Here is a 55,045-nt window from a genome sequence, read left to right as displayed (position 1 = left end):
CGTGGCTTTGTCGCCAATCCGGACAAGAACAATGCGGTGGTGTGGAACAACGGCAACGTGTATGCCGGCCACGACGGCTCGGTGTACCAGCACACCGACGACGGCTGGCAGAAGCACACCCCCAGCGGCTGGCAGCCGGTGCAGTCCGGCAACGACGCCACGGCACGGCTGGAGCAGCAGCGCCAGGCGCGCGAGGTTGGCCAGCAGCGCTTCCAGGGCACGGCCCAGCAGTGGCAGGGGCGCGGCGGCGGTGGCGGCTTTGGCGGCCGTGCCGGTGGTTTCCGCGGCGGCGGCTTCCATGGCGGGTTCCGCCGCTGAGCCAGGGCTTGGCAGCCAGCGCGGGCAACTGCGCGGGTGCGGGCGAAAGCAAGTCGAAAGCAGTAAAGACGCCTACAAAAGAATTGAATTGGCGCCTGCAGGGCCGAGCCTTACCCTGCCGGTAAAGAGGCGAGTGCGGCCACCGGTCCGGCGCGACGGAAGGTCGCCGGCGTGCGCGCGCGGCAATCGCGTGCATAACCATGGCGGGAGAGGGATCCGTGAACACTGCTTTCCATTGGCGCGGCGCGCTCTGGCTGGCCTGCGCGATGACGCTGGCCGCCTGCGGCAAGGACAAACCGGCGCCCAGCGCACCGCCCGCGGCGGAGGTCGGCACGATGACGGTGGCGCTGCGCGATGTGCCGATCGTCTACGACTTCGTCGGCCAGACCCAGAGCTCGCAGCAGGTAGAGATCCGCGCGCGCGTCAATGGCTTCCTGGACCGGCGCGTTTATACCGAGGGCGCGGTGGTCAAGGCCGGCGAGACCATGTTCCTGATGGATCCCAAGCCGTTCGCCGCGGCACTGGATGCGGCCAATGCCGAAATGGCGCAGCAGGTGGCGCGGCTCAAGACCGCCAATGCCGACCTGGCGCGGGTGCGCCCGCTGGCCGAGCGCAACGCGCTGAGCCAGCGCGACCTGGACGACGCCGTTGGCAAGCAGCAGGCCGCCGCGGCCTCGGTCGAGGCGGCCCGGGCCAATGTCACCAATGCCAGGCTGAACCTGGGCTATACCACGATCAAGTCACCGGTCACCGGCGTGTCGAGCTTTGCCAAGAAGCAGGCGGGCAGCTATATCGATCCGTCGAACAGCCTGCTCACCTACGTGGCCAAGCTCGACCCGATGTGGGTCAATTTCAGCCTGTCCGAGAACGAGGTGCTGTCGTCACGCTCGGAGCAGGAGTCCGGCGCGCTCAAGTTCCCGCCCAAGGGCGCCTTTGACGTGGTGATCGTGATGGCCGATGGCAGCCAGTTCCCGCATCACGGCAAGATCACCTTTGCCGATGCCTCGTTCAGCGCCGAGACCGGCACCTACATGATCCGCGCCGAGGTCGCCAACCCTGACGGCACGCTGCGCCCCGGCCAGTTCGTGCGCGTGAAGCTGCATGGCGCCGAGCGCACCAAGGCCGTGGCGGTGCCGCAGGAAGCCGTCATCCAGGGCCCGCGCGGGCAGATGGTGTGGGTGGTCGGCGCGGACAACAAGGCCCAGCAGCGCGTGGTCGACGTGGGCCAGTGGACCGGCGACAACTGGGTGATCCGCTCCGGCCTGAAGCCGGGCGAGCGCGTGGTCGTCAGCGGCGGGCTGCGGCTGGCGCCCGACGCGCCGGTCAAGGCCACCGAGGTCGCGTCCGGCCAGAAGCCCCCGGCGGGTGCGGCGCCCGCCAGCGCACCGGGCGCACCGGGTGCGCCAGGCGCGTCATCCCCCGTCCAGGCCGAGAGCACGCAGAGCGCAGGGAGCAAGCCATGAAGCTTGCCCACTTCTTTATCGACCGACCCATCTTTGCGTCGGTCCTGTCCATCATCATCGTGGTGGGCGGCCTGGTCGCGCTGACCAAACTGCCGATTGCCCAGTTCCCGGACGTCACGCCGCCGTCGATCACGGTGACGACTCGATACCCGGGAGCCAGCGCGGAAGTGGTCGCGCAGAACGTCGCGGCGCCGATCGAGCAGCAGGTCAACGGCGCGGACCGGATGATGTACATGAACTCGACGAGTTCCTCGACGGGTGACCTGACCCTGACGGCGTATTTCGAAATCGGGACCGATCCGCAACTGGCGCAGGTGGATGTGCAGAACCGGGTCAACCTGGCGCTGCCGACCCTGCCTGAAGCGGTCACGGCGCAGGGCGTTTCCGTGCAGAAGCGCTCGTCCGCGTTCATGATGGTGATTGCCATCTTTTCGCCGGACAACAGCTACGACCAGACCTTTGTCGGCAACTACGCCAACATCTATGTGCTGGATGCGCTCAAGCGCATTCCCGGCGCCAACCAGTCGGCGATCTTCGGCAATCCGGACTACGCCATGCGGCTCTGGCTGCGGCCGGACCGGATGGCGTCGCTGGGCATCACCACGGAAGACGTCAAGAACGCCGTCAGCGCGCAGAACCAGCAGTTCTCCGCCGGCCGTATCGGACAGTCGCCGACCACGGATCCCGTGCTGCAGACGTTCCCGATTGCGACCAAGGGCCAGATGACCGAGCCCGCCGAGTTCGAGAACATGATCCTGCGCGCGCAGTCGGGCGACGCCGCGCTGGTGCGGCTCAAGGACATCGGCAGGGCCGAACTCGGCGTCAAGGACTATTCGCTGCGCAGCCGCTACAAGGGCAAGACCGCCACGCTGCTGGCGGTCTACCAGCAGCCGGGCGCCAATGCGCTGGACGTGGCCAAGCAGGTGCGCGGCACGCTGGCGGAACTGAAGAAGTCGTTCCCGCCGGGGCTGGAATATGAGGTTGCGCTCGACACCACCGAGTTCGTGAACGAATCGATCGACGAGGTGGTGCACACACTGCGCGATGCGGTGATCCTCGTGATCCTGGTGGTCTACCTGTTCCTGCAGAGCCTGCGCGCAACCATCGTGCCGATCCTGGCCGTGCCGGTGTCGATCATCGGCGCCTTCGTCGGCATGAGCATGTTCGGCTTCTCGGTCAACATGCTGACCTTGTTCGGGATGGTGCTGGCCATCGGCATTGTGGTTGACGACGCGATCGTGGTGATAGAGAACGTCGAGCGCAATATGGTGGAGTTCAAGCTGCCACCAAAGGAGGCGGCCAAGCGTGCCATGGACGAGGTGAGCGGCCCCGTGGTTGCGATCGTGCTGGTGCTGCTGGCGGTGTTCATCCCGGTGGCGTTCCTGTCAGGCATTACCGGCCAGCTCTACAAGCAGTTTGCCGTCACTATCGCGGTGTCGGTGGTGCTGTCCGGGGTGGTGGCGCTGACATTGTCGCCGGCGCTTGCGGCAATCCTGCTCAAGCCCGGCGAGCACAAGAAGAACCGGTTCTTCCAGTGGTTCAACAATTCGTTCGATCGCCTGATCCAGGGGTACGACAAGTCGCTGCAGGTCGTGATCAGGCGGACCGTGATCTCCATCGTCATCATCCTTGTCATGATCGGGGTGAGCGTGCTGATGTTCGTGCGGATACCGTCGTCGTTCCTGCCGGTGGAGGACCAGGGCTATCTGTTCGGTGCCGTGGTCATGCCGGATGCCGCCAGCCTGGACCGCACCGGCAACCTCTCCTCCCGTGCCGAGGCCTGGTACGCCAAGCAGCCCGGCGTCAGCTCGGTGGCGTCCGTGGACGGGTACAGCCTGATCGATTCGCAGAACAAGGCCAATGCTTCCACCCTGTTCATCACGCTGAAGGGTTTCCATGACCGCAAGGAGGGCGAGAGCGCGGCGGACCTGATCGCCAAGGCGAAGAAGGAGTTTGCGGGCTACCAGGACGGTGTAAGCATTCCGATCAACCCGCCCTCGATCCCGGGCCTGGGAACCACCGGTGGTTTTGAGTTCTGGCTCCAGAGCACGGCGGACGGCACCTACCAGCAGCTGGAGGAGCGGGTGCATGCCTTTATCGCCAAGGCCCGGCAGCGGCCAGAGCTGACCGGGATCAATTCCACTATCAACACGCGCTCGCGCCAGTTGCTGGTGGAGGTGGATCGCGAACGTTCCGAAACCCAGGGCGTGCCCGTCGAGCAGGTCTATTCCGCGCTGCAGACCATGTTCGGTTCGCTCTTCGTCAGCCAGTTCCCGAAGAACAGCCGGCTGTTCCAGGTGATCCTGCAGGCCGAGGCCGACTACCGCTCGCGTCCGGAGGATCTCGACAAGGTCTACGTGCGCAACCGCACTGGCGAAATGGTGCCGATCAAGGCGGTGACGACATCCCGGTATGTCCCGGGCGCCGATATCATGACCCGTTTCAACAATTTCCCGGCCGCCAAGATCATGGGCGATGCCGCGCCGGGCTACAGCTCCGGCCAGGCGCTTGCGGCCATGGAGGACGTGGCGCGGGAAGTGCTTGGCCAGGGCTACAGTTTTGCCTGGAGCGGACAGGCGTACGAGGAGAAGACCGCCGGATCGACGGCAGCGATGGTCTTTGCCTTTGCCTTGCTGATGGTGTTCCTGATCCTTGCGGCGCAGTACGAAAAATGGACGCTGCCGTTCGGTGTGCTGCTGGCGGTACCGTTTGCGCTGTTCGGCGCACTGGTTGCCATCCTGTTGCGTGGCATGCAGAACGACGTCTACTTCCAGATCGGGCTGACGGTGCTGATTGCATTGGCGGCGAAGAATGCCATCCTGATCTTCGAGTTCGCGGTGGAAATCCGGCACAAGGAAGGCCTCAGTGCCTACGACGCGGCCTTGCATGCGGCCAAGCTGCGCCTGCGTCCGATCATCATGACCTCGCTTGCCTTTATCCTCGGCTGCGTGCCGCTGGCGATCGCGAGCGGCGCGTCGGCGGCCAGCCGACAGTCGCTGGGCACCGGCGTGATTGGCGGGATGCTCGGCGCCACGGTGATTGCGCTGTTCTTCATCCCGATGTTCTTCTGGGGGCTGGAGGTAATGTCCGAGCGCAAGCCGAAGCCCAAGGTCGGGGCCGCAACCACCACGCCACCGGCCGGAGAACCGTCATGAGCGCACGCCACCGGCTGGCCGGTGCCTGTCTGGCCGCAGCGCTGGGCGGCTGTGCCATCGGCCCGAACTATGAGCGCCCGGCCACGCCCGAGCCGGCCCAGTACCGTATCGATACCGGGGTGCTGTCCGTGGCTGCGGACAGCGCCTGGTGGGACAGCTTCGGCGACCCGGTGCTGAACACGCTGGTCGAGACGGCGCTGCGCAACAGCTACGACGTGCGCATCGCCGCGGTCCGCATCGATGAGTTCCGCGGCCAGCTGATGGTGGTGCGCTCGGGATTCTTCCCGCAGGTGAACCTGTCTGCGGCGGCCACGCGCCAGCGCGCCGGCACCTTCAACGGCACGCCGTTCGCGTCGCTCGATGGCCCGCGCAACTCGTACCAGCTGCTCGCCAATGCCAGCTGGGAGATCGACCTGTGGGGCCGCATCCGGCGCCAGGCGGAGTCCGCCGAGGCCAGCCTGTGGAACGCCGAGTACGCGCGCCGTGGCGTGGTGCTGTCACTGGCGGCATCGGTGGTGCAGGGCTATGCCACGCTGCGCGGGCTGGACGCGCAGCTGGAGATCGCGCAGCAGACACTGAAGGCGCGCGGGGCTGGACTGGATATCTTCCGGCAGCGCTATGAGGGCGGGGTGATCTCGCAGGTTGAGCTGTCGCAGGCCGAGAACGATTTCTACGTGACCGAGGCGACGATCCCGGTGCTGCGCAGCGGCATCGCGCAGACCGAGAACGCGCTGTCGGTGCTGCTGGGCCGCGAGCCCGGGCCGATCGAGCGCGGCAAGCCGGTCAATGAACTGCAGCCTCCGCCGGTGGGTGCGGACCTGCCAGCGGCGCTGCTGTCGCGCCGGCCGGACGTGCTGCAGGCCGAGCAGTCCGCCATCGCCGCCAATGCGCAGCTGGGCGCCGCGCAGGCGTTGTACCTGCCGGCCGTCAACCTGAGCGGGCTGTTCGGCGCCATTGCCAGTTCGCCGGCCGGGTTGTGGCACAGTGCCTCGCAGGTGTGGGGCATCGGTGCCGGCCTGACCCAGCCGATCTTCCAGGGCGGCGCCATCCGTGGCCAGGTGCAGACTGCCTCGGCGCAGCGCGACCAGGCCATGCTGGCCTACCAGGGCACCGTGCTGTCGGCCCTGGCCGACGTCAACAGTGCACTGTCCAACGGCATCGAGACCCGCAACCGCCTGGTCAGCCTGCGCCAGCAGGAGAAGAGCCTGGTGGTCTATGCCGACCAGTCGAGCGCGCGCTACGAGGGCGGCTATTCCAGCTACCTGGAGGTGACCACGGCGCAGGAGAAGCTGTTCGCCGCGCAGCTGTCGGCGGTGCAGGGGCAGGTGGACGTGCTGACCGGCACCGCGGCGTTGTACAAGTCGCTCGGCGGCGGCTGGCCGTCGGTGCCGCAGGATGTGCGCGACGCGGGGATGCAGGGGGATGCGAAGGTGTTGAGGCGGTAGCAGGGGCGGCTGGCGCCTGCCAGCCGCATCGCACTTACCGCGCCGACCATTCCCCTTGCCGCACCCCCAGCGCCGTGACCACGCCATAGGCCGTAATCCCCAGCGCCACCCCCAGGAAGTGTCCGTCCAGCCCCATCCCGAACACGTTCGCCAGCAGCCAGCCCCCGCCCACCGCCAGCGCGATACGGCACAGCCCCGCGGCCACCGGCCAGCGCATGCGGCCCGCGCCCATCGAGGCAAAGTACAGCGCCATGCCCAGGCCGAAGCCGCCGAAGGCCGGCCCTACCCATGACAGCGCGCGCGCGGCGATGGTGATCACTTCGGCGTCATGGGTGAACAGGCCGGCAAAGCGCACCGGCGCCAGGCCCACGGCGGTGCCGGCGGTGCCGGCGATAGCCAGCGCCAGGAACGCGCCGACCCATGCCGTGCGGCGGGCGGTATGCCAGTCGCCGGCGCCCACGGCGCGGCCGACCAGCGCGGTCAGCGCCGAACCCACGCCAAAGGCCAGCGGGATCATCAGGAATTCCAGCCGCGCCGAGATGCCATAGGCCGCCACTGCCGCAGTGCCGTGGTGGCGCAATTGCGCGGTGACCAGGATGGTGGTCAGGTTGGCCACCGAGGCCAGCGCGCACGCCACCAGCCCGACCGACAGGATGCGCGCGAACAGCTCCCACGACGGCCGCACCCGCAGCACCGGCACGAAGCCCGCGCCGCCGCGCGCCACCACGATCGCCATGGCCAGCGCCGCGGCCCACGACACCGCCGCCAGCGCGGCGCCGATGCCGGCCAGCCCCATGCCGGCAGGCTCGGCCAGCAGCCACGACAGTGCGGGGAAAGCGACCCACATCAGCGCCAGCACGCGTGCGGCCAGCGCATGGCGGCCGCCGCCGCGCAGCACCGAGGCCAGCGTATTGGCCAGCCACGCCGGAATCGCGCCGGCACCGAACAACCAGATCGCATAGTTGGCAGCGGCCTCCGCCGCCGTGGCGCCGGCCACCGCGCCCAGCACGCTGCGCGGGAAGCCCGCCAGCACCACCGCAAAGGCCAGCCCGGCGGTCACTGCGATCAGCAGCGCGTGCATGACCAGCGAAGATGCTTCCTCGCGCTTGTTGGCGCCGAGCGCGCGGGCGATGGCCGCGACCACGCCGCCGCCCATCGCTCCGGTCGACATCTGCTGCAGCAGCAGCGCAAACGGCAGCACCACCGCCCAGCCGGCCAGCGCCGCCGTGCCCTGGCGCGCGGCCAGCCAGGTTTCGATCAACTGGGCCGCGGCCTGCAGCACGGCGATCAGCGCGGTCGGTCCGGCCAGCTTGCCGATGCGGCGCGCAATTTCAGTGGCCGGTACCGCCTCGGCGGGCAGGGCGCCCGCGGGCAATGCGCGCGTGTCAGTCATGGCGGGCCTCCCCTGGCTCGCCAACGGTCCCGGCCTCGCCAAAGCGCTGCCGCAGGAAGCGGCCGGCACCCGGGCCGGGCAGGACACGCACATCGTCCAGCGTGATCGCGCTGCCGTCGGCGCGCGCCAGCGCCGGCTCGGCAATCTCGGCGCCGGTGCGGCGGTCCTGCAGCAGCGTCAGCGGACCCTTTTCATCGGTCATCCAGCGGTCGGCCCAGGCCTTGAGCGCGACATAGGCCGGAAAGAAGTCGCGGCCCTTGTCGGTCAGCTGATAGATGTGGCGAGCACCGCCCTCGGGCGTGACGCGGGCCAGCAGCCCGTGCGCCACCAGCGTCTTCAGGCGCGCGCTGAGGATATTGGGGGCGATGCCAAGGTTGCGTTCGAACTCGTCGAAGCGCGTGCTGCCGTAGAAGGCCTCGCGCAGCACAAGGATGGCCCAGCGTTCGCCCAGCACGGCCATGGAGCGGGCCACGGGGCAGGGCATCGAGGTGAAATCGGTAGGGGGCATGGTCTCCGCCGTTCTGGTCCTGTCGGTTTGCTTGCAAAGTGCAAGTTTTCTGGAGCATAGCTTGCAAAACGAAAGTTTGCAGGGCGGGCTGCCACCCTAGGTCCGGAAAGCGTTCGTTCACCGGCCGGCGGTGCCGGCTACGCCACTGCGTCGCGGAACACCTCAAGCTTGTCCAGTTCCTCGCGCAGGAACCCGATCAGCGCGCGGGTGGCCATCGACGGGTGCAGGTTGGGCGTGGTGATGATGAAGAGCTTGTTGCCCAGCCCCTCCGGGCGCCAGTCGGGCAGCACCGGCACCAGCCGGCCGGCGCGCACTTCCTCCCAGCCGATGTAGACCGGCAGCATGCCGATGCCGTGGCCCTCGCGCACGGCGCGCGCCAGGAACAGGAAGTGTTCGGACTGCAGCTTTGGCGTCAGGGCCACGTCCACGCGCTGGCCGTCGCGGTACAGCGACAGCGGGAACTGGCGCGGCGGGTACGGCGGGCACAGGAAGTTGCAGCCGGTCAGGTCGGGCGGCGCTTGTACCGGCGGGATGCCTGCGAGGTACTCCGGCGATGCATACAGTTGCCAGCGGATGTCGCAGATTTCACGTGCCACATGATCCAGCGGCGGCGCCGAGGTGACCTTCAGCGCGACATCGATCTCGGCCGCGATCAGGTCGTTGACGCGGTTGGCGAAGAACACGCGCAACGTAATGCCGGGGTGCTTCCGCGCAAACTGCAGCAGCAGCGGCGCGATATAGGCATCGCCCAGCCCGGTGGGCACGCTCACGCGCACATGGCCGCGCAGGGTCCGGCCCAGGCTGTCGATCTCGGCCTGCGCCGAGGCCACTTCCTGCAGGATGCGCACGCCATGCTGGTACAGCGCATGGCCGGGCCCGGTCAACTCCAGCCGGCGCGTGGTCCGGCGCAGCAGCTGGGCGCCGGCCTGGTGCTCCAGCTCACGCAGCTGGCGGCTGACCTGCGAGCGCGTCACGCCGCGGCGCCGGCCGGCTTCGGCCAGGTTGCCCGCGTCGACGATGTCGACGAAGGCCTGGATCAGGTTGAGGTCCATCGGGGATTGCCTGCAGGATTGTCGCGTCTGGTGCAACATTGTGATTCCGATGCGCGTGATTGTCGATGCACGGCTACGCCGATACAGTGGTCGGCTGACAGAACGGATCGCATACAGGAGACAACAGATGGCCACGGACCTCTGGTTTGAAGACATGCACCGCAGCGGCGAAGAACTGCTGGCGCGCGGCGCCCGCCTGGCCGGCGGCCTGCGCGCGCTGGGCGTGCAGGAGGGCGACGTGGTCGCCGTGCTGCTGCGCAACGATCCGGCCTATGCCGACGTGGTCCATGCCTGCCGCACCGCGGGCTGCTACTACTGCCCGATCAACTGGCACTTCACCGCCGAGGAGGTGCGCTTCCTGCTGACCGACAGCGGCGCCAGGGTGCTGCTGGTGCAGGCCGACCTGCTGCCCGTCGTGCGCGACGCCGTTCCGGCCGGCATGACGGTGTTGTCGGTGGGCGGCCCCGCCGAAGGCGCCATCGACTATGAAAGCTGGCTGGCGCAGCAGCCGGCCTACGACGGCCCGCGCGTGGCGCCGCGCGGCCATATGGCCTACACCTCCGGCACCACCGGCCGGCCCAAGGGCGTGGTGCGCCAGCCGCTGCCGCTGGACCGGCTGGAGGAACAGCTCGCGCGCATGCGCTCGGTGGTGAGGCAGACCTATGGCATCGAGCCGGGCTGCCGCACGCTGATGTCGGCGCCGCTGTACCACAGCGCGCCGGGCTCGTTTATCCAGAACGCGCTGCAGATGGCCGAACGCCTGGTGCTCACGCCGCGCTTTGACGCCGAGCAGGTGCTGGCGCTGGTGGAAAAGCACCGCATCGACGTGCTCTACCTGGTGCCGATCATGTACGTGCGCCTGCTCAAGCTGCCGCCCGAGGTGCGCGCGAAGTACGACCTGTCTTCGATCCGCTTCGTCGCCTCCACCGGCTCGCCGTGCTCGCCCGAAGTAAAGCGCGCGATGCTGGAATGGCTGGGCCCGGTCATCCATGAAACCTACGCCTCCAGCGAAGCCGGCATGATCACCGTGGCCACGCCGGCCGATGCCGCCGCGCGCCCGGGGACCGCCGGCAAGCCGGTCGATGACGCCCAGCTGCGCATCCTCGACGAGAACGGCCGCCCGTGCGCGCCGGGCGAGGTCGGCCTGGTCTACGTGCGCCAGCCGGCTTACCCCGACTTCAGCTACCGCAACAATGACGCCGCGCGTGCCGCCATCGACCGCGACGGGCTGGTGACGCTGGGCGACATGGGCTATGTCGATGCCGACGGCTACCTGTTTATCTGCGACCGCGCCTCGGACATGGTGATCTCCGGCGGCGTGAACATCTACCCGGCCGAGATCGAGCATGAGCTGGTGCGCTACCCCGGCGTGGCCGACTGCGTGGTGTTCGGCATCCCCGACGACGAGTACGGCGAGCGCCTGCTGGGCATGGTGCAGCCGATGCCGGGCGTGGAGATCCGCGAGGCCGAGGTGATCGACTGGCTGCGCCAGCGGCTGTCGGGCTTCAAGGTGCCGCGCAGCATCGTGGTCGAGGCGCAGCTGCCGCGCGATGAAACCGGCAAGCTCGCCAAGCGCCGGCTGCGTGACCGATACTGGGAAGGCCGCCAGCGCCGCGTCTGAGCGCGTGCCCGGCCTGGATCGATCACGACCGATAACAACAGGAGGAGACGCGATGCAGAACAAACCAAGCGGACGGCGCGCCTGGCTCGCCGCGATGGCAGCCGGCGCGGGGTGTGCGCTGGCCATGTGGGGCGGGGCCGCGCAGGCCGCCTATCCCGATCGTCCGATCAAGCTGGTCGTGCCCTACACCCCCGGCGGCTCGACCGACCAGTTCGGCCGCGCGCTGGCCGACGGCATGTCGCGCCAGCTGGGCCAGACCGTGGTGGTGGAAAACCGCCCCGGCGCGGCCACCATGATCGGGACCACCAGCGTGGCGCGTGCGCCCGCAGACGGTTACACCATGGTGCTGGCCACCAACGGCAGCATGGTGCTCAACCCGATGCTGTACAAGAAGATCAACTACGATCCGCCCAAGGACTTCAAGATCTTCAGCATCGGCGCCGAGGTGCCGCTGGTGGTGGTGACCAACAGCAAGGTGCCGGCCAGCAATATCCGCGAGTTCGCGGCCTACGCCAAGGCCGCGGGCGGCAAGCTCAACTATGGCTCGGTCGGCCTGGGCAACGCGCTCCAGCTGGCCACCGAAATGCTCAAGACCGAGCTGGGCATCAGCGTCACCCACGTGCCCTACAACGGCAGCGCCCCGGCGCTGTCGGCGCTGCTGGCCAACGACGTGCAGCTGATGGTGGATGTGGTCAGCACCTCGCTGCCACATATCAAGGCAGGCAAGCTCAAGGCGCTGGCGGTCACCGGCCGCACCCGGCTGGACGTGCTGCCCGACGTGCCGACCGTGGCGGAAGGCGGCTATCCCAACTTCCAGGCCGCCACCTGGTTCGGCCTGGCCGTGCCCGCGCAGACGCCGCCCGATGCGGTGGCCAGGCTGCAGGCCGCCGCTGCCCACGTGCTCAAGGACGCGCAGTTCCGTTCCACCTTCAGCGCGCTGGGCTTGGTCGTGCAGGCCCCGCGCACGCAGGCCGAGATCGACCGATATATCGAAGCCGACCGCGAGCATTGGGGCAAGGTCATCAAGGCCAATAACATTTCGTTGGACTGACTGGAAGTGCGGGAGCCGCCAGGGCCATGGGGTAAGCTACTGCTCGCCCCTGGCCCGGCAGGCCGCCGGTGACTTTCCCGTCACCGCCCGCGCCCAGCAGGAACAACCCGGCCGGGGCGGGCTCCAACCCGGAGCCGTTCATCAGGAGTCCGATTTGAAATTCCCCGTTGCCGGGCTGGCGTTTGCCGGCCTGCTGGGCGCCGCTGCCGGCGCCATTGCCGCGCCCGCTTCCGCCCCTGCCGCCAAACCAGCCCCCGCACCGGCCAAGGCCCAGGCCAAGGTCGAGAACAGCGCGCTGTCGCCGCTGCTGGCCATGCTGGAAATCGGCAACCCGCTGCCGGCCTTGCCGGATTGCGCCGACAAGCGCACGCCCGATGGCCGCGACGTCACCGGATTCTGTGTCGAACTGAAGGGCGATGGCCTGATGCGCCAGGTCGGCGTGCCGCGCGCGCAGCGCCCGTCATTCATGGACGGCCCCTTTGTGCTGGCCTTTGTCGACCGCAATGCGCTGGTCGGCCTGGTAGTGCCGACCGCCGGCGCCAACTCGCAGCAGGCCGCGGCCGACAGCGTCAGCGCGCTGTACGGCAAGCCGTTCCGGCAGGAGCAGGTCGACATGCCCGACAAGGCTGGCAAGAGCGTCAAGACGCTGCACGCCGGCTGGATGCACAAGCCGCTGACGGTTGAGCTCTACGCCATGCCGGAGGACCCCAACACCGGCACCATCGAAATGCTGCTGCCGCAGGCGCGCGTGCTGATGGCGGACAAGGATGCCGAGGTGGACAAGCAGCTCAATCCGGCCTCGGCACCCGCGGCCAAGGGCGGCAAGGCTGCCGCCGCCAAGCCCGCGCCGAAGCCAGCCGCCAAGCCGGAGAAGCCTGGCAGCTGGTAACACCCGCAGCAGGCGGCCTGGCCGCCTGCGCACCTGGCCTCAGAGCCCTTCCATCACCTTGTCCAGCCCCCGCACCACGCCGCGCACGGTGTTGACCTTGCGGATCGCCAGCAGCGCGCCGGCGACATAGGGCGTGGAGCCGTCGCCGGCCTCGTGCTTCAGGTGCAGGCGCTGGCCGTCGGCGCCGAAGATCACTTCCACGCCAAGCTGGTAGCCCGGCAGCCGCACCGCGTGCACCTGCGTGCCCGACATGGTGGCGCCGCGGGTTTCCTTCGGGCCCTTGACCTGGTCGACCGGCACCGCCTGCGCGGCGGCCTTGACCTGGCCGAGCCGGTAGGCCAGCTCGCGCACGGTGCCGGAGGGCACGTCGATCTTGCCGGCCTTGGCGTAGTCGATGATCTCCCAGTGCTCCAGGTGGCGCGCGGCCATCTCGGCAAACTTCTGCAGCAGCACCACCGTGATGGCGAAATTGCCGCAGGCGAGCACGCCGCGGTCGGCCTGGCGCGCGGCCGCGTCGATCTCGGCATAGTCCTCGTCGGTCAGCCCCGAGGTGCCCACCACCACGTGCGCGCCGTGCGCCAGCGCCTGCAGGATGTTGTGCTTGGCGATGCCCGGCTTGGTGTATTCGACATAGACGTCGTAGGGCGTCTCCCCCAGGGCCTCGATGCTGGCGGCCGCCACGCCCGGCGTATCGGCATGGCCGGTCAGCTGCGCCAGAGGTTGCCCGGCGGCGCCGCGCGACAGGCCGGCCACCAGGGTCATGTCGGCCGCATGGGCCACGCCGCGCGCCAGTTCGCCGCCGGCCCAGCCGGTCACGCCGCCCACGGCGACACGGATCGGGTTGTTCATGTTCTGTTTCTCCGCAAAGGCTGATGGGTTTGGCAGCATACCGCGTCAGCCGGCGGCGCGCCGGCGGTCGAGCTTGCGCGCCAGCACGATCGAGGTGGTGGTGTGGTTGACGCCGTCGAGCATGCCGATTTCGTCGAGCAGCCGGTCCAGCCGGTCATGCGTGTCGCAGCGGATCGCCACCAGGTAGTCGACCGGGCCGCTGACGGAATTGACCTCTTCGATCTCGGGCAGGCGCTGCAGCGCGCGCAGGATGGCGGGCGCGGCCTTGGGCTGCACCGACAGGCCGCAGTAGGCCAGGATGGCGTTGTCTTCCATGCGCTGCCCCAGCCGCACGCCGTAGCCGGCGATCACCCCGCTGCGCTCCAGCCGCGCAATGCGCGCGACCACGGTGGTGCGGGCGATACCCAGGTGCCGGGCGAGGTTGGCGGCGCTTTCACGGGCATTGGCCTGCAGCAGCGACAGCAGGTGCCGGTCGGTGGTGTCGAGTTCGGTCATTGCGTCGGGATGATTCGTCGTTTCGTTCGATTATGGCGGTTTTTCGTCGTTATTGCGGCTTCATTGTGTCGCGCGCGCTATCCATACTCCAGTCAACGGGACAACCTTTTCTTGTGGACGGAGACACCATGCAAGCCTCGAACCTGGGCCGGCAGGCCCCGCGTGACCTGCCCAAGGCGACCCGCCCGCTGCACGTGGCGGTACTGGGCGCGGGCAAGATCGGGCGCACCATTGCCACCATGCTGCATGACAGCGGCGACTACCGCGTCAGCGTGGTCGACCATGACGCACGCCGCCTCGACGGCCTGCCGCGCGGCGTGCTGGCGCGCGCCGGCGACCCCACCGAGCCCGGCACCTGCGCCGCGCTGCTGGCCGGCGCCGATGCCGTGCTCAACGCGCTGCCGTTCCATGCCGCGATCAGCGTGGCTTCGGTGGCGGCGCGCCTGGGCGTGCATTACTTCGACCTGACCGAGGACGTGGCCGCGACCCAGGCCATCCGCCAGCTGGCGCAAAGCGCGCGCTCGGTGCTGATGCCGCAGTGCGGGCTGGCGCCGGGCTTTATCGGCGTGGTCGGGCATGACCTGGCGCAGCGCTTCCTGCGCGGCGGGGGGGAACTGCTGGACCTGCAGATGCGGGTCGGCGCGCTGCCGCGCTACCCCAGCAATGCGCTCAAGTACAACCTGACCTGGAGCACCGAGGGACTGATCAACGAGTACTGCAACCCGTGCGAGGCCATCGTCGATGGCCGTCGCGTGGAACTGACGGCGCTGGAGGGGCTGGAAAGCTTTGCGCTGGACGGCATCGAATACGAAGCCTTTAATACATCTGGCGGCCTGGGCACGCTGCCCGAGACGCTGGCCGGCCGCGCGCGCCATGTCGACTACAAGTCCATCCGCTATCCCGGCCATTGCGCGCTGATGAAACTGCTGCTCAACGACCTGCGCCTGCGCGAACGCCGCGAATGGCTGCGCGATATCTTTGATCGCGCCATTCCGGTGACCGACCAGGACGTGGTGATCGTGTTCGCCACCGCCACCGGCTACCCGGCCGGGGGCGAACGCGGGCGCGGGCCGCTGACGCAGGCTTCGTTCTCGGCGCGCATCGGCGGGGTGGATGGCAAGGGTGGCCATGTCAACGCGATCCAGCTGACCACTGCCGCGGGCATCTGCACCGCGCTGGACCTGGTGGCCACCGGCGCGCTGCCGCAATCCGGCTTCGTGCGGCAGGAGTCGATGCCGCTGGACGCCTTCCTTGCCAATCGCTTCGGCCGCCATTACACGCAGCATCCGCTCCAGGAGACCGTCATATGAAAGCGCAAGAGTTCGCTGCCTGCTGGGATTCGCTGGGTCTGCCGCGGCCGTGGCGGGAGGGCACGCCGGCCGGCGCCGTGACGGTCCGCTCGCCGGTCGATGGCGAGGCCATCGGCCATGTCCCGGCCTGCACGCCGGCGCATGCCGATGCGCTGATCGCCCGCGCCCACGCGGCCCAGACCACCTGGGCGCTGCTGCCCGCGCCCGCGCGCGGCGAGATCGTGCGGCGCTTCGGCGAGGTGCTGCGCGAACACAAGCCGGCGCTGGGCCGGCTGGTCTCGCTGGAGTCCGGCAAGATCCTGCAGGAAGGCCTGGGCGAGGTGCAGGAGATGATCGACATCTGCGACTTCGCGGTCGGGCTGTCGCGCCAGCTGCACGGACTGACCATTGCCTCCGAGCGCCCGCAGCATGCGATGCGCGAGACCTGGCATCCGTATGGGCTGTGCGGCGTGATCTCGGCCTTCAACTTCCCGGTGGCGGTGTGGGCGTGGAATGCGGCGCTGGCCCTGGTGTGCGGCAACGGCGTGATCTGGAAACCCTCGGAAAAGGTCTCCCTGTGCGCGCTGGCCGCGCATAGTCTGCTGGAGCGCGTGCTGGCCGCGGCGGCGCCGCAGCACGCCGGCATCTCGGCGGTGCTGCCGGGCGGGCGCATGCTTGGCACCCACCTGGTGTCGCACCCGGCGGTGCGGCTGGTCAGCGCCACCGGCTCGACCCGCATGGGGCGCGAGGTCGGCATTGCCTGCGCCGGGCACTTCAAGCGCAGCATCCTGGAGCTGGGCGGCAACAATGCCGCCATCGTCGCACCCTCGGCCGACATCGAGCTGGCGGTGCGCGCCATCACCTTTGCCGCGGCCGGCACGGCGGGCCAGCGCTGCACCACGCTGCGTCGCTGCTTTATCCACGCCGACCTGATGGACACCATGGCGAGCCGGCTGATCACGGTGTTCGACCGCCTGCCCGTCGGCGACCCGCTCGCCGACGGCACCCTGGTCGGCCCGCTGATCGACACCGCCGCGGGCGATGCCATGGCCAATGCGCTGGCCGCCTGCCGCGCGCAGGGCAATATCGTCACCGGCGGCGAACGGCTGCTGGCCGACCGCTACCCGCATGCCTGTTACGTGCGGCCCGCGCTGGTGATGACCGACGCCCAGCACGACACCATGCTGACCGAGACCTTCGCGCCGATCCTGTACCTGATGCCGTACACCACGCTGGATGAGGCCATCGCGCTGAACAATGCCGCGGCGCACGGGCTATCGTCGTGCATCTTCACGGAATCGATGCGCGAGGCCGAGCGCTTCCTGTCCTCGGCAGGCAGCGACTGCGGCATTGCCAACGTCAACATCGGCACCAGCGGCGCGGAGATCGGCGGCGCCTTCGGCGGGGAAAAGGCAACCGGCGGGGGCCGCGAGTCGGGATCGGATGCGTGGAAGGGCTATATGCGCCGCGCTACCAACACCATCAACTATGGCGATTCGCTGCCGCTGGCGCAGGGGATACGGTTCGAGATCTGATGGCATCCCTGGATGTGTTACAGGGCGCGTAGGGAACGGTAACAAGCCTTACACGCCTTTGACGCCGTATTACGGCTTCTGCCCGTATAACGTCAGCAGGGCAGGCACATGCCCGTTCCGACCCAAGGACGAAAGATGAGAATGCTGACGATTGGACTGGCTGCCGCTGCGGCATCCGTCACCCTGCTGGGCGGCTGCGCCGTCTATCCCACGCCTGCCGGCCCCGCGGTCGGCCCTGCGCCGGTGTACGTGGCGCCCGCGCCGGTGGTGGTGGCGCCGCGGCCGTACTACTACGGTGGCTATGGCTATTACGGGCGGGGCTACCGCCGCTGGTAATGAGCGCGGTTGGCACGACAATGCGGGAGGATGCCGGCGCGTAGAGAGAGGCCGCGCGCCGGCCGCAGTTCAGTTGCCGGCCGCGTCGCCGGCCCTGGGGTTCAGCCCGCCCCAGCTGGGCGCGAGCGTCTGCCCGATCTCCGGCAAATCCACCAGGTCGAGCACGCGCCCGACCGTATGGTCGACCAGTTCGGCAATGCTTTGTGGCTTCTGGTAGAAGCCCGGCACCGGCGGGAACACGATCCCGCCCATTTCCGTCACCGCCGTCATATTGCGCAGGTGCGCAAGGTTCAGCGGCGTTTCCCGCACCATCAGCACCAGCTTGCGCCGCTCCTTGAGCGTGACGTCGGCAGCGCGCGTGATCAGGTTGTCGGACAGGCCGTGCGCAATCGCCGCCAGCGTGCGCATGGAGCAGGGGGCCACCACCATCGCCTGTGCGCGGAACGAGCCGCTGGCGATGGTCGCGCCGATGTCGCGCACGTTGTGCACGACGCCGGCGAGCGCCTCCACCTCGGCACGGCTGATGTCCAGCTCATGCTGCAGGTTCATCACGCCGGCCGGCGAAATCAGCAGATGGGTTTCCACCGAAGGCGCCGCGCGCAGCACCTGCAGCAGGCGCACGCCGTAGATGGCGCCGGTGGCGCCCGTGATGGCGACGATCAGCCGTTTGGGTGTGCCGCCAGTCACGGACATAAAGGAACTCAGCCCTTCAGCAGGGTTTGCAGTTCGCCGTTCTGGTACATCTCCATCATGATGTCCGAGCCGCCGATGAACTCGCCGTTCACGTAGAGCTGCGGGATGGTCGGCCAGTTGGCGTATTCCTTGATGCCCTGGCGGATGCCTTCGTCATCCAGCACGTTGACCGTGGTCGGCGCGTCCACGCCGCAGGCCTTCAGGATCTGGATGGCGCGGCCCGAGAAGCCGCACATCGGGAATTGCGCGGAGCCCTTCATGAACAGGACTACTGGGTTGCCCTTGACGATCTGATCGATCTTTTGCTGCACGTCGCTCATGGTTTGCTTTTCAGTGGGGCGATGCCGTGTCGCGGGCGCCGCCTGGGGAGAATGGGACACCACGCGGCCTGGCCGCGTGGCGGGGATCTGACGGCGATTTTACCGGAATCGCCGCCGGGCTTCAGTGAGCGGCAGTGGTGCCGCCGGGCCGGGCGCCTGGCCAGCGTCCGCCGGTGCAGCGTTCCAGGCCGGCCAGGTCGCGGGCGGTGAAGACCTCGGTGAAACCGGCGGCTTCCAGCAACTGGCGGGTGGCCTGCGCCTGGTCGTAGCCATGCTCCATCAGCAGCCAGCCGCCAGGCAGCAGCCGGGCGCCGGCACCGCCGACGATGACCCGCAGGTCGGACAGGCCGTCGTCGTGGTCGGTCAGCGCATCGATTGGTTCGAAGCGCAGGTCGCCTTCGGTCAGGTGCGGATCGCCCGCGGCGATGTAGGGCGGATTGCTGACGATCAGGTGAAAGCGCAGGCCCGGCGGCAGCGCCGCGTACCAGTCAGACACCAGGAAGTGGATGCGGTCGGCGCCGAGCGCGCTGGCGTTGTCCTGCGCCACCATCAGCGCGCCGGGCGAGATGTCGGTGGCCCAGACTTGCGCATCCCGGCGCTCGCGCGCCAGCGTCACGGCCAGGACGCCCGAGCCTGTGCCCAGGTCCAGCACGTTCGGCTGCGGCACCTCGGCCAGCCGCGCCAGCGAGGCTTCGGCGGCGACCTCGGTATCGGGCCGCGGGATCAGCACATCAGGCGTGACCCGGAACTTGCGGCCGAAGAACTCGCGCTCGCCGATCAGGTAGGCCATCGGCTCGCCCGCCAGCCGCCGCGCCAGCAGCGTGGCAAAGGCGTCGCGCTGGGCGATGGTGAGGGTGTCGGTGTCGCGCGTGATCAGCTGGGTGCGGCTCAGGCCGGTGACATGCGTCAGCAGCATGCGCACTTCCAGGGCAGGCAGCCCGGCCATGGCGGCGAGGGTCTGGGCTTCGCGCAGCGTGGGGGTCGCCGGCAGCGCGGCAGAGTTTGGGGAAGACATCGAAAGGGCGGGGACGGTTCTTTTGCCGGCTACAAAAAACCCCACCGGCGCAAAGGCCTGGCGGGGCTTTGGGGCGGGACTTCCAGCTTGCCGCCAGTGTACCGCTCATCGACAGCGGGCGGCGCAATGCCCCCGCCGGGACGATTACTTATTGACGGCGTCCTTGGCCTTGTCGGCACCCGTGTTGACGGCATCCTTGGCGGCCTGCTTGGCATTTGCCATGGCACTGGCGGCGTCTTCCTTGGCCTTGTCGGCGGCAGCCGAGACGTCGGCCGCAGCACCGCTGGCGGCGGACTTGGCGGCGTCTGCGGCGCTGCTGGCGGCAGCGGCGGCATCGCTCGCGGCGGCCTTGGCGGATTCAGCGGCGCTTTGCATGGCGCTCTCGGCGTTCGAGGCGGCAGGCGGGGCTTCTTCCTTCTTGCTGCACGCGGCCATGGCCGCGGTGATCATCAACAGCGCGAGCAGTTTTTTCATGATTTCGTCCTAGGTATGTTCTCGGGAGTGACTACCCGGCACCATTCTCCGTTTGCCGGTCGAAATCGATTATAGACAGCGGGCTTACCCCTACCAGTGCTGTTTCAAGCATTTACAAGAAATACAAAGATATCGGCGACTTTACGCGGTGTTCGGGGCGGAAGGCCGGCTGCATGACATTTTGTGGTGCTTACGACTCTTCGCCAAGTGCGGCAAGCTGATCAGCCTGGTGTTCTGAGGCCAGCGCCGACAGCAGCTCATCCATGTCGCCGTCCATGATCATGTCGATCTTGTACAGCGTCAGGTTGATGCGGTGGTCGGTGACCCGCCCTTGCGGGAAGTTGTAGGTGCGGATGCGGTCGCTGCGGTCCCCCGAGCCGATCAGGTTGCGCCGCGTGCTGGCCTCCTTGGCCTGGGCGGCGCGCGTCTGCATGTCCTTGATGCGGGCCGCCAGCACCTTCATCGCTTTGTCCTTGTTGCGGTGCTGGCTGCGGTCGTCCTGGCACTCGACCACGATGCCGGTCGGCAGGTGGGTCAGGCGCACCGCGGAATCGGTCTTGTTGACGTGCTGCCCGCCTGCGCCCGAGGCGCGGAAGGTGTCGATGCGCAGGTCGGCCGGGTTGATCTCGACCTCGCCCACTTCATCGGCTTCTGGCATCACCGCGACCGTGCAGGCCGAAGTGTGGATGCGCCCCTGTGCCTCGGTCGCCGGCACGCGCTGCACGCGGTGGCCGCCGGATTCGAACTTCAGCCTGGAAAATGCAGCATCGCCGGCGATGCGCACGATCACTTCCTTGTAGCCCCCCAGGTCTGATTCCGATTCGCTCATCACTTCGACCTGCCAGCGCTGGCGTTCGGCGTAGCGCGTGTACATGCGCAGCAGGTCGCCGGCGAACAGCGCGCTCTCCTCGCCGCCGGTGCCGGCACGGATTTCCAGCAGCAGGTTGCGGTCGTCGTTGGGGTCCTTGGGCAGCAGCAGGCGCTGCAGGCTGGCTTCCAGGGCTTCCAGCCGCGCGCGCGCGCTGGCGATCTCGTCGGCGGCAAAGTCCTTCATCTCCGGATCGTCCAGCAGCGCCTGCGCGGTGGCCAGGTCGTCCTGCGCCTGGCGGTACTGGCCGTACTGCTCGGCCACCGGCGACAACTCGGCATGTTCGCGGCTGAGCTTGCGGTACTGGTCGATCTTCGCGGTCGCGTCTTCGCGCGCGAGCAGGGCGTTGACTTCATCGAGTCGCTCGGCCAGTTGGTCGAGCTTGGCAAGCATGCTGGCTTTCATCGGGTGCGGGGGAAAGAGGTGGGCCAGGGGCCGGGGCTACCCGCGGGCGGGCGGCGGCGTGCCGGCGCGGCAGGGCGCGCGCGGCGCAAGGGCAGAGCGGCTAGCGCTCGGAGTGGCTGCTGTGGCGGAACAGGCCCGGCACCAGGCGCAGCAGCGCCTCGCGGTCCTCGCCCTGGGTGTGGTTCAGTGCGTGGGTGGGGCCATGCAGGAACTTGCGGGTCAGCGCACCGGAGAGGGCCTCCAATACGGCTTCGGGGTCGTCGCCGCGTGCCAGCATGCGGCGCGCGCGTTCCAGTTCAGCCTGGCGGATGGCTTCGCCGCTGGTCTGCAGTTCGCGGATGACCGGCACCACGCTGCGGGTTTCCAGCCAGTGCATGAAGTTCTGCACCCGGCTTTCGATGATGGCCTCGGCCTGCGCCACCGCGGCCTGGCGCATCGCATTGCCTTCACGCACGATCGCGCCGAGATCGTCGACGGTGTACAGGAAGACGTCGTCCAGGCGCGCGACTTCCGGCTCGACGTCGCGCGGCACGGCCAGGTCGACCATCATGATGGGGCGGTGCTTGCGGCGCTTGACCGCGCGCTCCACCGCGCCCAGGCCGATGATCGGCAGCGAGCTGGCGGTGCAGGACACCACGATATCGAACTCATGCAGGCGCTCGCCCAGGTCGGTCAGGCGGATCGCGTTGGCGGTCAGGCCCTGGCCGGAGAGCTGCTCGGCGAGCTTTTCGCCGCGCTCGACGGTGCGGTTGGCCACCACGATCTGGCGCGGCTGCTGCGCGGCGAAGTGCGTGGCGCACAGTTCGATCATCTCGCCCGCGCCGATAAACAGCACGCGCTGGGTCGAGACGCTTTCAAAGATCCGCTGCGCCAGCCGCACCGCGGCCGCGGCCATCGATACCGAATGTGCGCCGATCTCGGTCTGGCCGCGCACTTCCTTGGCCACCGCGAAGGTGCGCTGGAACAGCTGGTTCAGGTACGTGCCCAGCGAGCCGGCCTCGCCGGCGGTGCGCACGGCGTCCTTGAGCTGGCCCAGGATCTGGGTCTCGCCCAGCACCATCGAATCCAGGCCGCTGGCCACGCGGAAGGCATGGCGCACGGCTTCGGACTGCGGCAGCGCGTACAGGTGCGGCGCCAGTTCGCCGGCGGGAACGTTGTGGTGCTGCGACAGCCAGCGCAGGGTGTGCTCGAAACCATCCGTGCCCGGCGTCAGGACGTCGGTCGCGCAGTAGATCTCGGTGCGGTTGCAGGTGGACAGGATGGCGGCTTCGGTGCCGCTGCGCCCCGACAGGTGGGAGCGCAGCGCACCCAGCGCGGGCTTGATCTGCTCGAGCGGAAACGCCACCCGCTCGCGCAGCGAGACGGGTGCCGTTGTGTGATTGATGCCGATCGCGAGCAGTTGCATTTGTAGGGGACGGGTACGGTCCGGAGCGTGGCCGGACCGGATGCCATTATACCGCCGGGATCGCTAATTGCAGGGTGCTGGGCCATCCGGGCCGGGCGGGGGCATGGCAGCGGCCCCGGATTGCAGTATCGTTACGCCGCAGCCCTTGCGGCTGTGATGCTGACAACACAGGAGAAGCGGATGCTGGGCACCTTGATCGTGGGTTTGCTGGTGGGGCTGGCGGCGCGCCGGCTGCATCCGGCAGGGCGCGTGGTGACCCTGCCGGCCGCGCTGGTGCTGGGTGCGGCGGGTGCGGCGGGCGCTTTCTACGGCGGCCGGGCCTTGCACCTGTTTATCGACGGGCAGCTCAGCAGCTGGCTGGCGGTGATCGCCGGCTCGGCGCTGCTGGTGGGGGCCTGGGGCGCGCTGCGGCCGCGCGGGCGGTAAGAACAGAACTGACCGCGGCGGCGGGAATCCGCTCGCCGCTTGACTTCGATCAGAAGCGGACCGGCGTTTGAACAGTGTCGGCTTTGGCTCTTCCCGCCAGCAGCCGGCGCAGCACGCCGCTGGAATAGTGACTGGCCACATCCTTCAGGAATGCCGCGAAGTCCACATGGGCGCTATCGTCGGCCCGGTCCGAAATGGTCCGCATCACGGCATACGGCACGCCGTATTCGTGGCAGACCTGCGCCACCGCGGCGCCTTCCATTTCCACCGCCAGCAATCCGGGCAGCCGCTCACGCAACTCCGTCACCGCCGCCGGTGAGCCGATGAACTGGTCGCCGCTGGCGATCATGCCGTGGTGCAGCGCCGGCGCGGCTACGCCGAATCGTTCCAGCACCTCGCGCGGCACCTCGGCAGGCAGGTCCAGCTGCAGAAATTCGCGCGCGGCGGCTTCCAGCTCGGCGGTCAGCGCCGGGTCGGCCGGGAACTCGGCACGGTCCAGCAGCGGCACTTCATGGCGGCCGAAGAACGGACGTGCGTCGAGGTCATGCTGGATGGTGCGGTCGGCGATGACGATGTCGCCGACATTGGTGCCGGCGCCAATGCCCCCGGCCAGCCCGGTGAAGACGATCTGCGTCGCGCCGAACTCGCGGATCAGGGTGACCGTGGTCGCCGACGCCGCCACCTTGCCCATGCGCGCCAGCACCAGCACGCACGGCTGCCCGAGCAGCTGGCCGGCATAGTAGTCGCGCATGCCGATGGTACGCACCGTGGCGCGGCTGTCGTCATGGCGCATGGCGGCCACCAGGCCATCGACTTCATCATGGATGGCGGCAAGGATTCCGAGAGTCATGGAGCGGGCGCAGGACGAAAAAACCACAGCATACCGGCCCGCGCAGGCCGGGCATAGATCAGAGCGCGACCGCAACGCACCCTCCCACGGAACAGGTGCGGCCCCCGCGCCGCTTTGCTAAAGTCCCCGTCATCTCAGCACGTAAGGACACTTACATGCAAGGCACACCCACCGTAGCCACCGGCGAACGGCGCGCCATCCGCCGGGCACTGGCCGACTGGCGCGCACTGGGGCGCCTGGACGCGGCCGGCGTCCCTGCGCCGTGGGCGCGCACCGAGCCCGTCGCCACCGACTGGCGCCGCTGGCTGGACACGGCGCTGATGGCGCTGGGCACCGCGCTGCTGTGCGCGGGCGTGATCGTGTTCTTCGCCTTCAACTGGCAGGATCTCCACAAGTTTTCCAAGTTCGGCCTGCTGGCCGGCGCGCTCACGCTGCTCGCCGCATTTGCCTGGCTGCGCCCGGCTGGCGACACCGCGGGCCGGGCCGCGCTGGGCGGCGCGCAGGTCGTCGCCGGCGTGCTGCTCGCGGTGATCGGGCAGACCTACCAGACCGGCGCCGACGCCTGGCAGCTGTTTGCGCTATGGGCGTTGTTGGCGGTGCCCTGGGCGCTGGCGGCGCGCGCCGCACCGCACTGGTGGCTGGTGATCGTGGTCGGCAACGTGGCGTTGCTGCGCTACTTCAGCATCCGCTTCGGTGTCGAAGGCGTGTTCGCGCTGTTGTTCGATACCCGCCATATGCGCACCGCCACGCTGGCGCTGCTGGGCGCGGTGGTACTGCAACTGGTGCTGTGGCAGCTGCTGTGCGCCCGCGCGCCGGCGCTGGGCTTCCGTGGGCAGACCGGCAGCCGCATGCTGGCCGCGCTGGCCTGCGTGCACGCAGGCTCGCTGGGGCTGGCCAGCCTGCTGGACAGCCATTTCGACGGTGCAGCATTCGCGCTGGCCTTGGTGGTACTAGCCGCCCTGGTCTGGTGGTTCCGCCAGCGTGCCTTCGACATCATGGTGCTGAGCCTGGCCTGCCTGACCGGCATCGTGCTGGCGGTGGCCGGCATTGCCAAGGTGCTGTTCGAGGGCAAGGACGATTTCGGCGCCTTCCTGCTGCTCGGGCTGGTAACCATCGGCCTTGCCGCCGGCGCGGCCACCTGGCTGATGCGTGCCTGGCGCGGCCAACTGGAGCAGGCATGACGACCGAACGGCAGACCGGGCAACGGCTCTGGCAGGACCTCGCCGCACGCGGCGAGGTACAGGGCGAGCGGCCCGACCATACCCACACCCCCTGGGCCGTGCGCTGCCTGATGGGCGCGGCGGGCTGGCTTGGTGCCTTGTTCTTCCAGCTCTTCCTGGTCGGCACGGTCTTCGTCGCCGCGCGCGAGAACGGCATCGCCATGGCGGTGACCGGCCTGGCCATGATCGCGCTGGCCGCGCTGCTGTACTGGCGTGGTGGCGGCATTGCCGCGGGGCAGTTCGCGCTGGCCGTGAGCCTGAGCGGGCAGGGCATGGCCGTGTTCGGGCTGGTCGAGGCCCTGGGCTTCACGCGCGTCACCGAGAGCGCAGGCTTCTGGGCCGGGCTGGCGCTGTTCGAGGCCGCGCTCGCCTTGCTGGTCCCGAACCGGCTGCACCGGCTGCTGTGCGCGGTGGGCGCATGGATCGGGCTGGCAGGCGCCGTGCATCTCGTCCTGGCCGGCAGCGAGCCGGACGACTGGCTGTTGCTGACGTGGTCCCTCGGCTGGCTGGTGCCGCTCGGCTGCGCGCTGGTGACGGGTTTCGCGCTGGCCGAAGCACGCCTGTGCGCGGCCGGCCGCCACACGCTGCTGGAACCGCTGGCCGACGCGACGCTGCTGTTCACGCTGGCCGTCGCACTGGTCGTCACCGGCATGAGCCATCCGCTGGCCTGGCTGGGCGGCCCGGAAGCCGGACGCATCCCGCTCGCGCACTGGGTCGCGGGCGGGCTGGCCACAGTGGTGCTGGCCGGCTTCGCGCTCGTCGAATGCCGCCGGCTGGCGCTCAGCCCCGCCCTGCAGGGCGCCGTCCTTGCCGGCGTGGCGGCCTTCGGCGCGCTGATGGCGGCCGCGCCCGCGGTCGTGGCAGGAGTTCTCGCGCTCGGCCTGGCGCTGCGCCGCGCGTCGATGCCGTGGCTGGGCCTGGGCATCGCCAGCATCGCTGTCGGCTTTATCTGGTACTACAGCGCGCTGCACTGGGCCCTTGTGGCCAAGTCCGCCACGCTCGCCGTGGCCGGCGCACTGTTGCTGGCCGGCCGCTACTGGCTGCTGCGCACCCGCACCGGCAAGGAGGCCGCATGAAACGCTGGATCCTGATTGCCTGGGCCCTGACGCTGGCACTCGCCGCCGCCGGCATCGCCGGCAAGGAGCGCCTGCTGGCACGCGGCGATACCGTCTACCTCAAGCTCGCCCCGGTCGACCCGCGCTCGCTGATGCAGGGCGACTACATGGCGCTGAACTTTGACATCGGCAACCAGATCCGCACCGCTCAGACGCAGGACGACCGGCCATCCCGCGACGGCGTGGCCGTGATCCGCCGCGATGAACAGGGCGTGGCCAGCTTTGTGCGCGTACACGGCGGCGAGCCGCTGGCGGCAGGGGAGCAGTTGCTGCGCTACCAGGTCGCCCGCTCGCGCTGGGGCGGCACGCAGGTGCAGGTGTCGACCGATGCGTATTTCTTCCAGGAGGGGCAGGGCGAGCGGTTTGCACAGGCGCAGTATGGGGAATTTCGCGTAGGGGCGGACGGGCAGGCGCTGCTGCTGGGGTTGCGGGGGAAGGGGATGGAGAGGTTGTGAGGCGAAAGTGATAATCGCCCGGCCCAAAGAAAAAAGCCACCGCATGCGGTACCGCATGCGGTGGCTTTTTCATGACGTCTGGCGGTCTTAGACGTTGAACAGGAAGTTCATCACATCCCCATCCTTCACCACATACTCCTTGCCTTCCGCCCGCATCTTGCCGGCTTCCTTCGCGCCGGTCTCACCCTTGAAGCTGATGAAGTCTTCATAGGCGATGGTCTGCGCGCGGATAAAGCCGCGTTCGAAGTCGGTGTGGATCACGCCGGCTGCCTTGGGGGCGGTGTCGCCGACGTGGATGGTCCAGGCGCGCACTTCCTTGACGCCGGCGGTGAAGTAGGTCTGCAGGCCGAGCAGCTTGAAGCCGGCACGGATCACACGGTCCAGGCCGGGTTCTTCCATGCCCAGGTCGGCCAGGAATTCGGCCTTGTCGGCGTCGTCCAGGTCGGCGATCTCGGCTTCGATGGCGGCGCAGACGGACACCACGGGGGAATTGGTCAGCTTGGCGTGCTCGCGCACGGCGTCCAGGTGCGGGTTGTTCTCGAAGCCGTCTTCACGCACGTTGGCGACGTACATGGTCGGCTTGGCGGTGATCAGGCAGAACGGCCGGATGGCTTCCCACTCTTCGGGCGCCAGGTCCAGGGTGCGCACGGCCTTGGCCTGGTCCAGCACGGCTTGCGCCTTTTCCAGCACGGCGACCAGGCGCAGGGCTTCCTTGTCGCCGGCGCGGGCCGGCTTGATGTAGCGGGCCAGGGCCTTCTCGACGGTGGCCAGGTCGGCCAGCGCGAGTTCGGTGTTGATCACTTCGATGTCCGACAGCGGGTCCACCTTGCCGGCCACGTGGATCACGTTATCGTCCTCGAAGCAGCGCACCACGTGGGTGATGGCGTCGCATTCGCGGATATTGGCCAGGAACTGGTTGCCCAGGCCTTCACCCTTGGAGGCGCCCGCCACCAGGCCGGCGATATCGACGAACTCGACCGTGGCCGGCAGCACGCGCTCCGGCTTGACGATCTCCGCCAGCTTGGCGAGCCTCGGATCCGGCACTTCGACCACGCCCACATTGGGTTCGATGGTGCAGAACGGGTAGTTTTCGGCGGCGATGCCGGCCTTGGTCAGGGCATTGAACAGCGTGGACTTGCCGACGTTGGGCAGGCCGACGATGCCGCATTGGAGGCTCATGGTAGAAGGCGGGAAATTGCAAAACCCGTATTCTAGCGGATGGGGGCCTCGCCATCGGCCGGCTTGAGCCGGCGTGGGGCGGGGCCAGGAGTGACGTGGCTATAATCCAGCCATGACCCGATCCCACGCGTCCGCGCGCCCGTCTGCGCGCAACTCCTCCGCTTTCCAGGTTGCTGTCGTCGGCGGCGGCATCGTCGGCAAGTCCTGCGCGCTGCTGCTGGCCCAGCAGGGCATGGACGTGGCGCTGGTCGCGCCCAGGCCGCCCCGCGCCAGCGGCCGCACGGCGGCGGGGCCGGATGACTGGGACAGCCGCATCTACGCCTTCTCGGCCAGCTCGCAGGCGCTGCTGGAGCGCATGCGGGTGTGGGAGGCGCTGGACCCGGCGCGGATCCAGCCGGTGCGCGACATGCGCGTGTTCGGCGATGTCAGCGCGGCCGAGACCTCGCCCAGCCTGGACGGGGACCTGCATTTCTCGGCCTACGCGGCCGCGGTACCGCAGCTGGCGTGGATCATCGAATCCAGCCACGTCGAGCGCGCGCTCGACACGGCGCTGGGCTTCCAGCACCAGGTGACCTGGCACGACGCCACGGCGAGCGCGTTCGAGCGCGATCCTGACGGCGTCACGCTGACCCTGGGCAATGGCGAGAAGCTGCGCACGGCCTGCGTGGTCGGTGCCGACGGCGCGCGCTCCTGGCTGCGCCAGCAATGCCACATCGGCGTCAGCACGCGCAAGTACCGCCAGCTGGGCGTGGTCGCCAATTTCGCCTGCGAGCGCCCGCACCAGGAAACCGCGTGGCAGTGGTTCCTGGGCGCGCCCGAAAAGCTGATGGCCGACGAGGAACCCGCCAACGGAGAAGTGCTGGCGATACTGCCGCTGCCGGACAACCATGTGTCGATGGTCTGGGCCGCCGAAGACGCCCACGCGCGCGAGCTGCTGGCGCTGTCGCCCGAGGCGCTCGCCGCCACGGTGATGCAGGGCGCCAGCGGCGCGGTCGGCGCGCAGTTCGGCGCGCTGCGCTGCGTGACCCCGGCGCAGGGCTTCCCGCTGGTGCTGCAGCGTGCCGACCAGTTCGTGCAGCCGCACGTGGCGCTGGTGGGCGACGCCGCCCACGTGTTGCATCCGCTGGCCGGCCAGGGCATGAACCTGGGCCTGCGCGATGTCGCGGAACTTGGCCGCGTGATGGCCGACAAAGAACCTTTCCGCAGCGAGGGCGACCTGCGCTTGCTGCGCCGCTACGAGCGCGCCCGCGCCACCGATTTGCTTGCGCTGACCGCGGCCACCGACGGGCTGCACCGGTTGTTCTCGTTGCCGGGCGGCGTCGCGCGCGTGGTGCGCAACACCGGCATGCGCGCGGTCGGCGGCCAGTCCTTGCTCAAGCGCTTCCTGATCGCGCGCGCGCTTGGCTGACCGCGGCCGCACCAACGTTCCGATCCCTTTACCGAATACTCTGGAGTCCACATGTTCCCATTCCTGCGCCGCCGCCCCGCCATGAGCGCCGCGATCACCGCCATCGCCGGCGGGCTGGCCGCGGCGGGCTTCGCGCTGCATGCCATGGCCGCGGGCGAGCCCGGCACCGACCGCATCAAGGAGTCGCTGCAGAAGATGGTGGGCGGCCGTGCGGAGGTGAAGAGCGTGAGCAAGACCCCGGTGCCGGGCCTGTTCGAGGCCAATATCGGCGGGCAGGTGGTCTACACCGACGCATCGGGCCGCTACATCCTGAACGGCGAGATGATCGACACCCGCACCGGCACCAACCTGACCGAGGAGCGGCTGGCCGAGATCAACCGCATCAAGTGGTCGGACCTGCCGCTGGCGCGCGCGATCAAGTGGACCAAGGGCGATGGCAGCCGCCAGGTGGCGGTGTTCTCCGACCCCAACTGCGGCTATTGCAAGCGCATCGAGCAAACCTTCCAGCAAATGGACAACATCACCGTGTACACCTTCCTGTACCCGGTGCTGTCGCCGGATTCCGAAACCAAGGCCAAGCAGGTCTGGTGCGCGTCCGACCGCACCAAGGCCTGGCGCGACTGGATGCTCAAGCAGGTGGCGCTGACCGGCAACGGCAGCTGCAAGACCCCGCTGGAAGAGAACCTGGCATTGGGCCACAGCATGAACGTGACCGGCACTCCGGCGGTGTTCTTCACCGACGGCACCCGCATCCCCGGCGCGGCAGACGTCGCCACGCTGGAACGCAAGCTCGCCAGCATCAAGAAATAAGCGCGCGCCGGACCTGTACCGGCCCGATCGACGGCCGGACTTGTCCGGCCGTTCTGCTTTCTGCCTATCCCCTTATCCCATGCGATCGCCGACAGGCGACAAAGGAGACACCATGACCTTCCAGGCATTGCTGCTGACCCAGGCCGACGGCGCCACCCAGGCCAGTATCGCCACGCTCGACGACGCGCAACTGCCCGCCGACGGCGACGTGCTGGTTGCCGTCGACTACTCCACCATCAACTTCAAGGACGGACTGGCGATCACCGGCCGCTCGCCGGTGGTGCGCAAGTGGCCGATGGTGGCGGGCATCGACGGCGCCGGCACGGTGCTGGAATCCGCGCACCCGCGCTGGAAGGCTGGCGACAAGGTAGTGCTCAACGGCTACGGCGTGGGCGAGACGCATTGGGGCTGCCTGGCGCAGCGCGCGCGCCTGAAGGGCGACTGGCTGGTGCGCCTGCCCGACGCCTTCACCACGCGCCAGGCCATGGCGATCGGCACCGCGGGCTATACCGCGATGCTGTCGGTGCTGGCGCTGGAGCGCGGCGGCGTCAACGGCCCGGTGCGCCCCGGCGATGGCGAGGTGCTGGTGACCGGCGCCTCGGGCGGAGTGGGGACGGTGGCGATCTCGCTGCTGAGCAAGCTCGGCTACAAGGTGGTGGCCTCGACCGGCAAGACCCGGGAGGCGGATTTCCTGAAGGCGCTGGGCGCCGATGATGTGATCGACCGTGCTGAGCTGGGCGTACCCGGCAAGCCGCTGCAAAAGGAGCGCTGGGCCGCGGTGGTCGACTCGGTCGGCTCGCACACGCTGGTCAATGCCTGCGCCCAGGTGCGCTACGGCGGCGTGGTGACGGCGTGCGGGCTGGCGCAGGGCCTGGACTTCCCGGGGTCGGTGGCGCCGTTCATCCTGCGCGGCATCACCTTGCACGGCATCGACAGCGTGATGGCGGCGATGCCGCTGCGCGAGCAGGCCTGGCAGCGCCTGGCCGGCGACCTGGAGCCGGACCGGCTCAATGCGCTGACGCGCGAGATCGGCCTGGGCGATGCGATCGAGGCGGGCCGCAAGATCATGGAAGGCGGCATGCGCGGGCGCGTGGTGGTGGATGTGAATCGCGGCTGATCGCGCACCGTCGCCCTGATGCACCACCGCGTAGGCGCTGCATCCGTGTCCTAGCGCCGACGTTACAATCCTGCCCATGACGCCGATCCGCTACGCCATCGCCCCGCTTCAGCCTGAAGCGCACCTGTTTGCCGTCACCGTCACCGTGAGCGAGCCCGATCCCGCCGGCCAGTGTTTCTCGCTGCCGGCCTGGATCCCTGGCAGCTACATGATCCGGGACTTCGCGCGCAATATCGTGCGCATCCGCGCCGATGCGGGCGGGCGCGAGGTCAGGCTGACCAAGCTCGACAAGCAGCGCTGGCAGGCCGCGCCAGTCAGCCTGGCCGACGGCCCGCTGACGCTCAGCTACGAGGTCTATGCCTGGGACCTGTCGGTGCGCGCGGCGCACCTGGACAGCACCCACGGCTTCTTCAACGGCAGCTCGGTGTTCCTGGGCGTGGACGGGCAGGCCGAGCGGCCATGCACCGTCGATATCCATGCGCCCGTGGGCGAGGCCTATCGCGGCTGGCGCGTCGCCACCGCCATGCGCGAAGCGCCGGGCCGCGCAGGCGCCAAGCGCTACGGCTTCGGCCGCTACCAGGTGGCCGACTACGATGAGCTGGTCGACCATCCGGTTGAGATGGGCACCTTCCAGCTGGCCAGCTTCCGCGCCTGCGGCGCGCAGCACGACGTGGTCTTCACCGGGCGCGTGCCGCAACTCGACCTCGAGCGCGTGTGCCGCGACCTGAAGCGCATCTGCGAACAGCAGATCCGGCTGTTCGAGCCCAAGACCGCGCAGGCGCCGTTCCTGGACAGCAACCGCCGCTACGTCTTCATGACGATGGTCACCAGCGACGGCTACGGCGGCCTGGAACACCGCGCCAGCACCGCGCTGATATGCGCGCGCAATGACCTGCCGGTGCGCGGCGACAGCGATACCAGCGAGGGCTACCGCACCTTCCTCGGGCTGTGCAGCCACGAGTATTTCCACACCTGGAACGTCAAGCGCATCAAGCCGGCCGCGTTCGTGCCGTACCGGCTGGCCGAGGAAACCTACACGCCGCTGCTGTGGCTGTTCGAGGGTTTCACCAGCTATTACGACGACCTGGTGCTGGTGCGCTCCGGCTGCATCACCGACGAGCAGTACATCGAGATGCTGGCCAAGACCTGGAACGGCGTGCTGCGCGGCAGCGGCCGCACCAAGCAGAGCGTGGCGGAAAGCTCCTTCGATGCCTGGACCAAGTACTACCGCCAGGACGAGAATGCCCCCAACGCCATCGTCAGCTACTACACCAAGGGTTCGCTGGTGGCGCTGGCGCTGGACCTGACCATTCGCGACAAGACCCGCGGGCGACGCTCGCTGGACGATGTCATGCGCGCGCTGTGGCGCCGCTACGGCCGCGGCTTCTACGCGCCGGGCGCGGTGCAGCGCGGCGTGACCGAGGCCGAGGTCCATGCGCTGTTCGATGAAGTCACCGGCCTGCGCATGGGGCCGCTGCTGCGCTCGCTGACCGAAGGCACCGGCGAGCTGCCGCTGCCGGCGCTGTTCAAGGTGTTCGGCGTCAAGGCCGAGGCGCAGAAGCCGGCGCGCACCGCGGCGCTGGGTATCAAGGTCAAGAGCGATGAGGGCTGGGTGCGCGTGGCGCAGGTGTTCGACGGCGGCGCCGCGCAGGCCGCGGGCCTGTCCGCCGGCGACCTGCTGGTGGCGATCGACGGCCTGCGCGTGGCGCCGGGCCAGATCGACAAGCTGCTGGCGCGCTACCGTAGCGGCGACCGCATCGAGCTGCACGCCTTCCGCCGCGACGAGCTGCAGGTGCTGCCGGTGACGCTGGCACGCGAGCCGGCTGCGCAGTTCAAGGTGAAGCTCGAGAGCGGACGGCACGCGGCGCGCTCGCGCTGGCTAGGCCAATGAACTAGTTTTCCGCTGCCACACCCGCCACCGCACGCCATCGCCCCCGCTGCATGCAATACGCGCACGATCCCCGCACCTTCCTGTATTCGCACTACATCTACCGGGGGCTGCGCTCGGCCACCGGGGTGATCGGCGCCACGCTGATCGCGCTGCACTTCAGCGACCTGCCCACCGCGATGGTGGTGTCGATGGGGGCGCTGTGCACCAGCCTGATGGACCTGCCCAGCCCGCTGAACCACAAGTTCAACGAGATGATGGCCAGCGTTTTGCTGTGCAGCGTGGTCACGCTGGTGGTGGCGCTGGCCACGCCGTTCCCGCGCGTGATGCCGTTCCTGCTGGTGCTGGTGACGTTCCTGGCCGGCATGATGACGGTGTACGGCAACAAGACGCTGCCGCTGCAGTTCGCGGCGCTGTTCGTGATGACGCTGACCATCAACGAAGACTTCCTGGTGCGGCGCGCGCTGGAGCACGCGGCGCTGTTCAGCATCGGCGCGGTCGCTTATCTCGGCTATGCGATGCTGGTGAGCTGGATCACCGAGCGCCGCACCAAGCAGCAGGTGCTGGCCGAATCGTTGTATGAGCTGGCCGGCTATCTCGAGATCAAGGCCGGCTTCTACGATGCCGGCAACGACTACGAGGCCCAGTTCAACCAGCTGGTGCGCCAGCAGATCGTGGTGGCCGAGCGCCAGCAGGCCGCGCGCGACCTGGTGCTGCGCGGCAACCGCACCCCGCACGACGGGCTGCTGGTGCAGGTGCACCTGCGCATGCTCGACCTGTACGAGTACATCCTGTCGACCAACACCGACTATCCGCTGCTGCGCCAGACTTTTGCCGGCACGCCGGTGCTGGACCACCTGCGCGGGCTGGTGCTGCAGATGTGCAAGGACGTGGAAGAGATCGCCTACGAGGTCACGCGCGGCCGCGCCTCGTACGCCACGGTGGAATACCGCCAGGGCCTGCGCGCGGTCGAGGCCGAGATCGAGCAATTTCGCCACCACCATATCAACCCGGCGGCGATGACGGCGCTGGTTGATACGCTCGACATGATGCGCGGCGCGATCACGCTGGTCGGCCAGCTGCACGAAGCGTCGCGCACGCCGGTGGAGCCGGCCAGGGTGCTGCCAGGCTCGGACATGACGCCTTTCCTGACGCGCCAGAAGTATGAGTTCAGCGTGCTGCGCGACAACCTGAAGTGGAGTTCGCCGGCGTTCCGCTTCTCGCTGCGGATCTCGATGGCGGTGTCGCTGGGGCTGTGGATTGCCGAGCACCTGCCCTATGTGTCGCACAGCTACTGGATCCTGCTGACCATCATCGTCATCCTGAAGCCCAACTTCAGCATGACCAAGCAGCGCTACAACGACCGCCTGATCGGCACGCTGATTGGCTGCGTGGTCTCGGTCGCGATCCTGAAGGTGGTGCACCAGCCGCTGATCCTGCTGGGCGTGCTGTTCCTGTCGCTGGTGGCCAGCGCAGCGTTCGTGACCATCAAGTACCGCTACACCGCGATTGCCGCCTGCATCCAGGTGCTGATCCAGATTCACCTGCTGATGCCGGGGAGTCCCACGGTGGCGGGCGAGCGGCTGGTGGATACCGTGATCGGCGGCATCATCGCCTCGCTGTTCAGCTTTGTGCTGCCGAGCTGGGAATACCGCGCCATTCCCAAGCTGGTGGAGGGCGTGCTGCAGGCCAACCGCCGCTATATCGGCGCCACGCGCGACCTGCTGCTGCGCCGGACCAAGGATGACTTTGCCTACCGCGTGCAGCGCAAGCAGTTCATGGACAACCTGTCGGCGCTGATCTCGTCGTTCCAGCGCATGCTGGACGAGCCCAAGAGCCGGCACCGCGCGGTGGACAACCTGAACCGCTTTATCGTGCAGAACTACCTGGTGGCCGCGCACGTGGCGGCGGCGCGCATCCAGGTGCGCCAGCACTATGACGAACTCGATATCCCGGCCGCGGAAGCCGCGATCGAGCAGGCCACCGAGGCCGCCAGCCACAGCCTGCAGGTGGCCAGCGAGCGGCTGCATGCCGATGAGCGGGGCGGCGGCCGTGGCGCGGGCTTTATCCGCAGCGGGAAGACGCCGGTGGAACGCAAGGAGGCAGCGCCTGCCGCCGCGGACAAGGCGGACGAAACCCCCGCTGAAGCTGTCGCCGGTGCCGAACCAGTGGCGGCCACCGTCAGCGCAGAAGTCGCCGAGGCCGCCGAGGATGCCGAGGATGCCGTTGCCGAACGCCGCGCCCGCCTGGCCGATTCGGCCGACAAGCGCCGCACCGACGTGCTGGTGCACGCGGCCGCCGCCGGCGAATCCAGCCATGAGGCTGGTCCCACCGCCAGCTCCACCGGCCGTCCGGCCAATGCGGTGCTGGACCGCCGCCTGCGCGCGTTGCGCGAGGATGCGGCCAAGATCGCGCTGCGCACGGGGGCCATCGGGCGCGCCATACGGGCGCGCGTCTGAGCCTGGTGGCTTAAGGCGCCTCGGGCAGCTCTTCCTCGGGCAGTGTCAGCATGCCGCTGTTGTAGCGGTACTCGTAGATCTCGCCGTAGCGCCCCCAGCCGATCGCCACGCTGAGCACGCGCTCGGCCTCGGCGGGCTTCAGGAACTGCTCCAGTTCGTGCAGCACCTGTTCCTCGCGGATCTCGCCGGCCTCGCTCGCTACCAGTTCGCGGCGGATATGCGCGGCCAGTGCGACGTTGCCCAGCAACTGCTGGCCGAACATCACCTTGCGTTGCTGCGGCCCGGCGGCGTACCAGGCGCGGCCGGCCTCGGTGGCGGCGATGTCGCCGCGCTCGATCGACACCAGTTGCACCAGCTGCAGCGCTTCGCACGCAGGCAGCAGTTCGTCGTCGGTGAGGCCGGCTTCGTCGGCCAGGTGGGGCAGGTCGGCGCGGCAGTTGAAGGGTGCCTCGCACAGCAGGTCGAGGATGGCTTCCATCTGGCTGATGTCGGCGTCCGGCAGCCGGTAGGCGATCTGGCGCGCGGGCGCTTGCGCGGGCAGGCGCGCTTCCGCCGCGGGGGCGGTCATCAGCGCGTAGATCTCGTCGACCAGCGCGCGCACCTGCGCGCTGTCGCGGTTGCGCGGGCGCGGCAGCGCAACCGGCACTTCGGCGCGGATGCGGCCCGGGTCGCTCGACAGGATCACGATGCGGTCGGCCATCATCACCGCCTCTTCGATATTGTGCGAGACGATCAGGATGCTCCTGATATTGGCACGGCCGCTTTCCCACAGCGCCAGCATCTCGTCGCGCAGGGTCTCGCCGGTCAGCACGTCCAGGGCCGAGAAGGCTTCGTCCATCAGCAGCAGGTCCGGCTCGGTCACCAGCGCGCGCGCAATGCCCACGCGCTGGCGCATGCCGCCCGACAGCTCGCGCGGCAGCGCGCTGTTGAAGCCGGCCAGCCCGATCATGTCGATCGCGGCCTCGGCGCGGCGCTCGCGCTCGGCCCTGGGCACGCCCTGGGCTTCGAGCCCCAGCTCGACGTTCTGCTGCACCGTCAGCCACGGGAACAGCGCGAACGACTGGAACACCATGGCGATGCCCTCGGCGGTGCCGGCCAGCCGTTCGCCGCGAAAGTGCACCTCGCCGCGGTCGGCGCCGACCAGCCCGGCCATGATGCGCAACAGCGTGGACTTGCCCGAGCCGGACTTGCCCAGCATGGCGACGATCTCGCCCTCGCGCAGCGTCAGGTCCACGCCTTCGAGCACGGCGCGGTCGCTCTGGCTGGCGGTGCGGAAGATCTTGCCGACGCCGCGCAGCTCGATCACGGCGGGGGCGGCGGTGGATGCAATGTTCTCTGCCATCGTTGCCTTACAAGCGAGTGCGCTCTTGCGCGAGTTGATACAGGCGGTTCCACAGCAGCCGGTTGAAGCCGACCACGAACAGCGCCATCACGACTATGCCCAGCGCAATGCGCGGGAAGTCGCCGCGCGCGGTGGTCTCGGCGATATAGCTGCCGAGCCCGGTGGCAACGATGGTGCGGTCGCCCCAGGTCACGTACTCGGACACGATGCTGGCGTTCCACGAGCCGCCGGCGGCCGTCACCAGCCCGGTCAGCAGGCTCGGGAACACCGCGGGGATCAGGAAGCGCTTCCACAGCAGCCAGCCACGCAGGCCGAGATTGCGCGCGGCGAGCTTCAGTTCGGTGGGAATGCCCGACGCCCCCGCGACCACGTTGAACAGGATGTACCACTGCGTGCCGAAGATCAGCAGCGGGCTCAGCCAGATCTCCGGGTTCAGCCCGAAGCGCACGATCAGCATCACCGCCAGCGGGAACATCAGGTTGGCCGGGAAGGCGGCCAGGAACTGCGCAATCGGCTGGGCAATGCGCGCCAGTTCCGGGTTCAGGCCGATGCGGATGCCGATCGGCACCCACACCAGCGCCGCCAGCGCGATCAGCACCACCACGCGCACCATCGTGATCGTGCCGAGCCACAGCACATGGCCGACTTCGGCCCAGCCCACCTCGCTGTGCACGAAGTAGCCCACGCGCAGCAACGCGGCCAATGCCACCAGCACGATCACGGCGTCGCGCACGCGGCAGAACCACAGCGCGCGCCGCGGATTGTCCGGCTGCGCCGGGGCCTGCCCGCGGCGCGCGCCCCACGCCAGCGTGCGCCCGGCCAGCGCCGCCGTCTGTGCCAGCACTGCACCCACCCACGCCGAGCGGCGCAGCAGGTCCAGCAGCCACGACTGCGGCAGCTTGTCCTGCGCCAGGGTCTCGAAGCGGAAGCGGTCGGCCCATGCCACCAGCGGGCGGAACAGCAGCTGGTCGTACAGCAGGATGCCCGCCAGCATCGCCAGGATGGCCCAGCCGATCGCGGCCAGGTCCTGCTGCTGGATCGCCAGCGCGATATAGGAGCCGATCCCAGGCAGGCGGATGTCGTGGCCCGATACCGAGATCGCCTCGGACGCCACCACGAAGAACCAGCCGCCGGACATCGACATCATCATGTTCCACAGCAGCCCCGGCATGGCGAACGGCACTTCCAGGCGCCAGAAGCGCTGCCACGGCGACAGCCGGAACATGGCCGCCGCTTCCAGCAAATCGCCCGGGATGGTGCGGAACGACTGGTACAGGCTGAACGCCATGTTCCACGCCTGCGAGGTGAAGATGGCGAAGATGGCCGCGCACTCCACCCCTGCGATATTGCCGGGAAAGAGGGCGATAAAGCCGGTCACGGTGATCGACAGGAAGCCCAGCACGGGTATCGACTGCAGGATGTCCAGCGCCGGCACCAGCACCTTCTCCGCTGTGCGGCTCTTTGACGCCAGCGCGGCAAACGCCAGCGAGAACAGCAGCGACGCCGCCAGCGCCGCCAGCATGCGGATGCTGGTGCGCATCAGGTAGTAGGGCAGGTAGGCCACGTCCAGGTGCACCGCCAGCTGCTGGTCGGGCTGGAACGGGGCGTTCATCTGCTGCGCGGCGAACGCGATCATCACGATCACGGCCAGGATGATCGGCAGCAGGGCCAGGTCGAAGCGGTTGGGCGGGGCGCGCAGCAGCTGGCTGTCAAAGCCAGGGGCGGGCGGGGCCGCGCGGCGGTCGGCGGGTGGCATCATGGGCGCTTCTCGGGCTGTATCGAGCTTGGATGGCAAGGCTTGTGGCCCAGCCCTGATTCGCGGCCCCGGCGGACAATGGCAAAGCCCGCATGCCGCCGGCTTCACGCCGGGCGGCGCGCATCCCTTTGTAACGCCCGGCATGGCGGTCTAGTTTACTTGGTGTGGATGACAGATCGTGCACGCTGCCGGCGTGCGCCCAAAGGGAAAAGCCATGAAGAAGGAAACCTGGCGCCTGGTCGCGCATGGGCGCGTGCAGGGCGTGGGCTACCGCGCCGCCTGCGCCGACGCGGCGGACGACCTTGAGCTTGGCGGCTGGGTGCGCAACCGGCTCGACGGCACCGTCGAGGTGATGGCGCACGGCACGGTCAGGCAGCTCGAAGCCCTGCAGGCGTGGATGGAACAGGGCCCGCCGGCCGCGCAGGTGACGCTGGTCGAGGTCGGGCCTGGGGAAGGGGAGTTTGCCGGTTTCGAATTCCGGCCGACGATCTGACGGACTAGGCCGCGGTCCAGTCGACCGGCGTGCGGCCGTTCGCTTCCAGCCAGCGGTTGGCCTCGCGGAAGTGCCCGCAGCCCAGGAAGCCCCGGTGCGCCGACAGCGGCGACGGATGCGGCGCTTCCAGCACGCAGTGGCCGGCGCCCAGCAACGGCTTCTTGGCCTGCGCGTGGCTGCCCCACAGCATGAACACAAGACTCGGGCGGCTGGCGGCGAGGTTCTGGATCAGGCAATCGGTGACGGCTTCCCAGCCTCGCCGCGCATGGCTGGCGGCCTGGCCCTGTTCCACCGTCAGCACGGTGTTGAGCAGCAGCACGCCCTGGCGCGCCCAGCCTTCCAGGTTGCCGGAGGTGCGCGGCGCGCCGTTGCCGTTGGCGCCGAACTCGGCGGCGATTTCCTTGAAGATGTTGCGCAGGCTGGGTGGCACCTTGATGCCTTCCGGCACCGAGAACGCCAGCCCGTGCGCCTGCGGCAGCTCAACGCCGCCGACCGTGCCGGTGCCGTGGTAGGGGTCCTGGCCCAGGATCACCACCTTGACCGCGTCGGGCGGGGTCAGGTGCAGCGCGTGGAAGACATGGTGCGGGAATACCGGCTTGCCGGCGGCACGTTCGCCGTCGACAAAGGCGGCCAGGTCCTGCCACGCCGGCACGCGGATGCACGGATCCATCAAGGTGCGCCAGGCGGCGGGCAGGGCGTCGGCCTGGGCCTGCAGGCTGGCGGCAGGGGACGGTTCGCCGGGGGCGCGGGGGGCTTCGGCGGCGAAGAGATCGGCTTGCATGCGTGAGGAAAGCTCGGCGGGAAAACCGCGATTATGAGGCCTTGCCTTCGGCGATTCCCGCCAGGCGGTAGCCGCGGGCGGCCTTGCTGAGGTCCGAGGGTGCCAGCGCGGCAACGGTGGCCAGCCGCGCGGCAAAGGCGCGCAGGGCATCGGCCGCGTGCGCGGCGTCGCCATCGAGCCATTCCAGTTCGAGTTCCTGGATGGGTTCCTGCGCGGCGCTGGCCGGCGCGGTGATGGTGCCGGTGTCGAGCGCGGCCTCGATGCGGGCGCCGTCCTGCGTGACCAGCCAGGTGCGGCGGACGAAGTCGGTGCGGAACACCGGTGCCAGCCGGCCGATCAGTGGCGCGAGCACGGTTTGCGCTTCCGCGGGAAAGGTTTGCAGCTCGATGGCCTCGCCGGCGATCTCTGTCTCCCATTCATGGCGCGTGGCCAGGCCGCCCTGGCTGCTGCCTGCGGTCTTCAGCGTCTGCAGCCATTGCGCGCCCTTGCGGCGCAGCCGCAGCGCGGCGCGCGCCTGTGCCAGGTCGCATTCCGGGGTATCGAGGTAGACGTTGAGCAGCGTGGCTTCGCCCTGCGGGGCGCCGTTGGCGTCGAGCCAGGCGGCCAGCGGGGCCAGGGCGTCGTCGGGGATGGCCAGCTTGAGTTCGATTTCCTGGGCCATGGCTCAGGCAAACAGCCGTGCCAGCTCCACCCCTGGATCCGGCGCCCGCATGAACGCCTCACCCACCAGGAACGCATGCACGTTGGCATCGCGCATGCGCTTTACGTCCGCCTGGCCGAGGATGCCGGACTCGGTCACCACCAGCTTGTCGGCCGGCATATGCGGCAGCAGGTCCAGCGTGTTGTCCAGCGACACCTCGAAGGTGCGCAGGTTGCGGTTGTTCACGCCGAGCAGCGGAGTCTTCAGGCGCAGCGCCGCGTCGAGCTCGTCGTCGCCGTGCACTTCCACCAGCACATCCATGCCGAGCTCAAGCGCACAGGCTTCCAGTTCGGCCATCAGGCCCGGGTCCAGCGCGGCGACGATCAGCAGGATGCAGTCGGCGCCCCAGGTGCGCGCTTCATAGACCTGGTACAGGTCGACCATGAAGTCCTTGCGCAGGGCCGGCAGCGGACAGGCGCTACGGGCGCGCTTCAGGTAGTCGGCGTGTCCCTGGAAGAAGTTCACGTCGGTCAGCACCGACAGGCAGGCGGCGCCATGGCTGGCGTAGCTTTCGGCAATGGCCTCGGGCACGAAGTGCTCGCGCAGCACGCCCTTGGACGGCGATGCCTTCTTGACCTCGGCGATCACGCCGGCCTGGCCGGCGGCGATCTTCTCGCGCAGCGCGCGCTCAAAGCCGCGCGGTGCCAGGCCCGGCTCAGTGCGCAGGCTTTCGGCCTCGGCGCGCAGGCTGGGCAGGTCGCGCTTCTTGCGCGCGGCGGCGACTTCGTCGGCCTTTACGGCCAGGATCTTTTGCAGGATGTCGGACATATTCGCGTCTCTTACTTGAACTGCTGGGTGGCGCGCACGAACTGGTCGAGCTTCTCGTGCGCCGTGCCGCTGGCAATCGCCTCGCGCGCGCGGCGGATGCCGTCTTCGACGGAGTCGGCCACGTTGGCGGCGTACAGCGCGGTGCCGGCGTTCAGCGAGACGATCTCGCGCGGCGTGCCCGGTACGTTGGTCAGCGCTTCAAGCAGCATTTCCTTCGACTCCGTCGCATCGGCCACCTTCAGGCCGCGGTTGGAGATCATCTGCAGGCCGAAGTCCTCGGGGTGGATCTCATATTCGCGCACCTCGCCGTCCTTCAGTTCGCCCACCAGCGTGGCGGCGCCCAGCGAGACCTCGTCCATGCCGTCCTTGCCGTACACCACGATGGCGTGCTTGGCGCCCAGGCGCTGCATCACGCGCACCTGGATGCCGACCAGGTCGGGGTGGAACACGCCCATCAGGATGTTGGGCGCATCGGCCGGGTTGGTCAGCGGGCCCAGGATATTGAAGATGGTGCGCACGCCCATCTCCTTGCGGATCGGCGCGACGTTCTTCATCGCCGGGTGGTGCGTGGGCGCGAACATGAAGCCGATGCCGGTCTCTTCGATGCACTGGCCGACCTGCTCGGGCGTCAGCATGATGTTCACCCCCAGCGCTTCCAGCACGTCCGCGCTGCCCGACTTGGAACTGACGCCGCGGTTGCCATGCTTGGCGATCCTGGCGCCGGCGGCGGCGGCGACGAACATCGATGCGGTCGAGATATTGAAGGTGTGCGAGCCGTCGCCGCCGGTGCCGACGATATCGACGAAGTTCTCGCGATCGGCCACCGGCACCTTGTTGGCGAACTCGCGCATCACCTGCGCGGCGGCGGAGATCTCGCCGATGGTTTCCTTCTTGACGCGCAGGCCGGTCAGGATCGCGGCGGCCATCACCGGCGAGATCTGCCCCTGCATGATCTGCCGCATCAGGTGCAGCATCTCGTCATGGAAGATTTCGCGGTGCTCGATGCAGCGCGTCAGGGCTTCTTGCGGCGTGATCATGGCGTTCTCGTTGACAGTCTGGATGGCGTGGTGCGGGCTGGAAGGTGCGGAATCGAGCAGTCTCATCGCGGCGCCTTGACGAAGTTGGCCAGCAGCGCATGGCCATGCTCGGACAGGATCGACTCGGGATGGAACTGCACGCCTTCAACGGCGAGCGTCTTGTGGCGCACGCCCATGATCTCGCCGTCCGGGGTCCAGGCGGTGATCTCCAGGCAATCGGGCAGGGTTTCGCGCTCGATCGCCAGTGAATGATAGCGCGTCACGTCGAAGTGCCTGGGCAGCCCGGCGAACACGCCTTGCTGGGTGGTCTCGATGGTGCTGACCTTGCCGTGCATCACCTGCTTGGCGCGGATCACCTTGCCGCCAAAGGCCTCGCCGATGGCCTGGTGGCCCAGGCACACGCCCAGCAGCGGGATCTTGCCGGCAAAGTGCTGCAGCGCCGCCACCGAGATGCCGGCTTCCTTCGGGCTGCACGGCCCGGGCGAGACGCAGATGTGGTCGGGCTTGAGCGCCTCGATCTCCTCGATGGTGATCTCGTCGTTGCGGTAGGTGCGCACGTCTTCGCCCAGTTCGCCGAAATACTGGACCAGGTTATAGGTGAACGAATCGTAGTTGTCGATCATCAGCAGCATGGCGTCTGTCTCCTGTTCTCTCAGATGTCGGAGTCCAGGCCATCCTGGACCTGCTCGGCGGCGCGGATCACGGCGCGCGCCTTGGCTTCGGTTTCCCTCCATTCGGCTTCGGGGTCCGAGTCGGCAACGATGCCGGCGGCGGCCTGCACGTAGAGGTTGCCGTCCTTGACAATGCCGGTGCGGATCGCGATCGCCAGGTCCATCTCGCCGCCGAACGACAGGTAGCCCACCGCGCCGCCATAGATGCCACGCTTGCGCGGTTCCAGCTCGTCGATGATCTCCATCGCATGGACCTTGGGCGCGCCCGACAGCGTGCCGGCCGGGAAGGTCGCGCGCAGCACGTCCAGGTTGCTGATGCCCTCGCGCAGCGTGCCTTCGACCGAGCTGACGATGTGCTGCACGTGCGAGTACTTCTCGATCACCATCTTGTCGGTGACCTTGACCGAGCCAGTCTCGGCGATGCGGCCGATATCGTTGCGCGCCAGGTCGATCAGCATCACGTGCTCGGCGATCTCCTTCGGATCCTGCAGCAGCTCGGTGGCCAGCTGGGCGTCCTTCTCCGGCGTATTGCCGCGCGGGCGCGTGCCGGCCAGCGGGCGGATGGTGACGATGTGTTCGCTGCGCATGTCGCCGTTGGTGCCGACCTTGCGCTCTTCCTGGCGCACCAGGATCTCCGGCGAAGCGCCCACCACCTGGAAGTCGCCGAAGTTGTAGAAGTACATGTACGGCGACGGGTTCAGCGAACGCAGCGCGCGGTACAGCGACAGCGGCGCGTCGCGGTAAGGCTTGACCAGGCGCTGGCCGATCTGCACCTGCATCATGTCGCCGGCCATGATGTATTCCTTGGCCTTGTGCACCGCGGCCAGGTAGTCGGCCTTGGCGAATTCGCGGTAGACCTCGGTCTGCACCGACGGGCTGGTGACCGGCACGTCCACCGGCTGGCGCAGCTTCATGCGCAGCTCGCGCAGGCGCTGGCGCGCGCGCGAATAGGCTTCCGGCGTGGTCGGGTCGGCGTAGACGATCAGGTAGAGCTTGCCCGACAGGTTGTCGATGACGGCCAGTTCCTCGCACAGCAGCAGCTGGATGTCCGGCAGGTTCAGGTCATCGGGCTTGTGCGTGTCGGCGAGCTTCTTCTCGATATAGCGCACCGCGTCATAGCCGAAGTAGCCGGCCAGGCCGCCGCAGAAGCGCGGCAGTCCGGGGCGCAGCGCCACCTTGAAGCGCTGTTCGAACTCGGCGATGAAGTCGAGCGGGTTGCCTTCGTGGGTTTCCACCACCTTGCCGTCGGTCACCACCTCGGTGCGGTTGCCGAAGGCGCGCAGCAGGGTGCGGGCATGCAGGCCGATAAACGAAAAGCGCCCGAAGCGCTCGCCGCCCACCACCGATTCCAGCAGGAAGGTGTTGACGCCGCGCGTCTGCGACTGGGCCAGCTTCAGGTACAGCGACAGCGGCGTTTCCAGGTCGGCAAAGGCCTCGGCGATCAGCGGGATGCGGTTGTAGCCCTGGTCGGCCAGCGATTTGAATTCCAGTTCGGTCATGTCGGTCCTCTTGTGCGGCGCGCGCTGCGCGGTGGAGGGGCGCGGCGCCGCTTATCGGCAATCAGGCTGGAGCGAATGGATACCCGCCCCGTTGGCGGGCCGTGGTGCAAGCGGCTTGCGGACAAGACTGCACACGGCCGGGGAAGGGCGTGCGGCGCGTTCTTGAGCTAAACGTAGCACACGAATATGGCGGCTACGCTGGCTTGCGGCGGGTTTTGGTGGGAATGCCCGGCAGCTAGGCCGGTGTGGCGAGGCCCTCGGGTCGAGGGCTCGTCAGCAGACTCGCGAACGCACTTTACGCCTGTTGGGAGGCGCGCCAGCGACGCCAGGGCCAAGCCTGCCGATCACTGCCAGAAGAGATGCGTTTGCGGTTGAGAAACATGAAATGTTTGGGATTTGGTCGGGATCGACGAAATTCGGACTATCGATGACCTGCCCAGTGTGCTGCAAACAGCGCTGCGGCGTGGGCAATGGAGTCGACTATACCATCGGCGTCAACGCCTTGTACAGGGTTGCCATGGTTGTAGCCATAGGGCACCAGCAGCACGCCCATGCCGGCCGCGCGGGCCGCCTGCGCGTCGTTTTCCGAGTCGCCGAGCGCCGCCATTGCCGACGGCTCCAGACCGAAGGCGTCGGCCACTTTCAGCAGCGGGAAGGGGTCGGGCTTGCGCAGCGGGAAGGCGTCGCCACCGTAGACCAGCTCGAAGTACTGGGCGAGGCCGGTCTTGGCCAGCAGCGGCTCGGTGAAGCTGTAGGGCTTGTTGGTCACGCAGGCCAGGCGCAGCCCGGCCGCCTTCATCGCCGCCAGGCCTTCGCGCACGCCGGGGTAGACCTGCGAGAACTGGCCGTTGATGCGGATGTACTCGCGGTCGTACAGCGCATAGGCGTCGGCGAACAGGCTGTTGGCGTGCAGTGGCGAGAAGCGCGCGTCCAGCACGCGCCGGATCAGGTTTTCCGAGCCCTTGCCGACATAGCTGACGATCTCCGCCTCCGACATCGGCGCTGCCGGCCCCAGGTTGGGGTGCTGGCGGCCCAGCGCCAGCAGCATGGCGTTGATCGAGGCGTGGAAGTCGCCCGCGGTGTCGACCATGGTGCCGTCGAGGTCGACGATCACGCCTTCGATGCCGCGCCAGTCGTTGCGGCGCAGGAACACGCCCTCGGTCATTGCCCGGCCTTGGCCAGTTCGCCGCGCAGCGCCGAGATGATGCCGCGGTAGCCGCCGTCCGCATCCGGCTTGCCGAACACGGCCGAGCCCGCCACGAAGGTGTCGGCGCCGGCCGCCGCGATCTCGGCGATGTTGTCGACCTTCACGCCGCCGTCCACTTCCAGCAGGATGGTGCGGCCGGTGCGGGCGGTGTACTCATCGATGCGCTGGCGCACGGCGCGCAGCTTGTTGAGCGTCTCGGGGATGAACGACTGGCCGCCGAAGCCCGGGTTGACCGACATCAGCAGGATCACGTCCAGGCGGTCCATCACGTGGTCCAGGTGGTGCAGCGGCGTGGCCGGGTTGAACACCAGGCCGGCCTGGCAGCCGTGGTCGCGGATCAGCGCGAGCGAGCGGTCCACGTGCTCGCTGGCTTCCGGGTGGAAGGTGATGATATTGGCGCCCGCCTTGGCAAAGTCCGGGATGATCCGGTCCACCGGGCGCACCATCAGGTGCACGTCGATCGGCGCGGTCACGTGCGGGCGGATCGCCTCGCACACCAGCGGGCCCACGGTCAGGTTGGGCACGTAATGGTTGTCCATCACGTCGAAGTGGATCCAGTCGGCGCCGGCCTCGGTCACGCGGCGCACTTCCTCGCCCAGGCGGGCAAAGTCGGCGGACAGGATGGACGGGGCGATGCGGTAGGTGGGCGTGCTCATGTCGGCGGCTAGCATGTGGGGTGCTGGGGAATGCTGTTTGCGTCTCCGGCGCGCCCAGGGGCGGGCGCCAGAGGGGATCAGGCGGGGGCGTCCGGCACGGCCCGGCCCTGAAAGGGCTATATTCTACCGCTGCCCCGGCGCGCGGTGATCTTGCCGGTGCTCTTGCCCGTGCCGCGGCCATCCCGCACAATGCGGCTACCCACTTCCCTGCCTGGCGCCTCAAGCCGGCCCTGCCCACGATGAGCGAGTACGCTTTCTCCGTCTCGGTACGCACCCAGTACCTGCCGGACCAGTCAGAACCCGAGCGCGGGCGCCATGCCTTCGCCTACACCATCACCATCCACAATACGGGCGAGGTGGCGGCGCAGCTGATCTCGCGCCACTGGGTCATCACCGACAGCGACAACGGCACGCAGGAAGTGGCGGGCCTGGGCGTGGTCGGCCACCAGCCGCTGCTCAAGCCGGGCGAGCATTTCGAATACACCAGCTGGGCCACCATCTCGACCCCGGTGGGCTCGATGAAGGGCGAATACTTCTGCGTGGCCGAGGACGGCCACCGCTTCGAGGTGCCGATCCCTGAATTCGCGCTGGTGCTGCCGCGCATGCTGCACTGACCGTGCCGGGAACCTATTGGCGCGATGCGCTGTCCTGATCCTGCGGCGGCGCTTCAGCGGCGCCCTGCGCCGGCTGGCGCGACGGATGCCCGGACGGGGCGCGCGTGGGACGCGGGTTCTTTTTCGCCGTGCCCATGGTCCAGACCACGATAAAGATCAGCAGGAACAGCGCCACGCCGGCTTCCAGGGCGAACAGCAGCATGGGATGGGCTTCGAAGAACTTGCTCATGGCGGATGCGGCGCAGGCCCGCGGGGGCGCAGGCGGTGGTTGAAGGATGACGGTGGGATTGTAGGGGCAATCGGCCCCGCAAGCTGCGCCGGCCCGGACTTTGAACAATAGCAAGATGGCATACGCAGACTCTTTCCCGATTTCCCCGATTTCCCCGATTTCCCGGATTTCCCCGGTTTCCCCCTGGCGCTCGCTGCGCATGCGCGGCTGGCTGGCGCTGTCCGGCGCGGCCGTGCTGCTGGCCGGCTGCATGAGCGGCCCGCCGCCGCGCATCGAGACCGGCCCGGCCGGCACCACGCCGCCGACGGCCTCGTCGCAGAAGGGCAGTCTGCAGGCCGCCAGCTGGGCCGAGATCGGCGGCTGGGCCCAGGACGACGTGCGCGCCGCCTGGCCCGCGCTGCAGGCCAGCTGCCAGGCGCTGAAGAAGCGCGCCGAGTGGAGCCGCGCCTGTGCCGCCGGCATGATGGTCGATGCCGGCAACCTCAACGCCATGCGCGCCTATTTCGAAAGCAACTTCCAGCCGTACCGCGTGGTCAATGGCGATGGCACTGACTACGGCCTGATCACCGGCTACTACGAACCGATCCTGCACGGCTCGCGCACGCGCCAGGGCAAGTTCCAGGTGCCGCTGTACCGCAAGCCGGCGCAGTTCGGCAACCGCCCGCTGCCGGCCCGCGCCGAGTTGCTGCAGAACCCGGCCATGCGCGGCAGCGAGCTGGTCTGGGTGGATGACGCGGTCGAGGCCGCCTTCCTGCAGATCCAGGGCTCGGGCCGCATCCGCATGGCCGACGGCAGCATCATGCGGGTGGGCTTCGGCGGCACCAACGACCAGCCGTTCCGCTCGTTCGGCAAATGGCTGCTGGACCGCGGCGAGATCACGCCGGCACAGGCCACCATGCAGGGCATCAAGGCGTGGGCGCGCGCCAACCCGGGCCGCGTCGACGAGATGCTCAACATCAACCCGCGCTTTGTCTTCTTCCGCGAGCTGCCGGCCAACAACGACGGCCCGGTGGGCGCGCTGGGCGTGCCGCTGACCGCGGAGCGCTCGATCGCGGTCGACCCGGCCACCATCCCGCTGGGGGTGCCGGTATTCCTGTCGACCACGCGCCCGCTGTCGACCGAGCCGATCCAGCGGCTGATGTTCGCGCAGGACACCGGCAGCGCCATCAAGGGCGGGGTGCGCGCGGACTTCTTCTGGGGTGCGGGCGATGGCGCCGGCGAGACCGCGGGCCGCATGAAGCAGGGCGGCCGCATGTGGGTGCTGATGCCGCGCAGCTGACCTCGGCAACGCAAAAAGGGCGCCATCGCGGCGCCCTTTCTTCATGGTGGACGGCCCTCAGCGCGGGCGCTGGTCGACGATCCGCCGCGCCTTGCCCACCGAGCGCTCGACGCCGCCCTCGGGCAGCACCTCGATGCCGGCGGTGACGCCGATATAGGCCTTGATCTCCTGCGCCAGCCGCGCGCGCGCGCCCTGCGCCAGCGCCGGCTCGCTGCCGTGGGCGCATTCCACGCGCACGGTCAGCGTGTCCATGTGGCCGTCCTTGGTCAGCACGCACTGGTAGTGCGGCGCCAGCTCGGCGTGCTTGAGGATCAGTTCCTCGATCTGCGACGGGAACACGTTGACCCCGCGCACGATCATCATGTCGTCGGTGCGGCCGGTGATCTTCTCCATGCGGCGGAATGCCGGGCGCGCCGTGCCGGGCAGCAGCCTGGTCAGGTCGCGGGTGCGGTAGCGCACCACAGGCATCGCCTCCTTGGTCAGCGAGGTGAACACCAGCTCGCCGAACTCCCCGTCGGGCAGCACTGCGCCGGTGTCGGGATCGATGATCTCGGGGTAGAAATGGTCTTCCCAGATGGTCGGCCCGTCCTTGGTCTCGGCGCACTCATTGGCCACGCCCGGGCCCATCACCTCTGACAGGCCATAGATATCGACTGCCGAGATGCCCATGCGCTTCTCGATCGCCAGCCGCATTTCCGGTGTCCACGGCTCCGCGCCGAAGATGCCCACGCGCAGCGAGCTGCCGGCCGGGTCGATGCCCTGGCGCTCGAACTCGTCGGCGATCGCCAGCATATAGCTGGGCGTCACCATGATGACCTCGGGCTTGAAGTCCTGGATCAGCTGCACCTGGCGCTCGGTCTGGCCGCCGCCGAAGGGGATCGCGGTCAGGCCGGCCTTTTCCACGCCGTAGTGGGCGCCCAGGCCGCCGGTAAAGAGCCCGTAGCCGTAGCTGATGTGCACCTTGTCGCCGCGCCGCGCGCCCGAGGCGCGGATCGAGCGCGCCATCACCGTGGCCCAGTTGTCGATGTCCTGGAGCGTGTAGCCGACCACGGTGGGCTTGCCGGTGGTGCCGGACGAGGCGTGGATGCGCGCCACGCGGTCCTGCGGCACCGCGAACATGCCGAACGGGTAGTTGTCGCGCAGGTCCTGCTTGCTGGTGAACGGGAAGCGCGCCAGGTCGGCCAGCGAATGCAGCTGGTCGGGGTGGACCCCGGCTTCGTCGAACTTGCGGCGGTACACCGGCGAATTGGCGTAGGCGTGGTTGAGCGACCATCTCAGCCGCTCCAGCTGCAAGGCCTGCAGCTCGGCGCGGCTGGCGGTCTCGATCGCATCCAGGGGCAGATCGGTCAGGCGCGTGCTCATGTCGTCTCCTGCACGGGGGCGTTTATCTTAAGTATCTTGCCGGATTTGCTCAGGTGCCTTCCGTCCCTTCCGGCGGCGGCACCACATGTCCCCTGATCTGCGCCGACTTGCCGCGGAACATCGCCACCACCTGGCCCGCGGCGTTGGTCACGCGGATATCGTAGATGCCGTGCCGGCCGGACAGGACCTGCTCGGTGGCCTCGGCGGTCAGCACGTCGCCGCCGTGCACGGGCTTGAGGAACTCGATGCTGCAACCTGCGGCCACAGTGTTGATGTTATGGCTGTTGCAGGCAAAAGCGAAGGTCGAATCGGCCAGCGTGAACATCAGGCCGCCGTGGCAGATGCCGTGGCCGTTGAGGAATTCCTTGCGCACCGGCATGGTCAGCCGGGCATAGCCGGGCCGCACGGCCTCGACCGTGATGCCCAGCCAGCGGCTGCAGGTGTCGGCATCATACATGGCGGCGGCGGCCGCTTCGGCGAGGGCCTGGGGGTCCTGTTTCAAGCTGGTCTCCTATATAGAGTGGCGGGAAGGCCCGCGCGGCTTACTTGCCGGTGAAGTGCGGTGCGCGCTTTTCGAGGAAGGCGTTGACGCCCTCCGCATAGTCGGCGGACTGGCCGAGTTCGCGCTGCAGGTCACGCTCCAGGTCCAGCTGGGCGTCCAGCGTGGCGGTGGCGCTGGCATGCATGGCGCGCTTGATCGCGGCCAGCGCGCGGGTCGGCTGCCCGGCCAGGTGCGTGGCCAGCGCCAGCGCCTGTTCCGGCAGCAGCGGGTCGTCCATGGTCTCCCAGACCAGGCCCCATTTCTCGGCCTCTTCGGCGCTCAGCCGCTCGCCGGTCATGGCCAGGCCCAGCGCGCGCGCCATGCCGATGCGCTTCGGCAGCAGCCAGGTGCCGCCCGAATCCGGCACCAGTCCGATCTTGACGAAGGCCTGGATAAAGCTGGCCGAGCGCGCCGCCAGCACCATGTCGCAGGCCAGCGCCAGGTTGGCGCCGGCACCGGCCGCGGTGCCGTTGACCGCGGCCACCACCGGCAGCGGCAGGGCCTGCAGCCGGCGGATCAGCGGGTTGAACCAGGTATCGATCAGCTCGCCCAGGTCGGTCATGTGCCCGGGCGTGAAATCCAGGTCGGCCAGGTCCTGGCCGGCGCAGAAGCCGCGGCCCGCCCCGGTCAGCAGCAGGGCGCGCGCGCCGCCGGCCTCGACATGGTCGAGCGCCTGCTGCAGCGCCTGGTGCATCGCGCGGGTGAAGCTGTTGAGCTTGTCGGGGCGGTTCAGGGTGATCACGGCAACCGGGCCCTGCCATTGCAGCAAGACCGGGCCGGCGTCGATGCTGACCGGCTGGCCAGCGGAGGTGGACATCGGGGGCATTGGGTTGTCTCCTGCCGGATATTTTGTCGCGGTCGGCGCGGGCGGCTGTTGTCGACGGCGCCTCTTAAATAAACCGACCAGTCGGTCGGCAAATGTTAGCACTATTTTTGGCTGCCGGTTGGCACGTGGCTTCCGATGCCGGCAGGGTCCGCAATGCCGGGCGCGGGCGTCGCTCTATAATCGCGCTGCCAACAACAATCTGAAACCTGCCGGCCGACATCTCTGTGCGGATCCCGGCATGCTCGCCTATTCGCATTGGAATTCCTATGAAGAAGATCGCTGCATTACTCCTGATTTCGTCCGTGGCGCTGTTTGCGGCATGCGGCAAGAAAGAAGCGGCCCCCGCTGCCGGCGCCGACACGGCCACCAAGATCATTGTCGGCCTGGACGACAACTTCCCGCCCATGGGTTTTCGCGATAACAACAACGAGCTGGTCGGCTTCGATATCGACATGGCCAAGGAGGCCAGCCGCCGTCTCGGCATGACGGTCGAGTTCAAGCCTATCGACTGGAGCGCCAAGGAGGCGGAACTCAACGGCAAGCGCGTGGATGTGCTGTGGAACGGGCTGACCATCACCGAAGAGCGCAAGAAGAACATCAGCTTCACCGCGCCCTATATGACCAACCACCAGATCGTCATCGTCGGTGCCAGCTCGCCGGTGAAAGCCAAGGCCGACCTGGCCGGCCGCATCGTCGGCGCGCAGGACGGCAGCAGCGCGGTGGATGCCATCAAGAAGGAAAGCCAGGTCGCCGCCAGCCTGAAGGAACTCAAGACCTTCGGCGATAACGTGACGGCGCTGATGGACCTGTCGACCGGCCGCCTCGACGCAATTGTGGTGGATGAAGTGGTGGGCCGCTACCTGATCAGCAAGCGTGCCGGCGAATACAAGGTGCTGGAGGAAAACTTCGGCACGGAAGAATATGGCGTCGGTGTGCGCAAGGATGACGCCGAGCTGCTCGGCAAGCTCGACAAGACCCTGGCCTCGATGAAGCAGGATGGCACGGCAGCCCGCATCGCCACCCAGTGGTTCGGCACTGACATCACCAAGTAATCCAGACGCTGCGTGAGGCCCTGCGCCGTTCAGGCAGGGCGCCGCGCCATGTCCGGACCCCGGGCGCCGTCCCGGCGCCCGGGATCCCACCTCCTTCTGTTTCGCGCGAGCATGGACTACGTCTTATCTCTTCTGGCGCCATTGGCGCAGGGCGCGCAAGTCACGCTCACACTATTCGCCATCACGCTCGCCCTGTCGGTGCCGCTGGGGCTTGCGCTGGCGCTGGCACGCATCTCGTCATGGCCGTGGCTGAGCGGCCTGGTCAATGGCTATATCTGGCTGATGCGCGGCACGCCGCTGATGCTGCAGATGCTGTTTATTTATTTCGCACTGCCGTTCGTGCCCGTCATCGGCGTGCGCCTGCCTGACTTTCCCGCGGCGGTGGTGGCTTTCGCCCTGAACTACGCGGCCTATTTCGCGGAAATCTTCCGCGCCGGGATCAAGTCGGTCGATCGCGGCCAGTATGAGGCCAGCAAGGCGCTGGGCATGACCTATTTCCAGACCATGCGGCGGGTCGTGCTGCCGCAGATGGTCAGCCGGGTGTTGCCGCCGGTCAGCAATGAAACCATTACGCTGATCAAGGACACGTCCCTGATCTACGTGCTGGCCCTCAACGATATTCTTCGCACCGCGCGCGGCATCGTGCAGCGTGATTTCACCACCACGCCTTTCCTGGTCGCCGCGCTCTTCTATCTGGTGATGACGCTGATTCTGACCTGGTTCTTCCAGAATCTCGAAAAACGCTATGCCAAACATGATGACTAGCCCGACCGGCGCCAATTCCCACAATGCGCCCGGCATCATGATCGCGGCGCGGGATCTGTTCAAATCGTTCGGGTCACTGGAGGTCTTGCGCGGTGTCTCCCTGACCTTGCACAAGGGGGATGTCACCGCAGTGATCGGGCCCTCGGGCTCGGGCAAGAGTACCTTGCTGCGCTGCCTGAATCATCTTGAGGTGATTGACCGCGGCACCCTTGAAATCGAAGGCGAGGCGCTGACGGCCGCCGGCCCTGACGGCACAGCCAGATATGTGCCGGACGCGGAAGTGCGGCGCATCTGCCGGAAGATGGGCATGGTGTTCCAGTCGTTCAACCTGTTTCCGCATATGACGGTGCTGCAGAACATCATCGAAGCCCCCATGACCGTCAAGGGACTGGCGCGCGACGCGGTGGTGCCCAAGGCCGAAGAGCTGTTGCGCAAGGTCGGCCTGCTGGCCAAGCGGGACAGCTACCCGGCGCGCCTGTCCGGCGGCCAGAAGCAGCGGGTGGCGATTGCGCGGGCGCTGGCCATGGAGCCCGACATCATGCTGTTCGACGAGCCGACCTCGGCGCTGGACCCGGAACTGACCGGGGAGGTGCTGCGCACCATGCGGCAACTGGCCGAAGAACATATGACCATGCTGGTCGTCACGCATGAGATGGGGTTTGCGCGGGAAGTGGCAAACCACGTCGTGTTCATGGATGAGGGCAGGATTCTTGAGGAAGGGCCGCCTGAGGAAGTGTTCGGGGCACCAGCTCACGCGCGCACCCGCGAATTCCTGGCGCATATGCTCTAGGCGGCGCCGGCGCCGCCACGCCGCAACCGGTGGCAGAATAGCCCGCAGCCGGTGGCGACGGTGCCATCCGCCTGCAAATACATAGGAGAAGACATGCCGTACGAAAACATTCTGGTCGAAACCCGTGGCCGTGTTGGCCTGGTCACGCTGAACCGTCCGAAGGCCCTGAACGCGCTCAATGACGCGCTGATGGACGAGCTTGGCGCCGCGCTGACCGCCTTCGACCAGGATGAGGGCATCGGCGCCATCGTCATTACCGGCAGCGAGCGCGCCTTTGCCGCCGGCGCCGATATCGGCATGATGGCCAAGTATTCCTTCATGGATGTGTACAAGGGCGATTACATCACGCGCAACTGGGAAACCATCCGCAAGATCCGCAAGCCGGTGATTGCCGGCGTGGCCGGCTATGCGCTGGGCGGCGGCTGCGAACTGGCGATGATGTGCGACATCATCATCGCGGCGGATTCGGCCAATTTCGGCCAGCCCGAGGTGAAGCTGGGCACCATGCCCGGCGCCGGCGGCACCCAGCGCCTGCCGCGCGCGGTGTCCAAGGCCAAGGCCATGGACCTGTGCCTGACCTCGCGCATGATGGACGCCGCCGAAGCCGAGCGCTCGGGCCTGGTATCGCGCGTGGTACCGGCCGACAAGCTGCTGGACGAAGTGCTGGCGGCTGCCGAAACCATCGCCGGGTTCTCGCTGCCGGTGGTCATGATGATCAAGGAGTCGGTCAACGCCGCCTACGAGACCACGCTGGCCGAAGGCGTGCACTTCGAGCGCCGGCTGTTCCATGCCACCTTCGCCAGCGAAGACCAGAAGGAAGGCATGGCGGCTTTCGTCGAGAAGCGCAGCCCGAATTTCCAGCATCGCTGAGGCCGGGATCAGGGAATACCCGAGGGCAGTGCGGGGGTATTATGTTTCTCCCGCACTCGTCTTTCCGGGATTTCCTTTTCCGCTCAACGGCTTACGACATAATGCCCGGAACCCATAGCGGATCGTTGTGACAAAGTTGTTGCAAGGTGCACGAATCCGGCCTACTATTCGCCCCCTCGCAACACACAACGCAGCGCTGCAAAGCAGACGGGGCGCGGGTTGCAGGGTCGACCGGATCGGTTGGCGCAGCGAAGTTGGCGCGCTGGCCGCAGCAAAAAAAGATGCTGAAACGGTTGACGAA

The 55,045-nt window shown here is 68.2% G+C and carries 54 protein-coding genes (1 of these 54 cut by a window edge); 26 read left to right on the top strand and 28 right to left on the bottom strand.

Annotated features, from left to right (window positions below; genetic code table 11):
- The 4 genes from AC3WLE_RS24055 to AC3WLE_RS24040 form a co-directional block, all read left to right on the top strand.
- Positions 1–318, top strand: partial view of a carbohydrate-binding family V/XII gene (locus AC3WLE_RS24055; RefSeq protein ID WP_492357592.1) — the end only. 2,079 nt of this gene lie to the left of the window's left edge; the window shows 318 of its 2,397 coding nt (coding positions 2,080–2,397); the start codon falls outside the window, past its left edge; its stop codon occupies positions 316–318.
- A 218-nt stretch (positions 319–536) separates the two neighbouring features.
- Positions 537–1,781: an efflux RND transporter periplasmic adaptor subunit gene (locus AC3WLE_RS24050; protein ID WP_492357591.1), complete on the top strand. Its 1,245-nt coding sequence runs from the start codon at positions 537–539 to the stop codon at positions 1,779–1,781.
- Positions 1,778–4,936: an efflux RND transporter permease subunit gene (locus AC3WLE_RS24045; protein WP_492321484.1), complete on the top strand. Its 3,159-nt coding sequence runs from the start codon at positions 1,778–1,780 to the stop codon at positions 4,934–4,936. The genes AC3WLE_RS24050 and AC3WLE_RS24045 overlap by 4 nt, the downstream gene beginning before the upstream one ends.
- A complete protein-coding gene (locus AC3WLE_RS24040; protein ID WP_492321483.1) occupies positions 4,933–6,381 on the top strand; it encodes an efflux transporter outer membrane subunit in 1,449 nt (482 codons plus the stop codon). The genes AC3WLE_RS24045 and AC3WLE_RS24040 overlap by 4 nt, the downstream gene beginning before the upstream one ends.
- 34 nt (positions 6,382–6,415) lie before the next feature.
- Here AC3WLE_RS24040 and AC3WLE_RS24035 read toward each other — a convergent pair whose 3' ends face one another.
- From AC3WLE_RS24035 to AC3WLE_RS24025, 3 genes are all read right to left on the bottom strand, one after another.
- Positions 6,416–7,774, bottom strand: a complete 1,359-nt coding sequence (locus tag AC3WLE_RS24035) for an MATE family efflux transporter (protein ID WP_492321482.1) — start codon at positions 7,772–7,774, stop codon at positions 6,416–6,418.
- Positions 7,767–8,282, bottom strand: a complete 516-nt coding sequence (locus tag AC3WLE_RS24030; RefSeq protein ID WP_492321481.1) for a winged helix-turn-helix transcriptional regulator — start codon at positions 8,280–8,282, stop codon at positions 7,767–7,769. Before AC3WLE_RS24030 ends, AC3WLE_RS24035 begins: the two co-directional genes overlap by 8 nt.
- 137 nt (positions 8,283–8,419) lie before the next feature.
- Positions 8,420–9,334, bottom strand: a complete 915-nt coding sequence (locus AC3WLE_RS24025; protein WP_492357561.1) for a LysR family transcriptional regulator — start codon at positions 9,332–9,334, stop codon at positions 8,420–8,422.
- A gap of 127 nt (positions 9,335–9,461) precedes the next feature.
- Between AC3WLE_RS24025 and AC3WLE_RS24020 the strand changes: the two genes are divergently transcribed.
- The 3 genes from AC3WLE_RS24020 (at position 9,462) to AC3WLE_RS24010 (ending at position 12,895) form a co-directional block, all read left to right on the top strand.
- Positions 9,462–10,955, top strand: coding sequence for an acyl-CoA synthetase (locus AC3WLE_RS24020; protein WP_492353214.1), 1,494 nt, complete (start codon positions 9,462–9,464; stop codon positions 10,953–10,955).
- Positions 10,956–11,007: 52 nt separating this feature from the next.
- Entirely contained in the window at positions 11,008–12,006 is a 999-nt protein-coding gene (locus AC3WLE_RS24015) for a Bug family tripartite tricarboxylate transporter substrate binding protein (protein WP_010809870.1), read from the top strand.
- 154 nt (positions 12,007–12,160) lie between these two features.
- Entirely contained in the window at positions 12,161–12,895 is a 735-nt protein-coding gene (locus AC3WLE_RS24010) for a hypothetical protein (protein WP_492321478.1), read from the top strand.
- Positions 12,896–12,934: 39 nt separating this feature from the next.
- Here AC3WLE_RS24010 and dapB read toward each other — a convergent pair whose 3' ends face one another.
- Both dapB and AC3WLE_RS24000 read right to left on the bottom strand, forming a co-directional pair.
- Positions 12,935–13,744 (bottom strand): 4-hydroxy-tetrahydrodipicolinate reductase, encoded by an 810-nt coding sequence (dapB, locus tag AC3WLE_RS24005; protein ID WP_492321477.1) that lies wholly within the window; start codon positions 13,742–13,744, stop codon positions 12,935–12,937.
- A gap of 45 nt (positions 13,745–13,789) precedes the next feature.
- Positions 13,790–14,239: an Lrp/AsnC family transcriptional regulator gene (locus AC3WLE_RS24000; protein ID WP_010809873.1), complete on the bottom strand. Its 450-nt coding sequence runs from the start codon at positions 14,237–14,239 to the stop codon at positions 13,790–13,792.
- Between the two features lie 128 nt (positions 14,240–14,367).
- On the opposite strand from AC3WLE_RS24000, the gene AC3WLE_RS23995 reads away from it, so the two are divergent.
- The 3 genes from AC3WLE_RS23995 to AC3WLE_RS23985 all read left to right on the top strand — a co-directional run bounded on the left by AC3WLE_RS23995 (position 14,368) and on the right by AC3WLE_RS23985 (position 17,399).
- Positions 14,368–15,549, top strand: a complete 1,182-nt coding sequence (locus AC3WLE_RS23995) for a saccharopine dehydrogenase family protein (RefSeq protein WP_492321476.1) — start codon at positions 14,368–14,370, stop codon at positions 15,547–15,549.
- On the top strand, positions 15,546–17,063 hold the full coding sequence (gene amaB / locus AC3WLE_RS23990) for an L-piperidine-6-carboxylate dehydrogenase (RefSeq protein WP_492357560.1): 1,518 nt from the start codon (positions 15,546–15,548) through the stop codon (positions 17,061–17,063). Before AC3WLE_RS23995 ends, amaB begins: the two co-directional genes overlap by 4 nt.
- Before the next feature lie 141 nt (positions 17,064–17,204).
- A complete protein-coding gene (locus AC3WLE_RS23985; protein ID WP_029048349.1) occupies positions 17,205–17,399 on the top strand; it encodes a hypothetical protein in 195 nt (64 codons plus the stop codon).
- 69 nt (positions 17,400–17,468) lie between these two features.
- Here AC3WLE_RS23985 and AC3WLE_RS23980 read toward each other — a convergent pair whose 3' ends face one another.
- From AC3WLE_RS23980 to hemA, 6 genes are all read right to left on the bottom strand, one after another.
- Positions 17,469–18,092 carry a UbiX family flavin prenyltransferase gene (locus AC3WLE_RS23980; protein WP_492353212.1) on the bottom strand — a complete coding sequence of 208 codons (624 nt, stop codon included), beginning with the start codon at positions 18,090–18,092 and terminating at the stop codon, positions 17,469–17,471.
- 8 nt (positions 18,093–18,100) lie between these two features.
- Positions 18,101–18,412: a Grx4 family monothiol glutaredoxin gene (gene grxD / locus AC3WLE_RS23975; protein ID WP_035819727.1), complete on the bottom strand. Its 312-nt coding sequence runs from the start codon at positions 18,410–18,412 to the stop codon at positions 18,101–18,103.
- A gap of 121 nt (positions 18,413–18,533) precedes the next feature.
- Complete coding sequence (prmC, locus tag AC3WLE_RS23970; RefSeq protein WP_492357559.1) at positions 18,534–19,427, bottom strand: peptide chain release factor N(5)-glutamine methyltransferase; 894 nt, start codon at positions 19,425–19,427, stop codon at positions 18,534–18,536.
- 144 nt (positions 19,428–19,571) lie between these two features.
- A complete protein-coding gene (locus AC3WLE_RS23965) occupies positions 19,572–19,901 on the bottom strand; it encodes a hypothetical protein (protein WP_492353210.1) in 330 nt (109 codons plus the stop codon).
- 190 nt (positions 19,902–20,091) lie between these two features.
- Complete coding sequence (gene prfA / locus AC3WLE_RS23960; protein ID WP_010809881.1) at positions 20,092–21,174, bottom strand: peptide chain release factor 1; 1,083 nt, start codon at positions 21,172–21,174, stop codon at positions 20,092–20,094.
- A 100-nt stretch (positions 21,175–21,274) separates the two neighbouring features.
- A complete protein-coding gene (hemA, locus tag AC3WLE_RS23955; protein ID WP_010809882.1) occupies positions 21,275–22,579 on the bottom strand; it encodes a glutamyl-tRNA reductase in 1,305 nt (434 codons plus the stop codon).
- A 180-nt stretch (positions 22,580–22,759) separates the two neighbouring features.
- Between hemA and AC3WLE_RS23950 the strand changes: the two genes are divergently transcribed.
- Positions 22,760–23,005, top strand: a complete 246-nt coding sequence (locus tag AC3WLE_RS23950; RefSeq protein ID WP_010809883.1) for a hypothetical protein — start codon at positions 22,760–22,762, stop codon at positions 23,003–23,005.
- 49 nt (positions 23,006–23,054) lie between these two features.
- Here AC3WLE_RS23950 and AC3WLE_RS23945 read toward each other — a convergent pair whose 3' ends face one another.
- On the bottom strand, positions 23,055–23,855 hold the full coding sequence (locus tag AC3WLE_RS23945) for a 5'-methylthioadenosine/adenosylhomocysteine nucleosidase (RefSeq protein ID WP_010809884.1): 801 nt from the start codon (positions 23,853–23,855) through the stop codon (positions 23,055–23,057).
- A gap of 155 nt (positions 23,856–24,010) precedes the next feature.
- On the opposite strand from AC3WLE_RS23945, the gene AC3WLE_RS23940 reads away from it, so the two are divergent.
- Genes AC3WLE_RS23940 through AC3WLE_RS23930 form a run of 3 tightly spaced genes read left to right on the top strand, consistent with a single transcriptional unit; the run spans position 24,011 to position 26,645 of the window.
- Positions 24,011–25,036, top strand: a complete 1,026-nt coding sequence (locus tag AC3WLE_RS23940) for a DUF2157 domain-containing protein (protein ID WP_492357527.1) — start codon at positions 24,011–24,013, stop codon at positions 25,034–25,036.
- Complete coding sequence (locus AC3WLE_RS23935) at positions 25,033–26,151, top strand: DUF4401 domain-containing protein (protein ID WP_492357528.1); 1,119 nt, start codon at positions 25,033–25,035, stop codon at positions 26,149–26,151. Before AC3WLE_RS23940 ends, AC3WLE_RS23935 begins: the two co-directional genes overlap by 4 nt.
- Positions 26,148–26,645 carry a GDYXXLXY domain-containing protein gene (locus tag AC3WLE_RS23930; protein WP_492321469.1) on the top strand — a complete coding sequence of 166 codons (498 nt, stop codon included), beginning with the start codon at positions 26,148–26,150 and terminating at the stop codon, positions 26,643–26,645. The genes AC3WLE_RS23935 and AC3WLE_RS23930 overlap by 4 nt, the downstream gene beginning before the upstream one ends.
- Before the next feature lie 87 nt (positions 26,646–26,732).
- Here AC3WLE_RS23930 and ychF read toward each other — a convergent pair whose 3' ends face one another.
- Positions 26,733–27,824: a redox-regulated ATPase YchF gene (ychF, locus tag AC3WLE_RS23925; protein WP_492321461.1), complete on the bottom strand. Its 1,092-nt coding sequence runs from the start codon at positions 27,822–27,824 to the stop codon at positions 26,733–26,735.
- Between the two features lie 112 nt (positions 27,825–27,936).
- On the opposite strand from ychF, the gene AC3WLE_RS23920 reads away from it, so the two are divergent.
- The 5 genes from AC3WLE_RS23920 to AC3WLE_RS23900 all read left to right on the top strand — a co-directional run bounded on the left by AC3WLE_RS23920 (position 27,937) and on the right by AC3WLE_RS23900 (position 35,506).
- Positions 27,937–29,232 carry a UbiH/UbiF family hydroxylase gene (locus AC3WLE_RS23920; protein WP_492321460.1) on the top strand — a complete coding sequence of 432 codons (1,296 nt, stop codon included), beginning with the start codon at positions 27,937–27,939 and terminating at the stop codon, positions 29,230–29,232.
- Positions 29,233–29,283: 51 nt separating this feature from the next.
- Positions 29,284–30,042, top strand: coding sequence for a DsbC family protein (locus AC3WLE_RS23915; protein WP_011616111.1), 759 nt, complete (start codon positions 29,284–29,286; stop codon positions 30,040–30,042).
- Between the two features lie 112 nt (positions 30,043–30,154).
- Positions 30,155–31,159, top strand: a complete 1,005-nt coding sequence (gene acuI / locus AC3WLE_RS23910; protein ID WP_492321459.1) for an acrylyl-CoA reductase (NADPH) — start codon at positions 30,155–30,157, stop codon at positions 31,157–31,159.
- A 76-nt stretch (positions 31,160–31,235) separates the two neighbouring features.
- Positions 31,236–33,050, top strand: a complete 1,815-nt coding sequence (locus AC3WLE_RS23905) for a M61 family metallopeptidase (protein ID WP_492353389.1) — start codon at positions 31,236–31,238, stop codon at positions 33,048–33,050.
- Positions 33,051–33,100: 50 nt separating this feature from the next.
- Positions 33,101–35,506, top strand: a complete 2,406-nt coding sequence (locus AC3WLE_RS23900; RefSeq protein WP_492357529.1) for an FUSC family protein — start codon at positions 33,101–33,103, stop codon at positions 35,504–35,506.
- A gap of 10 nt (positions 35,507–35,516) precedes the next feature.
- Here the strand turns inward: AC3WLE_RS23900 and AC3WLE_RS23895 are convergent, their stop codons facing one another.
- Both AC3WLE_RS23895 and AC3WLE_RS23890 read right to left on the bottom strand, forming a co-directional pair.
- Positions 35,517–36,848, bottom strand: coding sequence for an ABC transporter ATP-binding protein (locus AC3WLE_RS23895; protein WP_340521860.1), 1,332 nt, complete (start codon positions 36,846–36,848; stop codon positions 35,517–35,519).
- 7 nt (positions 36,849–36,855) lie between these two features.
- Positions 36,856–38,607 carry an ABC transporter permease gene (locus AC3WLE_RS23890; RefSeq protein ID WP_492321455.1) on the bottom strand — a complete coding sequence of 584 codons (1,752 nt, stop codon included), beginning with the start codon at positions 38,605–38,607 and terminating at the stop codon, positions 36,856–36,858.
- Positions 38,608–38,818: 211 nt separating this feature from the next.
- Here AC3WLE_RS23890 and AC3WLE_RS23885 point away from each other — a divergent pair, with 211 nt between their 5' ends.
- A complete protein-coding gene (locus tag AC3WLE_RS23885) occupies positions 38,819–39,097 on the top strand; it encodes an acylphosphatase (protein ID WP_010809896.1) in 279 nt (92 codons plus the stop codon).
- A gap of 4 nt (positions 39,098–39,101) precedes the next feature.
- Here the strand turns inward: AC3WLE_RS23885 and AC3WLE_RS23880 are convergent, their stop codons facing one another.
- From AC3WLE_RS23880 to rpe, 8 genes are all read right to left on the bottom strand, one after another.
- On the bottom strand, positions 39,102–39,878 hold the full coding sequence (locus AC3WLE_RS23880) for a uracil-DNA glycosylase (RefSeq protein ID WP_492321454.1): 777 nt from the start codon (positions 39,876–39,878) through the stop codon (positions 39,102–39,104).
- Between the two features lie 31 nt (positions 39,879–39,909).
- Complete coding sequence (locus AC3WLE_RS23875) at positions 39,910–40,539, bottom strand: CYTH domain-containing protein (RefSeq protein ID WP_492357543.1); 630 nt, start codon at positions 40,537–40,539, stop codon at positions 39,910–39,912.
- Positions 40,540–40,542: 3 nt separating this feature from the next.
- Entirely contained in the window at positions 40,543–41,346 is an 804-nt protein-coding gene (gene trpC / locus AC3WLE_RS23870) for an indole-3-glycerol phosphate synthase TrpC (protein ID WP_492321452.1), read from the bottom strand.
- Positions 41,347–41,357: 11 nt separating this feature from the next.
- Positions 41,358–42,383, bottom strand: coding sequence for an anthranilate phosphoribosyltransferase (gene trpD, locus AC3WLE_RS23865; RefSeq protein ID WP_492353337.1), 1,026 nt, complete (start codon positions 42,381–42,383; stop codon positions 41,358–41,360).
- 62 nt (positions 42,384–42,445) lie between these two features.
- Positions 42,446–43,015 (bottom strand): aminodeoxychorismate/anthranilate synthase component II, encoded by a 570-nt coding sequence (locus tag AC3WLE_RS23860; RefSeq protein WP_010809901.1) that lies wholly within the window; start codon positions 43,013–43,015, stop codon positions 42,446–42,448.
- Between the two features lie 20 nt (positions 43,016–43,035).
- Complete coding sequence (gene trpE / locus AC3WLE_RS23855) at positions 43,036–44,553, bottom strand: anthranilate synthase component I (protein WP_010809902.1); 1,518 nt, start codon at positions 44,551–44,553, stop codon at positions 43,036–43,038.
- A gap of 421 nt (positions 44,554–44,974) precedes the next feature.
- Positions 44,975–45,718: a phosphoglycolate phosphatase gene (gene gph, locus AC3WLE_RS23850; RefSeq protein WP_492321451.1), complete on the bottom strand. Its 744-nt coding sequence runs from the start codon at positions 45,716–45,718 to the stop codon at positions 44,975–44,977.
- Positions 45,715–46,416 carry a ribulose-phosphate 3-epimerase gene (gene rpe, locus AC3WLE_RS23845; RefSeq protein WP_010809904.1) on the bottom strand — a complete coding sequence of 234 codons (702 nt, stop codon included), beginning with the start codon at positions 46,414–46,416 and terminating at the stop codon, positions 45,715–45,717. Before rpe ends, gph begins: the two co-directional genes overlap by 4 nt.
- Positions 46,417–46,655: 239 nt before the next feature.
- Between rpe and apaG the strand changes: the two genes are divergently transcribed.
- Complete coding sequence (gene apaG / locus AC3WLE_RS23840; protein ID WP_010809905.1) at positions 46,656–47,030, top strand: Co2+/Mg2+ efflux protein ApaG; 375 nt, start codon at positions 46,656–46,658, stop codon at positions 47,028–47,030.
- Positions 47,031–47,043: 13 nt separating this feature from the next.
- On the opposite strand, the gene AC3WLE_RS23835 is transcribed toward apaG, so the two are convergent.
- The gene (locus AC3WLE_RS23835) at positions 47,044–47,259 is read right to left on the bottom strand and encodes a hypothetical protein (protein ID WP_439671014.1); all 216 of its coding nucleotides are present in this window, start codon (positions 47,257–47,259) and stop codon (positions 47,044–47,046) included.
- Between the two features lie 115 nt (positions 47,260–47,374).
- On the opposite strand from AC3WLE_RS23835, the gene mltA reads away from it, so the two are divergent.
- Positions 47,375–48,538 carry a murein transglycosylase A gene (gene mltA, locus AC3WLE_RS23830; protein WP_492357542.1) on the top strand — a complete coding sequence of 388 codons (1,164 nt, stop codon included), beginning with the start codon at positions 47,375–47,377 and terminating at the stop codon, positions 48,536–48,538.
- Between the two features lie 57 nt (positions 48,539–48,595).
- Here the strand turns inward: mltA and paaK are convergent, their stop codons facing one another.
- The 3 genes from paaK to paaG are packed head-to-tail and all read right to left on the bottom strand — an operon-like array spanning position 48,596 to position 51,267.
- The gene (gene paaK, locus AC3WLE_RS23825) at positions 48,596–49,900 is read right to left on the bottom strand and encodes a phenylacetate--CoA ligase PaaK (RefSeq protein WP_492353336.1); all 1,305 of its coding nucleotides are present in this window, start codon (positions 49,898–49,900) and stop codon (positions 48,596–48,598) included.
- Between the two features lie 49 nt (positions 49,901–49,949).
- Positions 49,950–50,402, bottom strand: a complete 453-nt coding sequence (paaI, locus tag AC3WLE_RS23820; protein ID WP_492357541.1) for a hydroxyphenylacetyl-CoA thioesterase PaaI — start codon at positions 50,400–50,402, stop codon at positions 49,950–49,952.
- Positions 50,403–50,442: 40 nt separating this feature from the next.
- Complete coding sequence (gene paaG / locus AC3WLE_RS23815) at positions 50,443–51,267, bottom strand: 2-(1,2-epoxy-1,2-dihydrophenyl)acetyl-CoA isomerase PaaG (RefSeq protein WP_052181647.1); 825 nt, start codon at positions 51,265–51,267, stop codon at positions 50,443–50,445.
- A gap of 266 nt (positions 51,268–51,533) precedes the next feature.
- Here paaG and AC3WLE_RS23810 point away from each other — a divergent pair, with 266 nt between their 5' ends.
- The 4 genes from AC3WLE_RS23810 to AC3WLE_RS23795 all read left to right on the top strand — a co-directional run bounded on the left by AC3WLE_RS23810 (position 51,534) and on the right by AC3WLE_RS23795 (position 54,744).
- Positions 51,534–52,319: an amino acid ABC transporter substrate-binding protein gene (locus tag AC3WLE_RS23810; RefSeq protein ID WP_035819783.1), complete on the top strand. Its 786-nt coding sequence runs from the start codon at positions 51,534–51,536 to the stop codon at positions 52,317–52,319.
- A 111-nt stretch (positions 52,320–52,430) separates the two neighbouring features.
- Positions 52,431–53,084: an amino acid ABC transporter permease gene (locus tag AC3WLE_RS23805; RefSeq protein WP_010809912.1), complete on the top strand. Its 654-nt coding sequence runs from the start codon at positions 52,431–52,433 to the stop codon at positions 53,082–53,084.
- Between the two features lie 37 nt (positions 53,085–53,121).
- Positions 53,122–53,874, top strand: coding sequence for an amino acid ABC transporter ATP-binding protein (locus AC3WLE_RS23800; protein WP_492321488.1), 753 nt, complete (start codon positions 53,122–53,124; stop codon positions 53,872–53,874).
- A gap of 93 nt (positions 53,875–53,967) precedes the next feature.
- A complete protein-coding gene (locus AC3WLE_RS23795) occupies positions 53,968–54,744 on the top strand; it encodes an enoyl-CoA hydratase (RefSeq protein WP_492357540.1) in 777 nt (258 codons plus the stop codon).
- A gap of 91 nt (positions 54,745–54,835) precedes the next feature.
- Here the strand turns inward: AC3WLE_RS23795 and AC3WLE_RS23790 are convergent.
- Positions 54,836–55,045: hypothetical protein (locus AC3WLE_RS23790; protein WP_492357539.1), on the bottom strand; the 210-nt coding region annotated here is incomplete at its 5' end.

This window comes from Cupriavidus sp. FW306-1B-F12B, assembly GCF_058781795.1.
The sequence above is the reverse complement of the archived record's forward strand: the minus strand, read 5'-3'. Positions and strand labels throughout refer to the sequence as shown.

Excerpts from the sequence above, each read along its gene's own strand:
- AC3WLE_RS23930 (WP_492321469.1), top strand. The coding sequence starts at position 26,148 with ATGAAACGCTGGATCCTGATTGCCTGGGCCCTGACGCTGGCACTCGCC.
- AC3WLE_RS23985 (WP_029048349.1), top strand. The coding sequence starts at position 17,205 with ATGCTGACGATTGGACTGGCTGCCGCTGCGGCATCCGTCACCCTGCTG.
- AC3WLE_RS23880 (WP_492321454.1), bottom strand. The coding sequence starts at position 39,878 with ATGCAAGCCGATCTCTTCGCCGCCGAAGCCCCCCGCGCCCCCGGCGAA.
- AC3WLE_RS23940 (WP_492357527.1), top strand. The coding sequence starts at position 24,011 with ATGCAAGGCACACCCACCGTAGCCACCGGCGAACGGCGCGCCATCCGC.
- AC3WLE_RS23915 (WP_011616111.1), top strand. The coding sequence starts at position 29,284 with ATGTTCCCATTCCTGCGCCGCCGCCCCGCCATGAGCGCCGCGATCACC.
- AC3WLE_RS23995 (WP_492321476.1), top strand. The coding sequence starts at position 14,368 with ATGCAAGCCTCGAACCTGGGCCGGCAGGCCCCGCGTGACCTGCCCAAG.
- AC3WLE_RS24025 (WP_492357561.1), bottom strand. The coding sequence starts at position 9,334 with ATGGACCTCAACCTGATCCAGGCCTTCGTCGACATCGTCGACGCGGGC.
- AC3WLE_RS23860 (WP_010809901.1), bottom strand. The coding sequence starts at position 43,015 with ATGCTGCTGATGATCGACAACTACGATTCGTTCACCTATAACCTGGTC.
- paaK (WP_492353336.1), bottom strand. The coding sequence starts at position 49,900 with ATGAGCACGCGCCTGACCGATCTGCCCCTGGATGCGATCGAGACCGCC.
- AC3WLE_RS23795 (WP_492357540.1), top strand. The coding sequence starts at position 53,968 with ATGCCGTACGAAAACATTCTGGTCGAAACCCGTGGCCGTGTTGGCCTG.
- AC3WLE_RS23875 (WP_492357543.1), bottom strand. The coding sequence starts at position 40,539 with ATGGCCCAGGAAATCGAACTCAAGCTGGCCATCCCCGACGACGCCCTG.
- AC3WLE_RS24040 (WP_492321483.1), top strand. The coding sequence starts at position 4,933 with ATGAGCGCACGCCACCGGCTGGCCGGTGCCTGTCTGGCCGCAGCGCTG.
- rpe (WP_010809904.1), bottom strand. The coding sequence starts at position 46,416 with ATGAGCACGCCCACCTACCGCATCGCCCCGTCCATCCTGTCCGCCGAC.
- AC3WLE_RS24035 (WP_492321482.1), bottom strand. The coding sequence starts at position 7,774 with ATGACTGACACGCGCGCATTGCCCGCGGGCGCCCTGCCCGCCGAGGCG.
- mltA (WP_492357542.1), top strand. The coding sequence starts at position 47,375 with ATGGCATACGCAGACTCTTTCCCGATTTCCCCGATTTCCCCGATTTCC.
- AC3WLE_RS23965 (WP_492353210.1), bottom strand. The coding sequence starts at position 19,901 with ATGAAAAAACTGCTCGCGCTGTTGATGATCACCGCGGCCATGGCCGCG.
- AC3WLE_RS24045 (WP_492321484.1), top strand. The coding sequence starts at position 1,778 with ATGAAGCTTGCCCACTTCTTTATCGACCGACCCATCTTTGCGTCGGTC.
- AC3WLE_RS23935 (WP_492357528.1), top strand. The coding sequence starts at position 25,033 with ATGACGACCGAACGGCAGACCGGGCAACGGCTCTGGCAGGACCTCGCC.
- AC3WLE_RS23835 (WP_439671014.1), bottom strand. The coding sequence starts at position 47,259 with ATGAGCAAGTTCTTCGAAGCCCATCCCATGCTGCTGTTCGCCCTGGAA.
- AC3WLE_RS24030 (WP_492321481.1), bottom strand. The coding sequence starts at position 8,282 with ATGCCCCCTACCGATTTCACCTCGATGCCCTGCCCCGTGGCCCGCTCC.
- AC3WLE_RS23980 (WP_492353212.1), bottom strand. The coding sequence starts at position 18,092 with ATGTCCGTGACTGGCGGCACACCCAAACGGCTGATCGTCGCCATCACG.
- ychF (WP_492321461.1), bottom strand. The coding sequence starts at position 27,824 with ATGAGCCTCCAATGCGGCATCGTCGGCCTGCCCAACGTCGGCAAGTCC.
- amaB (WP_492357560.1), top strand. The coding sequence starts at position 15,546 with ATGAAAGCGCAAGAGTTCGCTGCCTGCTGGGATTCGCTGGGTCTGCCG.
- prfA (WP_010809881.1), bottom strand. The coding sequence starts at position 21,174 with ATGAAAGCCAGCATGCTTGCCAAGCTCGACCAACTGGCCGAGCGACTC.
- prmC (WP_492357559.1), bottom strand. The coding sequence starts at position 19,427 with ATGTCTTCCCCAAACTCTGCCGCGCTGCCGGCGACCCCCACGCTGCGC.
- AC3WLE_RS23920 (WP_492321460.1), top strand. The coding sequence starts at position 27,937 with ATGACCCGATCCCACGCGTCCGCGCGCCCGTCTGCGCGCAACTCCTCC.
- AC3WLE_RS23805 (WP_010809912.1), top strand. The coding sequence starts at position 52,431 with ATGGACTACGTCTTATCTCTTCTGGCGCCATTGGCGCAGGGCGCGCAA.
- gph (WP_492321451.1), bottom strand. The coding sequence starts at position 45,718 with ATGACCGAGGGCGTGTTCCTGCGCCGCAACGACTGGCGCGGCATCGAA.
- AC3WLE_RS23885 (WP_010809896.1), top strand. The coding sequence starts at position 38,819 with ATGAAGAAGGAAACCTGGCGCCTGGTCGCGCATGGGCGCGTGCAGGGC.
- AC3WLE_RS23810 (WP_035819783.1), top strand. The coding sequence starts at position 51,534 with ATGAAGAAGATCGCTGCATTACTCCTGATTTCGTCCGTGGCGCTGTTT.
- AC3WLE_RS23905 (WP_492353389.1), top strand. The coding sequence starts at position 31,236 with ATGACGCCGATCCGCTACGCCATCGCCCCGCTTCAGCCTGAAGCGCAC.
- AC3WLE_RS23900 (WP_492357529.1), top strand. The coding sequence starts at position 33,101 with ATGCAATACGCGCACGATCCCCGCACCTTCCTGTATTCGCACTACATC.
- dapB (WP_492321477.1), bottom strand. The coding sequence starts at position 13,744 with ATGAACAACCCGATCCGTGTCGCCGTGGGCGGCGTGACCGGCTGGGCC.
- AC3WLE_RS23945 (WP_010809884.1), bottom strand. The coding sequence starts at position 23,855 with ATGACTCTCGGAATCCTTGCCGCCATCCATGATGAAGTCGATGGCCTG.
- trpD (WP_492353337.1), bottom strand. The coding sequence starts at position 42,383 with ATGATCACGCCGCAAGAAGCCCTGACGCGCTGCATCGAGCACCGCGAA.
- apaG (WP_010809905.1), top strand. The coding sequence starts at position 46,656 with ATGAGCGAGTACGCTTTCTCCGTCTCGGTACGCACCCAGTACCTGCCG.
- trpC (WP_492321452.1), bottom strand. The coding sequence starts at position 41,346 with ATGTCCGACATCCTGCAAAAGATCCTGGCCGTAAAGGCCGACGAAGTC.
- AC3WLE_RS24000 (WP_010809873.1), bottom strand. The coding sequence starts at position 14,239 with ATGACCGAACTCGACACCACCGACCGGCACCTGCTGTCGCTGCTGCAG.
- grxD (WP_035819727.1), bottom strand. The coding sequence starts at position 18,412 with ATGAGCGACGTGCAGCAAAAGATCGATCAGATCGTCAAGGGCAACCCA.
- hemA (WP_010809882.1), bottom strand. The coding sequence starts at position 22,579 with ATGCAACTGCTCGCGATCGGCATCAATCACACAACGGCACCCGTCTCG.
- acuI (WP_492321459.1), top strand. The coding sequence starts at position 30,155 with ATGACCTTCCAGGCATTGCTGCTGACCCAGGCCGACGGCGCCACCCAG.
- trpE (WP_010809902.1), bottom strand. The coding sequence starts at position 44,553 with ATGACCGAACTGGAATTCAAATCGCTGGCCGACCAGGGCTACAACCGC.
- paaG (WP_052181647.1), bottom strand. The coding sequence starts at position 51,267 with ATGCCCCCGATGTCCACCTCCGCTGGCCAGCCGGTCAGCATCGACGCC.
- AC3WLE_RS24015 (WP_010809870.1), top strand. The coding sequence starts at position 11,008 with ATGCAGAACAAACCAAGCGGACGGCGCGCCTGGCTCGCCGCGATGGCA.
- AC3WLE_RS23895 (WP_340521860.1), bottom strand. The coding sequence starts at position 36,848 with ATGGCAGAGAACATTGCATCCACCGCCGCCCCCGCCGTGATCGAGCTG.
- AC3WLE_RS23800 (WP_492321488.1), top strand. The coding sequence starts at position 53,122 with ATGATCGCGGCGCGGGATCTGTTCAAATCGTTCGGGTCACTGGAGGTC.
- AC3WLE_RS23890 (WP_492321455.1), bottom strand. The coding sequence starts at position 38,607 with ATGATGCCACCCGCCGACCGCCGCGCGGCCCCGCCCGCCCCTGGCTTT.
- AC3WLE_RS23950 (WP_010809883.1), top strand. The coding sequence starts at position 22,760 with ATGCTGGGCACCTTGATCGTGGGTTTGCTGGTGGGGCTGGCGGCGCGC.
- AC3WLE_RS24020 (WP_492353214.1), top strand. The coding sequence starts at position 9,462 with ATGGCCACGGACCTCTGGTTTGAAGACATGCACCGCAGCGGCGAAGAA.